This window comes from Candidatus Paracaedimonas acanthamoebae (assembly GCA_017307065.1).
In the GTDB taxonomy this organism is placed as follows: domain Bacteria; phylum Pseudomonadota; class Alphaproteobacteria; order Caedimonadales; family Caedimonadaceae; genus Paracaedimonas; species Paracaedimonas acanthamoebae_A.
In genome coordinates this window covers 1-57671 of sequence record JAFKGL010000015.1, presented here as the reverse complement: position 1 = coordinate 57671, position 57671 = coordinate 1, and the positions used below count along the sequence as shown (strand labels likewise).

Here is a 57671-nt window from a genome sequence, read left to right as displayed (position 1 = left end):
TATTAGCCGCTATTACAGGAGCAGGGGGAGGGGTGATAAGAGATTTATTAAGACCTGACCGATATATGAGCTTTATGGGGGAACTCTATGCTGAAGTTGCTATTATCTGGAGTTTTTTCTTATCTCTTTTCTTACATTTTCATCATACTTACCTCTCTTCTAATGAGGTGTTATGGGCAATTATAGTAACAATTGTTGGAGTTTTTATAACGCGAATTCTGGCGAGTATTTTTGACATTAAAGGGCCAAATTTCTTATCTAAAAGAAAGTATTTTAAGAGATTAAGGAGATAGCAAAATGACAAAAGAAAGAAAACTTCCATTATGTATTGACCTTGATGGAACTTTGATACGATCAGATGTAACGCAGGAAAGTGTTTTATTATTTCTTAGAAAGTACCCTTGGAAGATATTGAATATTTTTATTTGGCTTTGTAAAGGGAGAGCCTTTTTAAAAGCACGATTGGCTGCTTATGTAATGATTGAGCCATCTTTATTGCCGTATAATGAGTGTTTTCTGGAGTATATTAAAGATAAAGCAGAAAAAGGACATGATCTTTATCTAGTTACTGCGGCTGATCAAAAATGTGCGGAAATTATCCATAATTATCTTGGAATTTTTAAAGAATATCTTGCGAGTGATGAGACGAATAATTTACGTGCTTTTGCTAAAGCTCAGGCTTTATGTTTACGCTTTGGTTCAGAGAAATTCATTTATGCGGGTAATTCACGACACGATCTGCCGGTATGGGCGAAATCAGCTGAAATTATTAGTGTGAACACCCCGCAAAAAATTCTTAAAAACGCTGAAAATTTTCATAAAAAAATACATAAATTTCAAGATGAGCCGCTTAAAAGTAAAAGTATTTTAAAAGATTTAGGGACGTATCCTTGGTTTCGATATTATTTCTTTTTATATCTATTGAGCATGGTAGGTGGTTATGTATTTAATAAAATAAAAATAAATCATTTTGATTTTTATCAATATATCAGTTTTTTTATAGCAATTTCTTTTTCAAGCATCGCCGCATTTTTATTAGGGGGGCTTTTCAACCTTGAAGAAATAAGAAGAAATCCTCTTACAAAAGAAACATTCCTAAGTACGAGCCGCTTAACAATCGTCAAAGTAATGTATTTTATTGTGATTTTTACAATTATTGGATTTATTTTAGAAGGATTTTTATCTTTTTTTGTCTTTATTTTTCAGTTTATAATGATTGCAATCAAGATAAAAAGTAAAAATAGAAAAATAAATTGATGCAAAATATGTCCTATAGTGGCTTTAATTTGCTGTGATATTTGTTCAAAAATGCTTGCATCTTAAAAAAAGTCCAGATATATCAAACTTATCCCACACGCAGGTTCTGCGGTTCTTAAGTATGTTAGAATCGCTCCGGTGGTTGCAGATGCAGCTACATTCCTGCGGAGGTTTAACCGGAAAAAGGAAAAAACAATGAAAAATGTTCCATTTACTATGCGTGATTTAATGCATGCAGGTGTTCACTTTGGCCACCATCCACGTCGCTGGAATCCTAAAATGGCCCCCTACCTTTATGGGGTACGTAACAGTGTACACATTATTAACCTAGAAAAAACTGTACCTCTTATACATCAAGCTCTTGCGACATTGAAAGATGTTGTTGTGAGCGGTGGAAGAGTTTTATTTGTCGGAACAAAACGTCAAGCATCTGAAGTTGTTGCTGAAGCGGCTAAGCATTGTGGACAATATTATATTAATCATCGTTGGCTTGGCGGTATGTTAACCAACTGGAAAACTATTTCTCAATCTATACGTCGTCTAAAAGAACTTGAAGAATTCTTAGGACAAGAGCAATTAGGACTGACTAAGAAAGAATTGCTTAAGCTTACAAGAGAAAAAGATAAGCTTGAAATGACTTTAGGTGGAATCAAAGAAATGCCAGGATTGCCTGATGTTTTATTTGTTATGGATAGCCTTAATGATCGTATTGCAATTAATGAAGCAAACAGATTAGGAATACCTGTTATTGCTATTTTGGATAGTAATGCTGATCCTGCGGGTGTTGACTATCCTATTCCTGGAAATGATGACGCTATTCGGTCGATTGAATTTTATTGCAGAATTGCCTCTACAGCAATTCTTGATGGGTTACAACACCACTTGCGCGCAGCTGGGGTAGACTTAGGAAGTTCTTCTCATGTTCCAACTCAAGTAGAACAAGTATCTGAGATTCAAGAAGATATTTTTGAAGAAAATTCTGTTTCTGAACAAGTTGTAGCTCAAGAATAGTAATTTTAGTTTTTAATTTAAGGAAATAATGATGACAGAGATTTCTGCAAGCGCTGTAAAAGAACTTCGTGAACGGACAGGCGCTGGAATGATGGATTGTAAAAAAGCTCTGACCGAAAACAAAGGCGATATGGAAGCTGCTGTTGATTGGTTAAGAACCAAAGGATTGGCTGCTGCCGCTAAGAAAGCCGGACGTACCGCTGCTGAGGGGCTTGTTGGAGCCGTTACAACGGGGACTGTCGGTGCAATTATTGAAATAAATGCGGAGACAGATTTCGTTGCTCGAAATGAAAAATTCCAAGAATATGTTAAAACTGCTGCAAATTTAGCCCTTAAAGCTAACTCTGACTTGGATGCTTTTAAAAATACATCATATCCAGATACAGGGCGAAGCATTGCTGAAGAATTAACTAATCTTATTTCAGTTATTGGCGAAAATATGGAAGTAAGACGCTTTAAGAACTTACAAGTCGAGCAAGGCGTTGTAACAAGCTACATCCACAGTGCTATTGCGCCAGGATTAGGAAGAATAGGCGTTTTGGTTGCTCTTGAATCCTCGGGTGAAAAAGCAAAGCTTGAAACTTTAGGGAAACAAATTGCAATGCATGCTGCAGCGGCAAACCCACAAGCTTGTAATATTGCTGATTTAGATCCAAGCGTCATTGAGCGTGAGCGTAAAATATTTGCTGAGCAAGCTCGCGAATCTGGTAAAAAAGAAGAATTTATTGAAAAAATGATTGAAGGTCGTCTTCGTAAATTCTATGAAGAATCCGTACTTGTTGAACAAGTTTATTTAATCGATGATACAAAACGCAAAGTTTCACAAGTTATTGCTGATGCTGCAAAAGAAATTGGCGTACCTGTAGATTTAAAAGGATTTGCTCTTTTTAAGCTTGGTGAAGGTATTGAAAAAGAAGTTGCTGATTTTGCTGCAGAAGTCGCTCAACAACTTGGAAAATAAAAAAAGAATCATCTTAAGGATCACTAAAAATCCTTGAGATGGTTTTTATATATTCTTAGGGAAATATAGGATTAGTCCTCAATGAAAAGTACCGTCGATTCTTCTAAACCATTTAAGCGTATTTTGCTTAAGCTTTCGGGTGAAGCTCTTATGGGAGAGGCGAGTTATGGACTTGATCCTAAGACAGTCAATAGAATTGCTGCTGAAATCCAAAATGTGCATGCTGCTGGCTGCCAAATATGTATTGTTATTGGCGGAGGCAACATTTTTAGAGGTGTGAACGGCGAAGCCCAAGGAATTGACCGATCCACCTCAGATTATATGGGAATGCTTGCGACAGTCATGAATGCTTTGGCTCTTCAAAATGCGTTGGAAAAACATAATGTCCAAACGCGAGTACAGTCAGCCATTCCTATGGAAACTGTTTGTGAGAGCTATATTCGTCGTAAGGCCCTTTTTCACTTAGAGAAAGGGCGTGTTGTAATATTTGCAGCTGGTTCTGGAAGTCCATTTTTTACAACTGATACAGCCGCTGTTTTGCGAGCCAATGAAATGAATTGTGATGTTTTGATGAAGGGAACAAAGGTTGATGGCGTTTATTCATCAGATCCGACAAAAGACAAAACAGCTAAGCGTTTCGAACACTTAGACTACTTACAAATCCTTTCCGAAAATTTAAGAGTTATGGATATGGCCGCTGTTGCTTTGGCTAGAGAAAATCATCTCCCTTTGATTGTTTTTTCTATTCAAGAAAAAGATGGTTTTGTTAAAGCTTCTCAAGGCAATGGTAATTTTACCTCCATTTCTAATCATGAAAATCAACAGAAATTTCTACAAGGGAGATTATAAAGATGAACGTATTTAACCTTGATGACTTAAACAAGCGGATGCAAGGGGCTATGGATGCCCTTATAAAAGAATTTAACGGATTGCGAACAAATCGAGCTTCGACACATCTTTTAGAACCTTTGATGATAGATGCGTATGGATCTCGTATGCCAATGACTCAAGTTGGTACAATTAGTACGCCTGAAGCTCGATTACTCACTGTTCAAGTGTGGGATAAAGAACTTGTAAAAGCCGTTGAAAAGGCAATTAGAGAGGCTGGTTTAGGTCTAAATCCATCAGCAGATGGCCAAATGGTTCGTATTCCTATGCCTGATTTAAGCCTTGAGCGTCGTCAAGAACTCACTAAAATTGCTGCAAAATACGCAGAACAAGGAAAAATTGCAGTAAGAGCAGTGCGGCGCGATGGTATGGATGAATTAAAAAAACTTGAGAAAGAAAGTAAAATTTCAGAAGACGATCATCATAATTTTTCTGATGAAATTCAAAAACTTACGGATGATTTTATTAAAAAAATTGATCAAGCCTTACACCAAAAAGAAAAAGATATTTTACAAGTCTAATAGACGTAATAGAGGCAATTTTATTGAATTTTCCTAGTATGTTATCATCATTAGATGCAAGCCTTCCACGACATATTGCAATAATAATGGATGGGAATGGGCGTTGGGCAAAAACACGCGGTCTTGAGCGCTTAAAAGGACATTATGAAGGCGCTGAGGCACTCAAGCGTACGATTCAAGCTGCCTTAGAATTAGGAATTCAATATCTAACAGTTTACGCATTTTCTACAGAAAATTGGCATCGCCCAGAAGAAGAGGTTAGAGGACTTATGGTTCTTCTGCAGCATCAATTAGAAACGGGACTTGATGAACTTATTAAAAAGAATATCCAATTAAAATTTATTGGGTTTCATGATAGAATTGATCCAAGTTTAAGAAAATCTATTGATGAAGCTGTTAATAAAACAGCTCATAATACAGGTTTAGTGCTTTGCATCGCTTTTAATTATGGAGGAAGAGCAGAGATAGTCGAGGCAACTCGTCAGATTTCAGTAAAAATCAAGAATGGGCAATTAAATCCCGAAGACCTAACTGAAAAAGTTTTTGCTGAACATCTTTTAACTCAAAATCTTCCGGATCCGGATTTATTTATTCGAACAAGTGGAGTGTATCGTCTTAGTAATTATCTCTTGTGGCAAATGGCATATGCTGAGATGATATTTTCAGAAACACAATGGCCCGATTTTAAAAAAGAAGATCTAATTAATGCTATCTCAGAATACCAACAACGCGAACGTCGCTTCGGAAAAGTCTCTTCTTAAGAGTAATTTTGTACAAAGAACTCTGACCACTCTTATTTTAGGTTCATTATCAATTTTTACCCTCTTACAAGGGTATCCTTATGGACATTTTTATATAGGAATTTTTATTTTAGGGGCCTTTATTGAATGGGGACGGCTTATTTTTTCGGCTCGCTCTCGATGGCTTTCAAGATTAACTTGGTTTGTTCCTGGGTTTCTTTTTATCCTTTTTTCTAGTATTGGATTGAGTTCTCTTTTATATGAGAATGCTTATGTTTTTGTGGGAATGCTTTTACTTGTATGGTCCACAGACATAGGGGCCTATTTATGTGGCAGGTGGTTGAAAGGACCTAAATTAGCGCCATCTATTAGCCCTAATAAGACGTGGTCTGGGGCAATTGGTGGAGTTGTGATGTGCTTGAGTGTTGCCGTTATTTTTGCTCAGTTTAATTCTACTTATCTTCAAACCCTTTCTTGGTTTCTAAAGCATGCGCTTCTTATTTCAATTGTTTCTCAAATGGGAGATCTTTTTGAATCTTGGGTTAAGCGTAAACTTGGTGTTAAGGATTCGGGGAGTATTATTCCAGGGCATGGAGGAATTCTTGATAGATTAGATAGTGTTCTGACCATTGGATTTGGCTATTTTTGGATAAGGTTGCTTTGGTAAATGATTGTTGATCTAAAAAAATGGTTGCATGGTTCATGGAAAATTAATCGAGAGATTCGTGATCTTGAACAACAAATTTTAGGTCATTTCGAAGGTCTTCTTACATTTACAGACGATGAATTTAATAATCTTGCGGCTCATGAAGAAGGTGAGACAACTTTTGGTACCCACCATGGGCTCGCAACTTCAAATCTTATTTATCATTTTCCTTCACTCTCAGTTGCTAAAGTTTTATTTCATGATCGACGTTATTTCCATGATTTAGATTTGCGTTTAGGTTTTTGGAAAGTAGAGCATCTTTGTGCCTCAGACCGTTATGTTGGACGATTTACGGTGCAATCTGAGCGACGTTTAGATGTGGAATGGTCCATTAAAGGTCCTCATAAACAACTTGAAATTAAGACTATTCTGACAAGAACTAAAGAGTGAGAAACCAACAGGCCTAGTTTGGGAATTTTAAAAAATTATCTTAAGTAAATATCTTTGAATTAGAATAAAAAAATATTAGAGAATTTTCAATGGCGGAGGGGATGGGATTCGAACCCACGATACGGAATTACCCGTATAACGGTTTAGCAAACGCTTAAAATGTTTAATGGACAGCGATTGATAATAAATTATATCAATTAAACCAATGTATTGCGCGTTTTTCTTTATTACTGTTGATGCAGATTTGTTACCATTTTTTATCTTCCACTGTCCCATGAGTGTCCCTTGAAATCAGAGGTGAGCTTAAGCACTTCCTTAGGCTTTCTCTAGTGATTTCGAGAAAGCCACCCCAAAATAAAAATTAGACAAAAGTATTTTACCATATATGTAATTTTGCATATAAATGGAAAAAAATAGTTTACTTATAAGATTGACAACGCAAAAAAAGTAAATCATATTATGCTATATGAGAAAAGGTCGTATTCTTAGTAAAAGGAAACTTACCAATGGCAAACTTACTATGGGGAAAAGTTTATTATAAAGACGTCTTTGCTGGCATTCTACGCGAAGAACCCGGAGAGCGTACCTCATTTGAATATGATCCTACTTATCTAAATGCAGGGAATCCTGCTCTCTCATACACGATACCCATAGAATCTACGATATATATTAGCCAAGCAGGATTACATCCGTTTTTTGATAACCTTGTCGCTGAAGGCTGGTTAGAACATGCCCAATCCAGGTTATTGAACAAACGACAAGCATCACGATTTGAGTTGCTTTTAGCCTTTGGTTATGATTGTGCAGGCGCAGTATCGATTGTTGACCCTGAACCTGCTAAATTAACGGAACAACTGTTAGATATGAGTGATGCTAAGGAAATAGCTGTTTTAACGGGCCGTGCATCACTGTCAGGTGTTCAACCGAAGTTAGCGATAATAGAACGGGAGAGAAAATATTATCCTGCAACCGTCGGCAAACTCAGTACGCATATTGCCAAATTTCCCTCTTCGGAACACGCTAATCTTATCATTAATGAATATCTAACCAGCCTTGCTTTTAAAGCATTATTACCTGATGATGACGTTGTTGACTTGTCAATTGGAAGTATAGAAGGTGTTTCAGAACCTGCTCTTATCATCAAACGCTTTGATCGTACGCCAGAAGGTCGGGTACATTTCGAGGAGTTTAATCAACTTTTAAGCCGTAAATCTAGTTCTAAATACGATGGAAGCTATAAAGAGATGAGTGATTTCATTCGTACATCCAAAGACTGTTTACCTATTGAAAACTACCGTCTTTACGCCCGTATTCTAGCCGGGGTTCTATTAGACAATACGGACATGCATTTTAAAAACTTTGCTATGTTCCATACCCCTGCAGGGTTGAGGCTAACACCATCTTACGATCAAGTTGCAGCTGCGTTGTATAAATACAAAACAATTGCCCTGGCTATAGGAGAAACACCTAACCTACAAATTAGCAATCTCAAACCTAAGAATCTAATCGCCATGGCAGACGAGTTTGCTTTACCAAGAGCAGCCATATACATGTTATTTAAACAGCTAGAGCGCAACAAAAGTGATGCAAAGGATGCAATTCTTTCAGCCCCAGTAGGGGATGATAATATTAAAAATCAACTCATAAAACTAATGGATACTCGATGGAACGGAACATTCGCCTTAATTGGACAGACTTTGTCAATGAAGCCATAAAACGTCGCAAATCGCAAAAGCTAACCCAGGAACAACTAGCCATTTTAACAGGAATTAGTAAGCCAACTCTCAATAATTTTGAACAAGGGAAAACGACAATTACACTGGAAAATGCTATAAAAATCTTGAAGGTATTGGGTTTGGATTAAAATCCCTCCTATACCATTCGCAGCTTTTCGATAATAGCCCATGGGTCTGCCCCAATGCTCCTTCTTGCTCATTAAGCAGCTTTCAGGATAGTTTAATGATTAGAATAATAATGCACCCCATAAGGGATTAAAGATGCTCTTACCACGAGAGTTTTTAAGCTTTTCCATGGAAGACCTTAAACAAGTTAGGTATAATTAAATGAGTTAATCTAACTGTCCTCTCTTATCGGGGGCATTCCACATCAAATAACGGCAACAAGACCTAGAATCACAACGCCAACGATTAAAACAAGCTGGAGCCATTAAATTATTTGAAGACGTTATCAGCGGTAGAGATTTTAATCGTCCAAGTCTTGGTGAGCTTATAGCCTATGCCAGACCCAATGATTTGCTTTGTGTAGTGAGGCTCGATCGACTGGGTAGAAGCTTAAAGGAGTTACTAGAAACGGTTGAATATCTAAAAACTCACAATGTTGGACTGATGTCTTTAGAAGAAAAAATTGATACATCTTCTGCTGCAGGAGAATTAGTGTTTCATGTATTTGGTGCTATTGCTCATTTTGAGCGTAGGCTTATTTCAGAGAGAACAAAAAGATGGCATCTAAGCAGCGCGCTTGCGTGGCAAGAAGCCAGGCAGGCCTATTTTAGATCAAGAAACCTTAGATGCGGCAATGAAATTAGTTGAGTTTGGATAATCGCCTACTAACATCTCTAAGCTATTGAAGATAGGACGTTCTACATTTTATCGTGAGTTGAAAAGAAAAATTCCCGACTAATCAAATGTATAATTTTACTATTTTAATACATAAAAACTCTATTTTTCTACAAAACTTGACTAATTAAATAAAGCGACTAATATGAATCTTATCAATCACATGATTGGTAAGATGCTTAGCTAACAGCAAAGCATTATCTGATATTAATTCAAATGGGAGCCTAACCATGAATACTAAATCTTTTATACCAGAAGACAAAGCAGAATCTACGGAAAATCTAATGATTGCGGTTGAAGGGATACAAGAACTGTTAACCAGAGATGATCGTGATTTCTCAGATGGCGGCGGCGGACGTTCAGATAATAACGATTGTGGATGAAAAGGATGGAGGGCTTGCCCCTCCGTCGTAACCTATGGTCTAAAAATGAAAATACATCATTATATAAAAGAAGAATCTTTTAGTAAATTAATAGACGCTTATAAAAATAAAAGACCTCTTCATCTTAAAAATGCACTTATATCAGACGCTATTGATAGCTTAATGAGTTGGGATCAAGTGAATGGGCTACTTCGTCACGCTCGATTAACAGCCCCCAGATTTCGGGTTCATAAAAATGGCACGCAGATCCCAGAGATTGATTACACAGCCCCTAGGAGCTTAAGAAGGAGCGACGGTTACAACAAAATAGTCGTAGAAAAATTATACGAGGTGCTCCGCAATGGAGGCACCCTGGTTATAGATGCTATTGACGAGCTATGTAAATCTCTTGATCTTTTTTGCTTTTATTTTGAACAGGCGTATAGTGAACGAATACAAGTTAATGCTTATATGTCTTGGGGAACTGAAAAGGGTTTTGCTACTCATTGGGATGACCATGATGTTTTCATTTTTCAAATCAGTGGAAGAAAGAACTGGTTTCTTTTCGGGAATACAAGAAGGTCTCCTCTTTATACGGATCTACACACTGCTGAATCAAATTCAGCACCTACCGATATAAAATGGAACGAAGTTATTTCAAAAGGTGATATATTATACATTCCTAGAGGAGAATGGCATCACGCCATAGCCCTTGATGAGCCATCTCTGCATCTAACATTTGGAATTAACTGCACAACAGGCATAAGTTTTTATAGCTGGTTACAAGAAAAACTAACAGCCCTCGATATAATGAGAGATGATCTTCCTACGCTAAGCACAAATCAAGAGATAAAAGAGCATGATAAAAAAATAAAAGAAGCTATCATCAATACTTTACAAAGCACATTCTTAACAGAGTATCTTCAATCAAAAAAGATAACCCATAATTCTCGCTCTTACTTTAGTCTTCCTTATGCTGTAGAAAATCAAGCATTACCCAAGGAAGAAAATTTTTCTGTCCGGCTAAATGTAAGCTTTATAGAAGACTTACAAATAAACACTGCACAAAACGTGTTAACCTTTAAATCCGCTAAAAAAACATATTCCTTTTCGTTAAAAACAAAATCATTTTTTGATCTAATGCTTGATTATCAATCTCACCCCTATCAGGAAATTCTTAATAACCAAGACCTCAAGAAAGAGCAATTACGCAATCTTTTATCAAGCCTAGTCATAAGTGGACTTGCTACTATTGAGCATTAAAATGAATAAAGCTCAAATAGGAATTGGTACGTACAGTATACACTCAAGCTTGGAACCCATACTTCAAGAAGCCTTAAATAAAGGAATATCGCTAATTGATACAGCCCCTAATTATAGAGAAAATGTAGCTCAAAAAGAAATAGGAGGGTTTTTAAAAGAAAGAAATGAATTTAGCTTACTGCATGGAAATAGCCTGAAAATTACCACAAAGGTTGGTTTTTTTGCAGCAAAAGATAAAGAATATTTGCTGAGAAATTCTATAATAGATACTAAGAATACTCATCATTGTCATAACATTCAAGAAAAGTACATTAAATATCAAGTAACGCAAAATCTTGAAGAACTCGGCGTTTCCACTATAGAAGGAGTATTCATTCACAATCCTGAGGCACAACTTAATGTAAGTGAAAGAGGTTTACTATTACGCAATCTACAAAAGGTATTTGAGGTGCTAGAAGAATTCGTTGCTCAAGGAAAAATTAAAAAATACGGAGTAGCTACATGGAGTGGTTTTGGCACACCTTCAAAAGCTCCTGCATTTTCCGTTAAGGAACTTTACGAACTAGCTAGACAAATATGTTCCGATCATCACTTTTCACTCATCCAAACACCAATAAGCTTAGTTAATTGCCACCACATAAGTAGTTATTTTCAACAAAAAGGTCCACTTTTTGAAGCACAAGAATTTGGTGTAAAGGTTTATGCTAGCTCACCTTTGCACGGTGGCTCTTTGCCAAAGGTTGTTGACCAAAAATTAGCTAACTATCTGGGAACAAACTTAACCAAAGCTCAAGCTTGCTTATTATTCTCTATGTCCGCGCCTGTAATCGATACTGTGTTAACAAGTCCATCCAACTTATCTCAGCTTAACGATAGCGTGAAAGTAAAATACCTAGAATCAATAGAAAAAAATATCATTGAGAAAATTGTTAGCATGATAAACACTAGGAAACCGAAAATACTATAAAATGTTTGAAAACAATATTTACGACAAATTTGGGATCAGGCCTCTTATTAATGCAGGAGGATGGAAGACTGCTTGTGGAGGAACAAAAATGTCCGAGGTAGTTGTACAAGCAATGGCCGAAGCTTCCAAATATTTTGTAGATATAGAGCAACTTAATTACAACATAGGAAAATATATAGCAAAAATAACCCATGCAGAAGCTGGAATGGTAACAAGCGGGGCAGCTAGTGGGGTTGTTCTTTCCATAGCTGCTTGCATGACAGGATGTAACAAGGGAAAAATACGCAGACTACCAAGTACAAATGGTATGAAAAGTGAATTAATCATCCAAAAAATGCATCGTATAGCATACTCCCAAATGTATGCCTTTTCTGGAGCAAAGCTGGTAGAGATAGGGTCTATAACTAGCTGTCTTAAAGAAGAGCTAGAAGAAGCAATTAACGAGAGTACCGCCGCAGTTGCCTATATCTTTGGACCACGCATTCTTCAGAATGGCCTCAAATTAAGTGAAGTAGTTGAGATTGCACACAAACGTAACGTTCCTGTAATTGTAGACGCAGCAGCCATGCTTCCTCCTAAAATTAACTTACATAGATTTATTGAAGAAGGGGCAGATTTGGTAACGTTTAGCGGCGGTAAAATAATAAAAGGACCGCAAGCTACTGGTATTCTCTGCGGGAAAAAAGAATTAATAAATGCCGCATTACTAAATAGCAGTCCTCAGCATGCAATTGGCAGACCTCATAAAGTATCAAAAGAAGACATTGTTGGACTTTACGTCGCATTAAGAGCATACGTAGAAAGCGATGAACAACAGATGTTCGCTCGTTTTTATAAAATATTAAATTTAATTATAGAGGGTATAGGGGATATAAAGGGAATCCAACTAAAAATTATACATGACAATGTTCTTTATAATGTACCTGTAGCTGTAATAACAGCTGAAAATGAATGGAAAGGACCGCGAGGAGAGGAAGTTGTAAGACTAATGAGGCAAGGAACTCCATCTGTTTTTATGCTTTATTTGAAGGATTTTGATCATCTTGTAATTAATCCGGTAAGCATTGAAGAGGCAGAGGTGCAAAGTTTAATTGGCCGCTTACGTGAGGTATTGCTTTTATAAATAATAAAGGAAAACGTGAGCGCTATGAACCTAGAAAATATTAAGCGAGATTATCTTCTTCCTCAATCTTTGCAAGCAAAATCTTCTACTTTTTACCTATCTGAAGCGGACATATTGCCCACTATAAGAGCAAATAAAAGTCATCGGATTTTTCCATTTTGTGTTGTAAAAATAAACAATGCTATAGGGGTAGTTGGTCTGCTCGATTTAAGGTACTCTAATCAATTGTTACCACACGAAACTTGTATAACTAGCAAGATTACCAATTTGAAGAACAGTCTTTTAGAAACAAAGAAACAAAAAAATCCAATAATTTTAGCACATAATAATCATTACTTAATTAATACCTATCTTAAAAATATAAGTGAAAAATTCTCTGCAAACTACGTACTAGAAAAACAAGGAATATTTATAGAAATATGGAAAAATAATCCATATATGCCCCAACTTGCGAGTGTCTATAATTCTTTAACTTATCTGCACATAGTAGATGGTCACCATCGCGTCAAGGCTTTCGACCAAAACACTGGATATTTAATGTATTATTTACTTGCGTCAGATCAAGTAATAACTAAGCCCATTATACGCTCTTACTTCTTAAACTGCGATCAGGTTAAAGAAATATTTAATCAAGCAAGTAAAAAATTTTTTCTAAAAAGAATTCATGAAGACGAGTATAAATCATTCAAGTATAAACATTTCATTAACTTACGTTATTTTGATCAGTTTTATATAATAAAAGCGACCTCTAACGAATTAGACATTCGAAATACATTGCAATTTTTTTATGAAAAAGGAAAAACACCTGCTCTTCTGCATAGTTTTTCAAACATAAAATTAGAAGAATCTCAATCTAGAGAAGATTTTGGTAACTCCTTATTCCAGCTCATTATACCTGCCTTTCCATTTTCCTTAGTACCAAACGTCAGTCACCTTTCCCCACTTCCTCCACATTCAACTTGGTTTGAACCAAAAATACCAGACAATGTTTTCGTGTATACCTTCTAGCTATTAATAAAACATGAATTATCATAAATGCAAAATCTCTAAAAAGTATTGCATTAATAATAATTCAATTTCTTTGACTGAAATATTTATGATAGTAAAGTTAATTGTTTCGCGGTATGCTAGCAAACTCCTTTGCTGAACAGAATTTCTCCTCTTGTAAGGATTAATGCAATAAACTAAACAAAAAAAATAGGTCTCAATGATTAGTTTTAAAGAAGCCCCAAATTATAATCTAAAAAACCTTGCATTCTTAGCAAAATATCTAAAACCACATAAAAAAGACATCCTGGTTTTTCTTTTTTTTCTTGCAATATCCACAGCTTCTATTATGTATGGAGGTCGAATAGTAAGAAACTTGTTTGATTCTACACAAACACAAGCAGGTCTAGCTTTTATAAAAAGTGTATCCATTCCCATTCTTATAGCTGTAGTTATTTCCTCATTGTCTATTTTTGGAAGGTATTTTTTCGCAGGAAAATTAGGAGAAAAGCTTGTTAGAGACCTTAGGGATTCAGCTTATAAGCACACGATGACAATGGATACATCCTTTTTCGAAACCCATAAGACAGGGGATATTATCTCGCGTATTACTGCCGATACGCTAGTAATTGAAATTATTTTTGTTGGAACTTTTTCTAATTTTATCAATCATGTTGTTTTATTCTTTAGTAGTTTTATTATGATGCTGTACATAAGCCCTTCCTTATGTTTCTTAATAGTGCTGCTATCCCCACTAGTAGCAATTTCATCTATTTTCTTTGGAAGAAAAATCCGCCTTGTCTCCAGGGAAATTCAAACAAAAGCAGCACTCATTTCAGCCCATGTAGAAGAGACCGTTAATGCAATTCAAACAATAAAGGCATACTCACATGAAGAAGTATCTTTTAGAGAGTTCGCTAGAAAGTCTCGTGAAGAAAGTGATTTAATCATTAATCGGATACGCTTTTTTGGTTTATCAAAAGCATTAACTACAATAGGAGTATTTTTTGTCATAACTTGTTTACTTTCTTTAGCAAATTACAATCTTACCTATTTAAATATTACTGGGTCTCAATTTGTGTCGTTTGCATATTTCTGCACTCTCGCTGGGTATTCTTTATCTGAGCTTGCTGAATTATCTTCAAGTATTTACAGAGCAGCTGGAGCTACTGAGCGCCTACAACAGCTTTTCAACACTCACCCATTAATCATAACTCAAACACCTGTTACTTTTCTAACGAAAATCAAACAAGGAATTAAATATGATAACGTGAATTTTTCTTATCCTTCAAATCCTAATAAATACATATTAAAAGACATATCATTTGAAATAAAAAAGGGTCAAAAAATCGCTTTGGTAGGCCCTTCTGGTACAGGTAAATCAACCTTATTTAAGCTATTACTACGCTTCTATGACCCTTCTGTAGGTAACCTATATATTGATGATAAAAATATTAAAAATCTTGATTTACATAACTATAGAAATCTCATTTCTTTAGTTTCTCAAGATCCTTTTGTTTTTTCAGATACTATTTGGGAAAATGTTAGATTTAGCAAGCTTGATGCAACTTTTGCTGAAGTTAGTAAAGCATGTGAGCTAGCCCAAGCAACTGAGTTTATTGAATTATTACCAAATAAATACCAAACTTTTGTTGGAGAAAAAGGTGTTCGTCTTTCTGGAGGACAAAAACAACGAATCGCACTAGCTAGAGCAATTTTAAAAAATTCTCAAATTATTTTATTAGACGAAGCAACAAGTTCTTTAGATGCAGAAAGTGAGAATCTTATTCAAAGAGCTATGGAAAAATTTTTAAAAGATAAAACCGCAATCATAATTGCACACAGACTAGCAACTGTTACAAGTGCTGATGAGATTTTTGTCCTTGATAAAGGCTCAATAGTTGATAGAGGTTCACATAAAGAGCTACTAAATAGAAGTGGAATCTACCAAAAATATGCTAAATTACAATTCAAGTTGTAAAAAAAGAATAGCGAAGTAAAATCACCATCCTTGCCTGTTGTGTATAAGCTTTTTTTTTGTAAAATCTTTGTTTTATTAGGCTGTGTGCACTTATCTGAGCTAGAGGACAAAAGAACCATAATAGATCATCAACTATAATTTCTGCTATATGGGGTCTATTTACATAAAGGAACGTAAAGTACCACAGGTATTTTCTATAATCATTAAGAGGCCTGAGTTTGTCGTGATTTTATGCTGCCTGTTTTTCCGTCAGCGCTGCGTCGTGTTTCGATTGTAGCCATCGTCTATCCCTTATTGATGAGAAGAGTCTATAACGAAACATAAGCAATGGCAACAGGACTTAAACCGTTAGATGATTTTATATTTTTGTAGAAAGTCTGCCAAAATATATGATCTTTATCGCGGTGTGGGACAATATTGGGACAGTTTGCAAAAATTTATGGGATAAAGCCAAGCGATTGAGGAATGAGTAGAGGACCATCAATGGCTCTCTCATATGTCTTTTGTTATTTGCTAGTGTCCCATGTGGCCACTTTAAGGAGAAAATATCTTGTCAAAAATTCCTGAGAAATGGCGGAGGGGATGGGATTCGAACCCACGATACGGAATTACCCGTATAACGGTTTAGCAAACCGCCGCCTTCAGCCTCTCGGCCACCCCTCCATAATGAGTTATATGTTTAGTACCGAGACTTCAGCATAATGTCAACGCTAAGTTATATTATTATTAGAATTAAAATATTTATAGAAACGTTGAACTTCTTAAATTTTTATTTGTGTACGTTTTTCTGTTGATATTTGTAACTAAGTGTGATAAGGTATAAAAGTAAGTCGAGAGAGAAACTCTAGGCTTTAGATTTAAAGCTTTAATATCTGTCCAATACTATTAGAAAAAGCCCTCTGAAAAGAGGGGAGCTTAAAAATCAGTTGAGAATACAAGAATATTCTTAAAGGATGAGCTTATAACCTCAAATTTGGGGATTGCCTCCTTATGTCTAAAAAAATTGGGCATAATGTTGTGAAGAAACTTTGGGTTCTTGTCGACGTTTCCAAAGATTTATCATGGCAAAGTATGAGTGAAAAAGAAAAAGTTTCGCTTGTTTAAGGCGTTCTAGAAGCTGGATAACCTTTTTCTGACAAAAGAGGACTGATAAAGAGATAAGGAGGATGTTTGTCTTCCATCCAGGAGTTATTTTTTCACTTATCATAAGCGAGAGGTAACTTTAAGAAGGCAGCATCTTCCTTTCTTTTTAAAGATAAGAAGAACAATAAATTTAAAAATTGAAACGGTTTTATTTTCAATTGGAAATATTTTAGAGCGTTTAAGATGGAAGCAAGAAGACGGAAGTATTATGCGGATAGCATAGCAACCTCTCGTTTGTCATCCTCAACGTTGTTCTGGATAGGAATGAGAACGAAGAAGCCTGAATCCTGGAAAGAAGAAAGATGGTTCTTGGATTTTATCAAGATGAAAGTAAATAAATGAAGAAGAATAAAAGAGCAAAAAGTGACGAGCGTAAAACATCTCTTCCATTGTCATTCTCGGGCGTGTCCCGAGGATCCCAGGCCACCAGATGATGTAGGAGACTCCAGAATGTCTTCAATATGCGTAAAAGGAAGAGGGAAGAAAGAGAGGGAGGACGAAATTTTCTGAATCGTCTCTTGAAAATATGGAACCTAGTAAGTTTTGGAATTCATTGGTTAGCCTCAGAAATGGAATTAATTGTAGAGAGATAAGGATGAAACAATTCGAGCAGCAACAAGAAAGATTTGGAAAAGACCGAATGGTGAGAGGTAAGATCTATAAGCCGCTTGAGATTCTCGGGACATATCCGAGAATGACGAAAGTTAAAGAACAAGAGAGCTCGTCTGAAGCAAAATAAAAATAACTAAAAAGGCCAAAGACTTGAAAAAACTCTCTTCTTTTTTTGGGGATAACCACTCATGTATATGAGGCTCAAAAGATTTTGAAAGGATAAGAACTAGCCAAATGAGAGGGATCTCATGAGAGCTATCCCTTGCCGGTTTTTTCAAAATCAGTCTTTAATTATTGAACCGCAACTCCTTAAATTATGAAAGAGGGGCATAAATTTAAAAGATCAATTTTTAAAAAAATATCTCTAGTTTAATAAGAAAAGACCAAAAGAAAAGCGTTGAAGTATTATTGGATAATTTAAATAATTTCAATGGCGGATGGGGTGGGATTCGAACCCACGAAGAGCTCACACCCTTGCCGGTTTTCAAGACCGGTGCCTTCAACCGCTCGGCCACCCATCCATTGATACACCTTTGATAACGATTATTGAGGAACACGTCAAGCTTAACAACTAGAAAAAATTATATAATCTTATTCTGCTGTGCTATTCCCAAGAACTTTTTGGGCAAGAGCTGCTTCGAGAAAAGTATCAATATCTCCATCTAAAACACCTTGAGCATTTCCCTTTTCAACTCCAGTACGTAAATCTTTAACCATTTGGTAGGGCTGTAAGACGTAAGAACGAATTTGATGACCCCATCCAATCTCAGCTTTGGAAGCATTTTGAGATTGAGCTGCTTCTTCCCTTTTTTTGAGCTCTAACTCATAAAGTCGGGCCCGAAGCATATCATAAGCCTGAGCCTTGTTACGATGCTGTGAACGATCATTCTGGCATTGGACAGCAATTCCCGTTGGAAGGTGCGTGATCCGAATTGCACTTTCTGTTTTATTCACGTGCTGTCCCCCAGCGCCTGAAGCTCTGTAAGTATCAATTCTTAGATCTTTTTCTTCAATAGTGATATCAATTGAATTATCAATAACGGGGTATACCCAAACTGACGCAAAGCTTGTATGGCGTCTAGCATTGGAATCAAAAGGTGAAATCCGCACAAGGCGATGAACACCACTCTCTGATTTAAGCCAACCATAAGCTTGATGCCCTATGACCTTAAACGTGCAAGATTTTATGCCAGCTTCTTCGCCAGAAATTTCCTCCATCCATTCAAATTTAAATTTATGGCTCTCAGCCCATCTTAAATACATACGTTGAAGGATTTGTGCCCAATCTTGAGCTTCAGTACCACCAGCCCCAGCATGAATTTCAATAAAGCAATCATTAGCATCCGCTTCACCAGAAAGCAGACTTTCAAGCCTAAGTCTTTCAGTAGTATTTTCTAATTTATCAAGAGTTTCTTCTGTTTCGAGTAAAAGAGCTTCTTCACCTTCAAGTTCCGCAAGTTCCAATAAATCAACAATGTTTTTTAAGTCTAGCTCAAGAGATTCAATGCGTTTAAGTGAAGAGGCTAATGTTTCACGTTCACGCAGAATTTTTTGAGCATTTTCGGAATTGTCCCATAAATGAGGATCTTCAGCTTGTTGATTTAGAGAATCAAGCTTTTTTAAGGTCGTATCCCAGTCAAAGATGCCTCCTTAAAACTTCAATAACTTGTTTTATATTATCTATCTTAGTTTGAATTTCGGCACGCATATCTTTTCCTTTATTCTAATATAAGCCATCTGTCTGAGATTCTTTCATATTTTGAGATGAAGAAAGAGGTTCTTGAGAATTATTTTTTGTTGTCTCTAATTTAGATAAATCTGTATCAGTTTTAAAAGCTTCAAGAAGAGTATTTTGACCATTTCCTTGAGTAGGGTGGCCTGTAGAAGAATCAACTCGCACAAGTTTAATACCTGGTGGCACACGAAAGGGCTGAGCGGGCTTACCTTTAAGGATTTTTTTCATAAATTCTAGAAATATGGGAGCTGCTGCACGAGCGCCACTTTCATGTCGTCCAAGAGATACATGCGAATCAAATCCTATATACACACCGACAACAAGGTCAGGGGTAAAACCAACAAACCAAGCATTGCGAAATTCATTGGTTGTCCCTGTTTTTCCGGCAATTGGTCGTTTAAGTTCTAAAAGATTTTTGGCCGTTCCTCTCTCTACAACACCGTGTAAAAGTGAAATCATTTGATAAGCACTTGCTGGATCTGTGACAAGAGGACGTTGATCTTTAAGAATTGGAATTTCAGATCCTAGAACTAACTTACTGTCACAATTTGTACATTGTACAAGCTGATTTGTTAAAATAGTTTTCCCATAGCGATCCTGAACACGGTCAAGAAGCGTCGGCGCAATTTTTTTACCACCATTGGCAATCATACCATAAGCCGCAGTTAATCTGAGTAAAGTTGTTTCACTTGCGCCCAATACCATGGCCAATTGAGCAGGCATTTTATTGGTAATATTAAAACGTTGGGCAACATCGATAACATTTTTTATTCCAATCGTATTATGAGTAAGATGAATAGTAACAGCATTGCGAGAAAGCTCAAAAGCACGTCTTAAACTTAAGGAACCCATAAATTTTTCATCATAATTTCGAGGGCGCCAAATACCTAAATTTTTACCAAGATTTATAGAAAAAGGGATGTCTTGCACAATCATAGAGCCGTGCAATCCTTTTTCAATTCCCGCTAGATAAACAAAAGGTTTAATTGTTGATCCAACTTGTCGCCAAGCTTGAGTTGCTCTATTAAATTGGCTACTTTTAAAGCTATAGCCACCTTGCAAGGCAAGGACGCGCCCTGAATGAGGGTCCATGACAACAATTCCTCCGGATACTGCTGGGATCTGACAGAGCTTAAAAGAATCAATTGATTTTGTATCTTTAAAATGTGTGATTTTATCCACTAAAATTACATCACCTAATTTAAAAACATCTTTAGGATGAGTGATGAGAGGACCAAGCGAATTTTCATTTATATAGCGGCGCGCCCATGTCAATTCGGAAAGAGGAATGCATCCTACAGAACCATCTGATAAACCAATCAATGCTGATTCAGATCTTAATTCAAGAATAACAGCAAGATTCCAATTCCCCTGACCAGAAGGGGCTTTAATATTTTGTAATTTAGGGATCCAAGCCGCTGACTTATTGATAGAAAAAGAAATCGGAATAGATCTTTCTGAGGGAGAAAGAGAAAGATTTGTGATTGGTCCGCGCCATCCATGTCGGCGGTCATAAGTAATAAGTCCTTCTTTTAGGGCTTCACGAGCTACTTTTTGATATTCTACGTTTAGGGAAGTTCTAACAACCAAACCGTCTTTATAAAGAGATTTTTCACCAAATTTTTCAAGAAGTTCACGCCTTACTTCTTCTGCGAAATAGTTTGCATAGACAGTTTCAAAATCTTTACGATTTATGATAATTAGAGGTTCTAATTTAGCTTTTTGAGTTTCTTCTTTTGTAATATATCCATCCTCAAACATTCTTTGAAGAACATAATTCCGTCTGATTTTTGCGGCTTCAGGATTTTTTCGTGGATTATAATTATTAGGGGCTTTAGGAAGTGCCGCTAAAAAGGCAATTTCAGCAAGAGATAGCTCAGAAAGGCTTTTATTAAAATAGTTTACAGCCGCCGCTGCAATACCATAAGAACCATTTCCCAAATAAATTTGATTCAAATACAATTCGAGAATGTGATTTTTAGAGTAAGCGCTTTCAATACGAAAAGCTAGAATAGCTTCTTTTATTTTTCTTTCATAAGATACTTGATTGGCTATATCTGCGAGTAGAAAATTTTTAGCAACTTGCTGAGTTATTGTGGAAGCCCCATAAGGGCGTTTTGAAAATGCAGCATGAGTGATATTGTGAGCAATAGCAGAAAAAATACTTGGGATATCAATTCCAGAATGATGGTAAAAGTTTTTATCTTCCGCTGACAAAAATGCTTTAATAATAAGTTTTGGGGTGGCCTCAAGCGGAACAAAAATCCGTTTTTCATAAGCATATTCAGCAAACATGCGCCCATCTTGCGCATAAAGTCGTGTAACTACATCCGGTTTGTAATGAGCAAGTTGTTGATAGTTAGGAAGCCCTATTCCAAAATAGTAAAAGATAGCAAGTGCTCCACCTGCTATAAGAGATAGAGAAAGAAAACAATAGCTAAAAATAGTTCCTAAATAACGAAACAATTTAACCTCTTTATAATTTTTATGAATTCTTTCTTGGAAACGATGTGAAAAAAGAAAAGCCTCTCTAGATGAGAGGCTTTCTTATAGATCGATTAGTTATCAGCAGGTTCTGTGTCTACTTCTTTTTTCTTTGACGCTTTTACTGGTTTTTCTTCTTTTGTTTTTTCTTTCACTTTATCAAAAGCAGCTCCAAGAATATCTCCTAAGCTTGCACCGCTATCTGCGGAACCATATGTTGCCATAGCTTCTTTTTCTTCAGCTATTTCTCGGCCCTTAATGGATAAGCTGATACGACGTGTAGAGCGATCAATACTGATGATTTTTGCATCAACTTTTTCGCCTACAGCAAAGCGATCAGAGCGTTGTTCTGAGCGTTCTTTTGATAAATCAGTTTTACGGATAAAACCTTCGAGGCCTTCACCAATTCTTACTTCAATACCCGCTTCTTGAATAGCCGTGATTTCACAAGTAACAATATCATTCTGCTTGAGAGCTGATAAGCCTTCAGCAAAAGGATCTGCTGTGAGTTGCTTTACACCAAGAGAGATGCGTTCTTTTTCAGGATCAACTTCAAGTACTTTTACCGTGAGTTTTTCACCTTTTTTGTATGTTTTGATGGCTTCATCAGAAGGTTCTGTCCATGAAAGGTCAGACATATGGACCATACCATCAAGGTCTCCTGAAACGGCGACAAAGAGGCCAAACTCTGTAATATTCCGAATTTCACTTTCAAATTCAGAACCAACAGGATATTTTTCAGCAACTGTGACCCATGGATTCTCTTGACATTGTTTAATTCCAAGAGCGATTCTTCGTTTATTAGAATCAACTTCCAGAACCATAACTTCTACATTTTGTCCGACAGAAAGAATCTTTGAAGGATGGACATTTTTCTTTATCCAGCTCATCTCAGAAACATGGACAAGTCCTTCAATTCCTGGTTCGAGTTCAACAAACGCGCCATAATCAGCAATATTTGTGACTGTTCCAGAAAGTTTTCCATGAAGCGGGAATTTAGCTTCGATGTTTTGCCAAGGATCATTTTCAAGTTGTTTCATTCCTAATGAGATACGATGAGTCTCTTTATTATAACGAATGATTTGAACTTTTACATTTTGTCCTACGTGAAGCATTTCTGAAGGATGAGAGATGCGACGCCATGAAATATCTGTGACGTGAAGTAGTCCATCAATACCACCAAGATCAATAAAGGCACCATAATCGGTTATATTCTTTACGATACCTTCTACAATTTTACCTTCTTCCATATTGGAGAGGAGTTCAGATCTTGCTTCAGTTCTTGTCTCTTCTAAGATAGCGCGACGAGAAACAACAATATTGCCCCGTGTACGGTCCATTTTCAGAATAATGAAAGGTTGTTCTATCCCCATTAAAGGACTGATATCCTTAATTGGGCGAATATCTAATTGGCTTCCTGGTAAGAAAGCGATAGCACCACCTAAATCTACTGTAAAACCACCTTTAACACGTCCAAACAGAACACCATTAACCTGTTGACCTGCTTTATGAGAACGCTCTAATTCAAGCCAAGCAGCTTCGCGGCGAGCTTTTTCATGGCTGAGGACGATCAGTCCATCTTTGTCTTCCATTCGTTCGACATAAACTTCAACACGATCGCCCGCTTTAACGCGTGGCTCTTTTGCTGCTGTTGCAAATTCACGTAGAGGAACACGTCCTTCTGATTTGAGGCCAACATCAATAATTGCATAATCATTAGAAATCGTGATGACGGAACCTTTAATCACTTTTCCAACAATATCAACAGATCCTTCGGGTGTTTCATCTAAAAGAGCTGCAAAACTCTCTATATCTTGGTTTGGGGTTGTTAAATTTATAGTCATAAAAACTAAATCCTTTCTTAAATAAGCTCCCTAAAGGTAAATATTTTCCCGTTTTTAACGTACTTACTTCTTTAGGTGCTGCTCAATAACAGTAATCATCTGCTTGAGCACATCATCAGATGATAGATCTGATGTATCAATGACATGAGCATCCTTAGCAACCGTAAGAGGTGCTTGTTGACGGCTTTCATCTCTTATATCTCTATCCATCATATTCTGAATGACTGCGGTATATATACTCTCGATCCCTCTTTGTTGCAACTCTTTAAGCCGTCTTTGAGCTCGAATTTCAAGTTTTGCTGTAATATAAAATTTTATATCGGCTTGAGGACAGACCAAAGTACCAATATCTCTGCCATCTAAGACAGTGCCCTTAAATCCCGGTGGGGAAGTATTCGCAAATTTACGTTGAAAATCTAGCAGTGCTTGCCGAACTTCTGGGAAAGAAGCTATCTTAGAAGCCAAATTACCAATTTCTTCTGAACGTAAGTCTTTATTTTGTAAATCATCAAGAGTAATAAGAGAAGAAAAGGCTGAAATTTTATTTTTATCATCCAAATTTAAATTATTTTCCAAAACCTTAAAAGCTAAAGCTCTATATAAAAGCCCGGTTTCTAAATGGGCTAAATTATAATGCCGAGCAATGCCTTTAGCAGCTGTACCTTTTCCTGCTCCAGCCGGTCCATCAATTGCAATAATCATTAAAGGTTCCTTAAATTTTTTGAACAGAGCATATCTAAGAAATTTAAGAAGGTAAACTCAGATATCACGAGACAAAAAAACCTTTGACACGTGCTTACATTCATGGCAAGCGGATGGATTAGTATTTTAATTATTATTAAAGGGAGGCGTGCCTTGAAACCAGAATGGGGAGTAAAAAGAATCTGTCGGAAGTGTGCTGCGCACTTTTATGATCTCCAAAAAGTAAATTTTGAATGTCCTAAGTGTAATGCAAGTTATTCTCAAGATGATTTTCAGATAAAAACCTTAAAATCAGAAGGAAGTAAGGTTAAAAAGAAGATTGATAAAGTTAATCTTGAAGATAACTTAGATATGATAGATGTGGGGCTCGAACAAGATATCGATGACGGTGATTTGCTTGAAGATGCCGAAGAATTAAGTGATGAAAATGTTTCTGATGTAATTGATCGAGAAGACGAAGAATAAGCCTTCTGACTTGCACGTTACAAGTAAACATGACTTAAAATCAAGTGACTAGATCAACTTAAATTTTACTGATATAATTTTAAGTAATATTATTGTTGGGAGATAGTTTAACGGTAGAACTCTCGGCTCTGGACCGAGCAGTCCTGGTTCGAATCCAGGTCTCCCAGCCAATAAGAATTTCGCATATGTGATAAACCTTCTAAAAATATAGAGAAGTCTAGTGATTGCATGGCCTAAAGATATATTAGTATTAGTTCTGGCTTTCCTGCTTTCCTGGATCGTCACGCGCGCTATGATATTTGTTAATATTCAAGATATTCCTGTTGAGCGTTCCTCTCATAAAAAAATTACACCTAGAGCAGGAGGCGTAGGAATTTTAACTGGTTTTCTTGTAAGTGTGATGATCCAAGATTTTTCCCACCTACCTTTTTATGAAGACTGGATTCTTTTAATACTTTTATTGTGTAGTGCTGCTATAATGGGGCTCATAGGTTTTTTAGATGATATCAAGGGCTTAAGTCCGATATTTAGGCTCTTAATTCAAATAGGAACAGCTTGGTTTTTTGTGAGTTTTTTAGGTGTATTTCAAACAATCCCATTTCCATATTTGGGAGAAATTAATTTAGGCCCTTTTAGTCTTTTAATCTCTATTTTATGGATTGTTGGATTTACGAATGCTTTTAATTTTATGGATGGTCTAAATGGGATGGCAGGAGTAACAACAATAATCGCATGCCTATTTTTATCAATTTTGACTTATATTAATCATTCGGACTTTCAAATTCATTTAATTCTTGCAAGCGCCACTTTTGGTTTTTTGAGATTTAATTTTCCAAACGCAAAAATTTTTCTAGGAGATGTTGGGAGTTTTTTCCTTGGTTTTTTCTTTGCAGCTTGGAGTTTAGTTGCTGTGCGACCCGTTTATGGAAAATTCTCAATTTGGGTCGTACCTTTATTATTCTTCATTTATATTTATGATGTAATTTTTACGTGTACCCGGAGATTAATAAAAGGAAAAAGTTTTTTTGAGGCTCATTGTGAACATCTTTATCAGCTTTTAAGTCAAACTGGTTGGAGTCATATTAAAGTCACAAGCTTATATGGACTGATCTTTATTACACAAGGCGTAGTAGCTTTTTTAATGATAGGTAAACCAGCAGAAGATCATCTTCTTTTCTTTATTCCTTTTTTAATGGGAGCTATCCCATTTACCTGGTGGATCCTTTCAAGAGCACGCAAAGCAGGAGTTCCTTTTTAAAGTGAGAAATGCAATAATTTCACTCGATAAAATTTGTTATCAAAAGAATAGTATGACTATTTTACATGATGTATCTTTTTCAATATTCGCAAAAGAACTCGTGACAATCATCGGACCTAATGGAGCTGGAAAAACCTCGCTTTTAAAAGTTATCTTAGGATTGGTTACGCCGACAAGCGGTCAGATTGCAAAACGACCTTTTCTAAAAATTGGCTATATGCCACAGAAATTGCATATGGATCCAAGTCTTCCAATAACTGTAAAGAGATTTTTGGAATTTTCTCGCTATCAAGATACATTATCTGAAGTTGTTGCGGCCGTAAGTATTGATAAACTTCTAGAAAAATCTATTCACGTTTTATCTGGCGGAGAGTTGCAGCGAGTTTTATTGGCGCGAGCTTTATTAGGAAAACCAGGTCTTTTGGTGCTTGATGAGCCTTTACAAGGGGTTGATATCAATGGACAAGTTTCACTTTATAAACTAATTTATGAAGTTCGCCAGATATTAGGTTGTGCGGTGCTACTTGTTTCTCATGATTTACATTTTGTGCATGCAGCCAGTGATAAAGTGATTTGCTTAAATCATCATATATGTTGCGCAGGTAAACCCGAAGAAGTTAAAAATCATCCAAATTATCAAAACCTTTTTTCCAGCTATAATCCTGAAATCTTAGCACCCTATGCCCATAGCCATAATCATGAACATAAATAATAAAAGAGATAATTATGATAAGTAAATTTCTTATAAATGCGATTGCATTGGGGGGGCTTTTTTCACTAATTTCGGGTCCTTTAGGATCCGTTATTATTTGGAGGCGTTTAGCATTTTTTGGAGATACTCTTTCACATGGTGCTTTATTAGGACTTAGTTTAAGCTTGATTTTTAATTTTCATCCAATCGTGGGAATTTTCCTCATTGCGGTCATTCTAGCTGTTTTTTTAGGATATTCCTCAAGTTCTCCAGGTTTGGCTACTGAAACTAGGTTGGCAATACTTTCACCCGGATTATTATCGCTTGGAATGGTATGTTTTTCTTTTTTTAAAGGAATACGATTTAATTTAGAAGGATATTTATTTGGTGATATCCTTGCCGTTAGTTATCAAGATTTAATACTATTGCTATTGGGAGAAATTATTGTTTTGGGCTTTTTGTTAAAGCAATGGCGAGCATTGATTAATATTTGCATTAGCGAAGATCTTGCAACTGTAGAAGGATATAATGTTCCCAGGGTTCGTATTTTATTTCTTTTTATTTTGGCTCTTTTTATCGCACTTACAGTTAAAATTATGGGTGTATTATTAATGACTGCTTTATTAATTTTACCTGCAGTACTTGCAAGAAATTTCTCAAAAACACCTGAGGAGATGGCAATTTTAGCTATTGGTGCGAGTATTTTAATGATCATGATTGGTTTATTGATTTCAAACACTTATGATATTGCCGCAGCCCCTGCTATTGTTGTGACAGGTGTCACTATAATAATGGGGATAGAATTGTTCAAATGTGTTCGAGATAATTATAAATGGAAGTAGACTGGCTTACTAAAGCAATTTTCCTTAATAAAATTTCTGATGAAGTGGGATTTGCATGGGAAGATGTTGATCAAATTTTTGATAAAATTCATTATGAGTTTTTGGAAGTAAAAGAGGCCTTTTTACAACAAGAAGGACAGGATCGAATTACTGAAGAAATTGGTGATTTAATGTTTTCTGTGATCTCTCTAGCTTGCTTCTTAAAGATTGATCCTGAACGAGCTTTCACGTATGGCATTACTAAGTATGAAAAAAGATTTGACGTTGTTTTAAAAATCTTTAAAGAAAAAGAAATTACTCTGGGCAATAAATTTCCTTTGGAATTTTTACTTGAAGTTTGGAAAGAAGCTAAGGCAAGAGTGGATGAATATGGTGCCGCCGGAGAGGATTGAACTCTCGGCCTCACCCTTACCAAGGGTGTGCTCTACCACTGAGCTACGACGGCATTAAACTGAATTAGGTTTAACTTAACCTTAAGAGAGTTGCAAGTAGGGCAATGCATAACATGGAAAAAAAAATAAATAAAGAGAATCAAAATAGATTAGCTCAAGCTTTACGTGTTAATTTGTTAAAGCGTAAAACACAACAAAGGTCCCGTATTAATGTTGGTGTTGATAAACAACATGAAGGATTTTTCTTCCATGAAACTGATCGTGGCTTTCTTATAAATATACGATTAACTCCTAATGCAAAGAATAATGAAATAGGGGGAATATATACTTCTCCAGAAGGTAATACTTATTTGAAAATAAGTGTCAGAGATGTACCTGAAGACGGCAAAGCAAACACAGCCCTTATTTGCTTTATAGCTTCTAAATTGCAGTTTCCTAAGACACATGTAATTTTGGTTAAAGGGGCAACAAGTCGATTTAAGACGTTACTTTTTCAAGAAGAAAATACTCAAGATTTGAAACAAAAACTTGAAAAATTAATTAATTGTTAAAGAGAGGAGTTTTTTCTTTTGCACGAAATTAGTTTTTTAAAGCCCCTTAAAAATAATAAAAATAGATTATTAGGATTAGATGTTGGAACAAAAACAATAGGACTTGCTCTTTCTGATGCGACTTGGATAATAGCGTCACCTTTACAAACGATTGAAAGAAAAAAATTTAAACAGGATGCTTTAGAATTAAGAACTATTATTAATAAATATGACGTTGTTGGTTTAGTGATAGGTCTTCCTAAAAATATGGATGGCTCAGAAGGTCCACGTTGCCAATCTATAAAACAATTCTCTCAGAATTTATTAGCAGAAATAGATATACCAATTAGTTTTTGGGATGAACGCCTTTCTACAGTCGCTGTAACACGAACACTTTTAGAAGCAGATGTATCTCGTAAACGTCGGCAAGAACTTGTGGATAAGATGGCGGCTAGTTATATTTTGCAAGGTGCTTTGGATGCGTTGTCAGCAAAAGAGTGGAAGACCAGCGACCTAACCCATAAAGAATAATGCTGCGGCTGCTTCTTTCCAGACCTGACCGGGTTTGCAAACTTAATGTCTAGGGCTGATCTTCCAAAAAGACTATAAAAGATTACCTATAAATTATGCAAGAAGATTGTCTTTCCAGCTATTCCGAAAAGTTTTAACAAGTTTTTGTGATTCAAGTAAATCTTCTGGGGTATTGACCTCAAATGGAACTGCATCAACAATACGGACATCAATACGTAATCCTGCTTCAAGAGCTCTTAATTGTTCTAATTTTTCTGCAAACTCAAGTGGAGAAGGAGGGTGGTGAACGAACGATTTGAGAGCCTGTCGACGATAACTATAAAGTCCAATATGATGATAATGAATCATTGCTCCATGAGGAATCACAGAACGGCTAAAATAGAGAGCCTGTTGTATGTGAGGGTTTTTTCCTTCGATCATCGCTATTTTTGCGATACTTGGGTTACTTTTTCGTTCCTCATCATCCAACTTGACAGCTAATGTTGCAATATCTACGTTTTTATCTTGAAGAGGTTCAAATGAATATTTTATGACCTGAGGATCAATAAAAGGCATATCTCCTTGAAGATTAATAATAACATCATAATTTTCTTCAGGATCAATGATATTTGCGGCTGCATAAACACGGTCTGAGCCAGAAGGAAGAGAAGGATCTGTCAAACAAGCTTCTCCTCCTGCATCTTTTACAACAGAGGCAATTTTTTCGTCATCACATGCGACAATAACACGACCGATATTAGCTTCTAAACCACGCTCTAAAACATGCAATACAAGCGGTTTATCACCAATTAATGCAAGAGGCTTTTGCGGTAATCTTGTCGCTGACAGACGGGCAGGGATAATTATAAGTGGATTCATTTTTTTCTCTCTTTTTTTAAACCCATTTGGCAACATAGCCTTGATCTGGTTGGATACCATTACAAAGACTATAGATCACTTCATCGGGAGTTTTTGCAATTATGAATAAATTTTGATCAATTTCTCGGACGAAACCGTCCTCAATCATGCGTTTGAAATGAGATTCGAACACTGCTGACCAATATCCATCAATATCTAGGAAAATAATTTTCTTATGATGAAGACCAATTTGTTTCCATGTCATAATTTCAAAGGTTTCGTCTAAAGTTCCAATACCACCTGGCAAAATAACAAAAGCTTCAGATTTTTCGAACATAAGTTGCTTACGTTCATGCATAGTTTCAACAATCATAAGTTCATGAAGGTTTTCATTAATACCTTCTCTTGTACTAATAAGAGTTGTTGAAATTCCAATAGCACTTCCGCCTGCTTCCAATGTAGCATTGGAAACCAGTCCCATCAGTCCCATGCGTCCACCACCATAGACTAATTTAATATTATTTTTTGCAAGAAGTGTTCCCACTTCTTTTGCAGCAAGCTGGTATTTTTCAGAAAGTCCATTAAAAGAACTACAGTATACCCCTGCAGACTTAACAAATTCCACTATAAATTTCCTCCCTGTAGTTAGGGGATAAATTTGCCATTACTCAAAGCTGTATGCAAGCTCAATTACCATCAAAGTAGAGCCAATTTTTTTACAAGATTCAGGAGATTATTTTTATTGATAGGAAGAGGGGCACATAAAATTAAATTTTAAGGGCATGCTATATAAAGATAGCACACCCTATAAATTATTTCTTATGTTAAGAACAACCACTGGTGCTACCGCACGTCATGCATTTCATGCAGGTTCCGTTGCGCACTAAAGTAAAATTTCCACATTCCTGACATGAATCTCCTTCATAACCTTTTAATCGAGCCGTTGCTATTTTGGAGTTTTTGTCGGTAGATGAGGAATTTTCTTCATGATGAGCGTGACTAACGTCAGATTTTTCCAAAATTAAAGTGCCAACAGATTCTGCCTCAAGTGCACTTGTACCTTCAAGACTTAAATATGAAGTTTCATTTGTCCTGTTATTTTCTTTCTTACCTTTTAAAACATATAGGTTATTACGGATGTATCCTTTACTAGTTAAAGAACTAAGAGCTTCAATTGCTTGATGTTCTTGACGTCCTGTAGACATACGTTCATGGGCTTCTCCAAGACTTTCAGGTAAAAGTTCGCGAGGATCTGAGTGTGCTAAATCTGTTCTATCAAGATAAGAAATAGCAAGTTCTCGGAAGATATAGTCTAAAATAGAAGTGGCCATCTTGATGGCATCATTACCTGTGACTAATCCAGAAGGTTCAAATCGGGTAAATGCAAAAGCATCAACAAATTCATCTAAAGGTACGCCATATTGAAGGCCAATCGAGATTGCCATTGCAAAATTATTCATTAAACTTCTAAAAGCAGAACCTTCTTTATGAAGATCAATAAAGATTTCTCCTAAACGGCCATCTTCGTACTCTCCAGTTCGCAAATAGACTTTATGTCCGCCAACTGTTGCTTTTTGAGTGTATCCTTTGCGTCGAGCAGGGAGCTTATAACGTTCATTACGATGAGTCACTCGTTCGATAACTCTTTCAACAATTCGTTCAGCCATAATTTTTGTTCGATTAGCTCCGGTAAGAGAATTAACTTCGTCTAAAATTTCCTCAGCATTTTCTTCATCTGTAATCAATGACGTATTAAGTGGTTGAGAAAGTTTTGAGCCATCGCGATAGAGAGCATTACATTTAAGGGCTAGGCGCCAAGATAAAAGATAAGCATTGTTACATTCTTCAATTGAGGCACTATTGGGCATATTAATTGTTTTTGAAATTGAACCTGAGATGAATGGTTGTACTGCTGCCATCATATGAATATGGCTTTCTGTTGATAAAGCACGCTTTCCAAGACGCCCGCATGGATTTGCACAATCAAAAATGGGCAAATGCTCTGACTTTAAATGAGGAGCTCCTTCTAAAGTCATAGTTCCACAACAATAATTATTTGCATTTTCTATGTCTTCTTTGCTGAAGCCTAAAGCAGAAAGAATTTCGAAATTATTATTGTTTAATTGTTCATCTGAAAAACCAAGAATATTTTTACAGAAATCTTCACCAAGGGTCCAACGATTAAAAGCAAATTTTATGTCGAAAGCAGAAATTAAACTAGTTTTAAGCTTTTCTAGAACTTCTTCGTTGAATCCTTTTGTTTTAAGAGACTTAAAACTAATAGAGGGTGAATCTTCAAGTGTGCCTCGACCAACAGCATAATTCACAATATCTTGGATTTCATTTTTAGTGTAACCAAGTTTTTTTAATGCTGTGGGTACCATCTGATTAATAATTTTAAAGTAACCACCACCAACTAACTTCTTAAATTTTACAAGAGCAAAGTCTGGTTCAACACCGGTTGTGTCACAGTCCATCACAAGTCCAATAGTTCCTGTTGGGGCAATACAGGTTGTTTGGGCATTACGATAACCGTGCTTCTCTCCAAGTTCTAAAGCTTGATCCCAGGCAGTTTTAGCCGATGTACTAAGGTCTTGAAGAGGGCAAGAAGCATGATCAAGGGCAACTGGAAGAATTTTAAGATTTTCATAACCTTGATTTTCCCCGTAAGCCGCGCGGCGATGATTTCTCATCACGCGTAACATATCTTCTTTATTAAGTGGATATTGAGAAAAAGTTCCTAGTTCACTCGCAATTTCTGCTGAAGTTGCATAAGATTTTCCTGTCATGATAGCAGCTAGAGCGCCTCCAATGCTGCGTCCTTGAGGGCTGTCATAAGAAATACCCATGGCCATTAAAAGGCCACCAAGATTGGCATACCCAAGACCTAATGTACGAAAGTCATATGAGCGTTGTGCAATTTGTTGAGAAGGATATTGGGCCATCATAACTGAGATTTCAAGCACAAGTGTCCAAATTCTAACAGCATGCTCATAAGCTTCAACGTCAAAAGTTGGTTGATGATTTTCGGTATCGTAGAACAATGCAAGGTTAATTGAAGCAAGGTTACAAGCGGTATCATCAAGAAACATATATTCTGAGCATGGATTTGAAGCGTGAATTAAGCCACTCTTAGGACACGTATGCCATTCATTAATGGTTGTATGATATTGAATACCAGGATCTGCGGAAGCCCAAGCTGCATAACCTATTTGTTCCCAGAGTTCTTTGGCTTTGATCGTCTTGTAAATACCTCCATCTGTACGCCGAATGAGATTCCAATCTTCGTCTTTAAGAACTTTTTCTAAAAATTCATTGGTTACACGGACAGAATTATTCGAATTTTGGCCAGAAACAGTTGCATATGCTTCAGAATTAAAATCTGTATCATAAGTTTCAAATTCAAAAGCTGTGTAGCCTTGGCGTGCGTATTGAATAACTCTTTGAATATAATTTTCTGGAACCAAATGAGTACGGGCAATTTTTATAGTTTCTTTTAATGTTGAATTAATTTGAGGATCAAATCGAGTCTCACCTGTTCCAATTTGGCACGCTTGCATAACAGCATTAAGATGTTTTTTGGCAATTTTTGAACCCGTTACGAGGGCAAGAACTTTTTGCTCTTCAACAACTTTCCAATTGATAAATTCTTCCACATCTGGGTGGTCAATGTCGACAACAACCATTTTTGCAGCTCGTCTTGTTGTTCCTCCAGATTTTATAGCTCCCGCTGCACGATCTCCAATTTTGAGAAAACTCATTAATCCCGAGGATTTTCCTCCACCAGATAAAGATTCACCTTTGCCACGAAGATTTGAAAAGTTTGAACCTGTTCCAGAGCCATATTTAAACAGACGCGCTTCTCTAAGCCAGAGGTCCATAATACCCCCATCATTAACTAAATCATCGTTAATGCTGGAAATAAAACACGCATGAGGTTGTGGGCGTTCATAAGCAGATGTTGAATTCATTAATTTTTCAGTAAGATGGTCAACATAAAAATGCCCTTGAGATGGGCCATCAATACCGTATGCCCAATGTAAACCTGTATTAAACCATTGGGGAGAATTAGGAGCGACCATTTGATTGGCGAGCATGTAGCATAATTCATCATAAAAGCTATGCGCATCTTCTTCTGAGCTGAAATAACCACCTTTCCATCCCCAATAAGTCCAAGCCCCGGCAAGACGGTGAAAAACTTGTTTTGCAGAGGTTTCTGGTCCTGTTATAGGTTTGCTATTTTTCTTTGCAATATCATCATGTGTGGAGGCTCTGAGCCATGCAGGAATATCTTTTTCTTCGACAGAATGTAATTTTTCAGGAATACCAGCTTTACGAAAGTATTTTTGAGCTAATATATCAGAGGCGACTTGAGACCATTTTGCCGGGACTTCAATATCTTTCATTTGAAAAACAATCGAACCATCTGGATTACGTATTTCACTCGTCGCTTTTCGAAATTCAATCGTTGAATAAGGAGATTGACCTTTATTGGTAAAGCGCCGAGTAATTTTCATGATGCATGTCCTCTAATTAACTAATATACTGTTAAAATTACAAAATAATCAATATGTGGTGGCTTTTTGGCCTGATATCTACTACATATAGTAGCTTGTACGCTGATAATGTTATTTTGTTCTGCACTCGTCAAGGATAAAACTAAAATGAAACTAAACAATACCGATATTAACTCAAAGGCAAATTTTAAGCCATTAAAAACATTGATATACTACCTATGGAATCGGCGAGAAAAAGCCATGCGTTTTCGGATGCTTATTGCTTTAGCATTACTTTTTATAAGCAAAATATTCAATGTTTATGCGCCTATTTATTATAAAAAGGCAGTCGATGCATTATCTATTAACGTTTCCGAAGTATCTCTTATTATCATGCCTTTAGGGGTAATTTTAGCATACGGTGCTGCTCGTATAGGGGCTCAGTTTTTTAATGAAGTTAAGGATATGTTATTTGTACGTGTTGAGCACCGTGCCCTTAGACAAATTGCGCTTGAAACCTTTGAATATTTACATGCTTTAAGTCTTAGATTTCATTTGGATCGTAAAACAGGGGGGCTTAGCCGTTCAATTGAGAGGGGGACAAATGCTATAGAAACCTTACTAAGATTTATGATTTTCAATATATTGCCAACAATTTTTGAGATTATTATGGTTTCTATAGTTCTTTCAAGCATTTATAAGTTATCTTTTGCACTTGTAACGCTGACAACTCTTACAATCTATATTATCTTCACAATCTGCTTAACAGAATATCGCACAAATTTTGTACGAAGAATGAATCAAACTGATACAGAGGCAAATACAAAAGCGATTGATAGTTTATTAAATTATGAAACTGTTAAATATTTCAATAATGAAAAACATGAGGCTGCACGTTATGATATTTCTCTTGAGCAGTATGAGATTGCAGCGATTAAAAGTAAGCAATTGATGTCAGTTCTTAATATTGGTCAAGGAGTAATTATTTCTGTCGGTCTTATTGTTATTATGATTATGGCTGCTTCTCAAGTTATCTCTTCAAAAATGTCTATAGGAGATTTTGTTCTCGTTAATACTTATCTTATTCAACTTTATTTGCCACTTAACATCTTAGGCTTTGCTTATCGAGAAATTAAACTATCTCTTATAAATATGGAGCAGATGTTTTCACTTTTTAGGGAACCTCAAGAAATAAAAGATTTAAATCAATCAAAAGAGCTTACCATTCAGAAAGGAAAAATTATCTTTGAAAATGTTAGCTTTGGTTATACTCCTGAACGACAAATTCTCAATGATGTTTCTTTTGAAATTCCTGAAGGAAAAACGCTTGCAATTGTAGGTCCCTCAGGAGCAGGTAAATCAACGATCTCGCGTTTATTATTTCGTTTTTATGATGTTCTCGAAGGGCGAATCCTTATTGATAATCAAGATATACGTGACGTAACGCAATCTAGTTTGCGTAAAGGAATAGGAATTGTTCCTCAAGATACGATTCTTTTTAATGAAACGATTTATTACAATATATCTTACGGCCAGCCTCAATCAGAGAAAAGTGATGTTATAAAAGCGGCAAAACTTGCAAAGATACATGATTTTATTATGCAAACACCTGATCAATATCTTACGTCAGTAGGAGAACGTGGTTTAAAGCTATCTGGTGGAGAAAAACAACGCGTTGCCATTGCACGAACACTTCTTAAAAAGCCAAAGATTTTCTTGTTTGATGAGGCAACTTCTGCTCTAGACACACATACAGAAAAAACGATACAAGAAAATTTGAGAGAAGTTTCAAAAGGACATACAACAATTATTATTGCACATCGTTTATCTACAGTTGTGGATGCAGACGAAATTTTAGTTCTTGATCAAGGAAAAATTATTGAGCGCGGTGTTCATTCACAATTGTTACAAAAAAAGGGGGTTTATGCACAAATGTGGAAACGTCAGCTTGAAAGTAAAGAGATTCTTGCTAGTTTTCCTAATGAAGCATAAAATATAAATTAGATGGTTATAGCTAAAAAGAGCACAATTTTAATTGTTTTTGCTTTTATCGTTACGATAATTGCGACAGATATTTATCTCCCAAGTTTTCCTGCGATGGCTGTTTTTTTTAAGTGTAATCCTGATATTTTACAACTTTCCATTCCTTTTTATATGTTTGGTGGGTTGCTATCAACACCTATCTTTGGCTGGTTCTCAGATCATGCAGGACGCAAATGGACAATAATTGGCGGATTAGGTACTTTCATTTTGGGAACCTTTTTTTGCTTTATAGCTTCATCACTTTCCATTTTTTTGATTGGAAGATTTATCCAAGGTGTGGGAGGAATTGCTGTTCCTGTTGTAGGATGGGCGGTTATTCAAGATCGTTATCCAGGAGAACAAGGGGCAACAGTCATGTCATGGATGGGATGCATCGTCTCTTTAGGACCCCTATTAGCTCCTAGCTTAGGAGGATATATAGATATGGCTTTTGGCTGGCGAGGAAATTTTTTCTTTATCTTAGTATTTTCTTTAAGCCTTATTTTATTGATGATTTTTTATTTTTCAGAAGAAAAAAAGCCTCATCAGAAAAAAAATATTAGTGTAATACAAATCATAAATACTTATATAATTGTCTTTAAGAATAAGCAATTTTTAGCATATATTATGCTTTATTCTTTCTTAATTTGTGGTGAATTATGCTATTTAACGATTATCCCTTTCTTTCTTCAATCAAATTTGAAACTAACTTCAGATTTTATAGGAATTTATATTAGTTCAGTGAGCCTGGCTTATATTATCGGAACTTTTTTAGCTTCTCGAACAATTCAATATATTGGTGTTAATAAAACAATTTTAAGTGGCATCATTGTTGCTCTGATAGGGGCACTTATTTTATTATTATTAAGCTTTTTACAATTTCTTTTCCTCTCATCAATATTATTAGCTATTGGCCTCTATATGGTTGGATCTGCTTTGGTATGGGGGCCCTCAACGTCAGGGGCTTTACAACTTTTTGATGAACAAAAAGGGGCAGCGTCTGCTGTTAGAAGTCTTGTCTTAACATCGGCTTTGGGAATCGGTGGACTTGTCGGAAGTGTACTTGATGATTTTAGCATTAAGCCCTTAGCTATATTTTTAGTTATAATGTGTTTATTAAGTCTTTTTCTTTATTTTTACCTTAATCAAAAAAATAATAATTCTTAAAGAGACGAAATAGAATTTTATCTCTATTTTTAGATAAAATTATATAATCTCAGAAGACATTTCTTGCATTCCACATCTGACCAAGATAGTGATGGAATAATTATTATATTTTATTAGGTAAATTATAAATGGCTATTGCTGATCGTCCTTCTACCAAATTTGAACCTTGGAAAGATCCTCAAGCAAGACCAATCATAGATATTGTTCACGTTTCAAAAACGTTTGCGGGTTTTCCTGCTGTGAATAATATTAGTTTACAGATTTTTCCTGGTGAGTTTTTTTCTCTCTTAGGAGCTTCAGGATGCGGTAAGACAACGTTGTTAAGATTATTAGCCGGTTTTGAAATACCTACTTCAGGGAAGATATTTATAGATGGTGTAAACATGACAAATGTGGAACCCTATAATCGGCCAGTTAATATGATGTTTCAATCTTATGCTCTTTTTCCTCATATGACAGTTGAACAAAATATAGCTTTTGGCTTGAAGCAACAAAAGATGCCTGAAAGCGATATTAAAGAACGCGTTATTTCTATGTTGGACCTTGTTCATTTGCGAAAATATGCACGGCGAAAACCCCAACAATTATCAGGTGGTCAAAGACAAAGAGTTGCTCTTGCAAGAAGTCTTGCTAAGCAACCTCGTGTTCTTCTTTTGGACGAACCATTAGGGGCTCTTGATCGAAAATTGCGGGAACAAACCCAGTTCGAACTTGTTAACATTCAAGAAACATTAGGTGTTACTTTCGTTATGGTTACTCATGATCAAGAAGAAGCCATGACAATGTCGACACGCATTGGGGTGATGGAAGAGGGACGTATACGCCAAATTGGCTCTCCTACAGAAATTTATGAGTATCCAAGTTCGCGTTTTGTTGCTGATTTTATTGGAGAGATGAATATTTTTGAGGGATTTGTTACTGAAGATGAACCTGATCATGTCTCTATCAAATCTGAAGAAGCTGGTTGTGATTTGTATGTTACCCATTCATCTTCGGCACCTGTTGGAGCGCAAGTTGCTGTGGCCATAAGACCTGAAAAAGTTATGATCACCAAAGAGCTTGTTCAAAAAGAAAGAAATTGCTGTAAAGGGGTGGTAACAGAAATTGCTTATCTTGGAGATGTATCTATTTACCATGTCGAGCTTAAGTCAGGCAAAAAAATCTTATCCACGGTAACAAATCAGGTTCGTTTAACAGAGAGGCCTATCAATTGGGATGATGAAGTCTGTCTCCATTGGCGTCCTGAAAGTGGTGTGGTTTTAACTAGTTAGATTGATCCTTATGACGGACTATGAGTAGAGATAAGATATAAATTAGAGATGAATTTAGAAAATTTAAAAGTTTATTTTGAGCGCATCCTTGGAAAAGCAGCTTTAATTGCTATTCCTTATGGATGGCATATTATCTTCTTTTTTATTCCTTTTTTGATTGTGTTAGGGCTTAGTTTTTCTGAGAGTATTATTGGAGCACCTCCCTTTACTTCAATCATTTCATGGGTTGATGAAAGCTTTCTTCAAGTAAGACTCAACTTATGGAATTATCAATTATTAAAAGAAGACAGCCTATATATTGCGGGATATATAGAATCTCTACATATTGCTGGTTTGGCCACTTTTTTCTGTTTGCTTATTGGGTATCCTATTGCTTACGGAATTGTAAGGGCTCATTCTAAACTAAAGATAATTTTATTATTGCTGGTGATTTTACCTTTTTGGACTTCTTTTTTGATACGTGTCTACGCGTGGATTGGTCTTCTTAACTATCACGGTATAATAAATGATTTTTTATTAAAGATCGGTGTAATATCCCAACCTCTTGCCTTGAATAATAACAAATTTTCAGTTTGTCTCGGAATTGTGTATTCTTATTTACCCTTTATGATTTTACCCCTTTATTCAGCCTTAGAGAAAATAGATCATCAAATTTTAGAAGCAGCTTATGATTTAGGATGTAAACCAGTTAGGGCATTTTGGACTATTACGGTCCCCCTTTCCATAAAAGGAATTATTGCGGGATCTATGCTTGTATTTATTCCTGGAGTAGGGGAATTTGTTATACCTGAACTTTTAGGAGGACCGGATACACTTATGATAGGGAAAATTTTGTGGACTGAATTTTTTACCAATCGAGATTGGCCTGTTGCGGCGGCACTTGCAATAGCAATGCTTATTTTTCTTGTTTTACCGATTATTGGGTTTCAAAAATTTACAATGCGATCTGCGGAGGAAGATTAAAGTGACTCTGGCAAAAAGACCTTTCCTTTTAACGTTTATGGTATTTGGGTATGCGTTTTTGTATTTACCCATATTAAGCCTTGTCATTTTTTCATTTAATAAAGCTCAAAGCGTCACAAAATGGACAGGTTTTTCTTTGAAATGGTATAGTGAACTTTTCTCTAATAAAATGATCCTTGCCGCAGCATTATTAAGTTTTAAAATTGCTCTTCTAACTGCAACGATCTCAGTAATTATAGGAACTGTTGCAGCCCTTGTTATCGTGAGATTTCAATCGTTCAAAGGAAGGACATTTTTCAGTGGTCTTGTAACCGCTCCTTTAGTAATGCCAGAAGTTATTACTGGTCTTGCTCTATTACTTTTTTTTGTTGTACTGCAGCAAACTATTGGGTGGCCAAAAGAGCGAGGCATCACAACGATCACTTTAGGACATGTTACTTTAACTATCGCCTATGTATTGGTGATTGTTCGTACTCGTCTTCTTGAATTTGATAGACAGTTAGAAGAAGCAGCTTTAGATCTAGGGGCTCGTCCAATTACCGTGTTTTTTAAAATAACGCTACCTTTAATATTTCCCTCAATTGCAGCAGGTTGGTTGCTTGCTTTTACTTTATCTTTAGATGATGTTGTGCTTGCAAGTTTTCTTTCAGGACCAGGCTCTACAACTTTACCTATGCTTGTTTTTTCAAGTGTACGAACAGGTATTAGCCCCGTTATAAATGCTTTAGCAACAATTATAGTTAGTTTAGTGACCATAGGTATTATTATAGCCGGATGGTTTATGCATAAAAGCTCGCTCATGAAAAGTGAAGAATCTTAAGGAGAAATTATATGAATGCACAGAAAAAGCCCTATATTATTGTTTTGGGAAACGAGAAGGGGGGGACTGGGAAGTCTACGCTTTCAATGCATCTTATTGTTCATCTTTTAAGACTTGGTTTTAAAATAGGTTCAATCGATATCGATGCTCGCCAAGGAACACTTTCACGCTATATAGAAAATCGTCAAAAATATATAGAAATGAGTGGTAAGAAACTTCCAACTTCGACTCATCATGCAATTTTACGTTCAGGTTTGCCAACAGTTCATGACGCTCAAGAAGAGGAAAAAGGGAAACTTTTATCATGCCTTGAAAGCTTAAAAGACAAAGATTTTATTCTTATTGATACGCCTGGAAGTGATACTTTCCTTTCTCAATTATCTCACTCTTACGCGGATACATTAATTACGCCCCTTAATGATAGTTTTATTGATCTTGATATGTTGGCAAGAATTAATAGCGAAACCAGAGAAATAACGGGGCCAAGTACATATGCTGAAATGGTATGGGAGCAAAAAAAACATAAGTTATTACGTGAACGCACCCAGTTTGATTGGATTGTTTTACGTAATAGGTTAAGTAGTATTTTTGCAAAGAATAAAGAAGAAATGCAAAATCTCTTAAACAAACTTTCTCAACGAATAGGCTTCCGCCTGGCTTCAGGTTTTGGAGAGAGAGTTATTTTTAGAGAGCTTTTTTTACAAGGATTAACTTTGCTAGATTTACAAGATGTTGGCATTGAAATGACATTATCACATGTGGCAGCACGTCAAGAGTTGAGGGCTCTCCTTGAAATGATCAATTTAACACCTTTAAGTGAGCGTCTTCAAAACGCAAATTAAAATTTATTTAGAATTTGACTATTTTTATGGCACAATTCATTTAAAACAGGGGATTAAGGACCATTAATGGATTGGGATAAATTAAGAATTTTTCATACTGTTGCGCTTGCAGGAAGCTTTACACGGGCAGCAGAACAATTAAATCTAAGCCAGTCAGCCATTAGTAGACAAGTAAATGGTTTGGAAGAATCGTTAGGTGTTCCCTTGTTCTATCGTCATGCCCGCGGGCTTGTTATGACAGAACAAGGCGAATTATTATTCGAATCAGTACGTGAAGTTTTCTCAAAATTAGCCATGACAGAAGCTTTACTGAATGAGAGTCAAGGTCATCCACGTGGCCCCTTAAAAATAACGACTTCAATTGCTTTTGGATCTATGTGGCTTGCACCTTTATTAGGTGAATTCTTAGAACTTTATCCTCATATCCGCGTCAATCTTATTTTAAGAGATGATGAACCTGATCTCAATATGAGAGAAGCGGACATTAGTATTCCATCAATTCCTCCTACGCAACCAGATATGATTTCTGTTCCTTTACCTCTTTATCGTTTGCGAATTTATGGAAGCCGTTCATACTTTAAAAAATTTGGCGTTCCTGTGAAACCTCAAGATCTTGATAATCATCGTTTGATTGCTTTTGGAGATGAAATTTCTCATCGCTTAAATAAAGTTAATTGGATTTTACATGCAGGAACACGCCGTGGCCAAACTCGAGAACCTTATCTAATTATAAATAATGCTTATGCAATCTTACAATGTGTTAAGGCTGGGTTGGGTATTGCTGGCATGCATAAATACATACTTGATAAAGATTATGATCTTATCGAAATTTTACCTGAACTCGAAGGCGCAATGGTGCAGCGTTTTATCGTGTATCCCGAGCAACTTCGGAACTCTAAACGTATTATTGCTTTTCGTCAGTTTATTGAACGCAAGGCTTTAGAGCATCAAGATTTTTAACTATTCATTTAAATAGTTAACTTTTGTGGGAAAGAATTTTCCTTTTTTGCAATGTAAGAAGTAGCTGCACAATTAGGATATATAATCGCTAGTGTTCTCAATGGATCTGCTATTACATCAACGGTAATCAATAAGACAAAAACAGCGCCTAAAGGAAGACCTAAAGGTTCTAGAACAATTGAAATAAGAGCTATACTTGCAACACCAGTTGCGCCTGAAGTTGCTATCCCTGCAATAATCGATCCAAAAAATATGACATAATATGTCGAAAAAGTAAGTGGAACATTATAAATTTGAGCAATAAAAACAGCTGTGAATGAAAAATAAAGTACATTCCCATACCGACAAATTGTAATACCTAAAGGAAGGAGTAAGTTTGTTGTTAGAGAATCAAATTTCAACTTAGCCGTAAAGGCATCAGTTGCTTCAGACATTGCAAGAAAGCTATTTCTTGTCGTTAAAGCAACAACGATTGTTGTATACATAACGCGTATTGATTCCAAGTAGCTTCCCTTAAAATTAGCCCAAATAATAAGACTTGATAGAAATATGAGACTAAAAAAAGCAAAAGTTAAGCTACAAATAAAATTAGTCATAATGAGTAAAAGCGATAAATCAACTTTAGAAATTTGATCAGCCATTAAACCTAAAACACCAAATGGAAGTACAATTGAAAGCCAACTTAATATCTTTTGTAGAGCTTTTTGAGTGCTCTCGAATAAATTCAGTAAGCTCTTTTGTGATGGAGCATTAAGAGAGCCAATTGCTGTACCTAATATAATTGTGAAAATAACTATTTGAAGGATTTTTCCTTCTGCTAGGGCAGAAAAGAAATTTTTAGGGAGAAGTTCAGAAATAAATTGATTTAAGTTTTGAAACGCATTTGCTTCAATAGGAGTATTTAAATCAACTTCACGGATCATGGAAGATGCCGCATCTTTCATAATATTAGCAAGCATTGTTTCATCAATATGGGAACCAGGGCCAAATATAGTGGCGCATAAACCTCCTAAAAAAGTTGAAATGATTAACCCAATAGAAAATATGAATAAAATATAACTTACAGAAGTCTTTAAACCTTTTGAGTGCATAAAGCGTGCAATACTGCAAGTTATCATCACAATAATAAGAGGAACCACAGACATTTGAAGAGCTGAGAGATAAATTTTTCCTATAGGAGCTATCATATCCGCAAGTTGCTTGTCATAAAGCCCTATAATCGTCCCAAAAATAATTGCACCTAAAACAGTTAATGGATTTGTGAGAATCTTAGTTGCAAAAGAAGAATATCTCATAAGTTATTTATCCTTTAGATGATAAATACCATCCCAATTTTTAGCAGGAGGTTCTTTTAAATATTGTTGGCATCTTTCTATATAAAGTTGTGTTGGATAATCATTGCCGAAAATTTTAATCATTTCTTCAAAATGCTTCAAAGCTTCTTCCCAACGCCTTTCAAGATAAAGGCGATATCCAATTGTAAACTGTGAACATAAATCAATTTGTTCTTTTGTGGGTAAAAGACTAGGATCTCCATTCTTAAGAGCAACAAGTTCGTATATTGTAACGCTTGTTTCTTTTCCCTTAACAGAAACTCTATCTAAAGGACGAAAAACACCATTATCTCTAATTTCTCGTTGAGTTTGTTCTCCAATAATAATTCGGGTATTATAGTATTTATTGGTGCCTTCTAATCTAGAGGCAAGATTTACAGTATCTCCTAGAGCTGTATAATTTAATCTATCAAAAGATCCTATCGTCCCTACAAGAGCTTCACCCGTTTCAATACCTATTCGAGTTATAAGAATTGGCTTTTTTTCGGCTTCCCATTTTCTATTCAGTTCATCTAAACGTTTTTGACAGTAGAGAGCTGATATGCAAGCATTTAACGCATGATGTTTATCACTTAAAGGAGCTCCCCAAAAAGCCATAATTGCATCACCTATATATTTATCAATGGTCCCATTTTGATGAATGATAATTTCCGATAAGGTCGCAAAATATTCAGAGATGTGAGACATTAATTTTTCAGGGGGGTAGTTTTCACTCACAGTCGTGAATCCCTGAATATCACTAAAAAATAGAGTAACTCTTTTTATATTGCCACTTATGCGGACATCTTGAGATCGTTGAACTAATTTTTTTACCAATGCTTTAGGTACAAATTTAGCGAAAGTTTTTAAACTTTGTCTCATTGCAGCCATTGAATTTTCGAGAACTTGAATTTCATAAATATAAGAGGAGAGGGGCTCGGTTTCAAAAATTTCGAAATTTTGAATCTGTTTAGCTTGCTCAGAAAGCTGCATGATAGGTTGAGAAATTCTTCTAGCAAGAAAAGCTATAAAGAAAACAGATAATATAAGAATAATGAAAGAGATTATAAGAATATGTTTTTGTGTTTGGATTGCAGGACCAATAATATCACTTGTTGGAACTACAATTCCGATGAGCCATTTATGTTCAAATGATTTCGGAAAGTTTTTGAAATAAGCAATGTATTCAACATTATTATGCATAAAAATAAATTTATTATTTTTAGTCTGTTGATACTTTTGGAAAGCAATATTTAAGTGTTTATCTTTGATATCTTGGATTGACATCATTGAAATTTCATCTCCATCAGCTTCAACCGTTTGAAGAGGATCAGGATGTGCAATAATTTGCCCATCTGTATTAATAATAAAAGTAATCCCTTCTTTTCCAATACGTAGTTCTTGTAAAAATTTAGAGAAGGTAGAGATATTAATATCAACTGCTGTTACGGCAAATAATCTACCGTCATCACCAAGAACAGGCATTGCAGCTGTAATCCCAGGTTTTTTATTTGTGTTAAAGACGTAAATTGAACTCCATCTGAATTCTCGATCCTGGGCCACGTCTGAATACCAGCTGCGTTGACGATGATCATATAATACTTTGCTTATATTTTCGGATTCAATAATTTTTCCGTCGTTATCCAAATAATACCAACTTTCAAGCGGGTGAGTAAGCGAAAGATCAATTGAGCGGAGGGCGAATTTAGCCGGAGCAGGAAGTAAACGAGATGGATCAGCGCGATAAGTTGGTTTATCTGAAAGTCGTCTGATTTGTAGAAAACGCCCTTTATTACTTCCAATATAATAATTTGAAATAGTCGGGTAGATTCGTAAAGTATGTTCAATATAATTTAATAAAGATTGATTATTAATACTGATGTCTTCTTCATCTTTGATCAATGTTGATCCCAGTTCGGATAATGACTTTGCTGTTGCAAGAGGAGAAATTGTTTTTTCGATAACAGATTCACTGACTTCAGAAATTAAGTCCTGTGAAAGATTTAAAAGTGACTGTGTACTATTACGGTAAGTGTACCAAATAATAAATAAAGAAGTCACAAGGATAAGAGTAAAAAAACTAGAAATAATGTCTATTTCTAATTTTCGACTTTTAAAGCTGAAGTTAATTTTCAGCATAATTTTTACCCTTCTCAATTATTTATTTCTAGTTATTGTGACCTTTAAATCCTTTAATTTTTGTAAATTTTTTCATTTTTTTCAAGAATCAGGTTTGCATCGTATTTGATCTGATTTGTTTCTAAAAATCCATTGATCCATAAAAGAAAATGTAATCGATTACGTGGGATAATCATACGAATAGAATCTTCTTGAGATTTAATGATAAGTGACAATAATTTTAAATTTGCGTCAGGACGAGATAATAAAAATTTACGTGTTTCAATTTCATCTCGAAAGATGGCAAGAAGCTTTCCTTCTTGCAGTAATTTAAGGCTTTGATCCCATGTTTCAGTCTCTTGAATAGAAGCTTGTGGAAACAAGTTCTTTGCAAAATCTATATAAGAACTTTTTTTCACAACCCCTATTTTTGCATCTAGATTTGAAAAAAGGTCCTTTAAAGATTCTGCTTTGCGTTGCCTTTTTATTCCCGCATATATGAGCCGATTAACAAGCATTGCTTTACGAAAAACAGCATATGGTTTAGTATAAAGGACTTTTTTAGCTCTTTCATCTGTATAGCTAAGTTTGGAAACACCAAGATCTGCTTCTCCTGCCGCAACGAGATTGACAACTTCATCATATGTGTGAGCTGTTCGATTTATTTCTAGAGTAACTCCTAATTCTTTGGCTATTTTTTCACTTAACTCAATATCTATTCCTTCTAGCTTACCTTCTGAGGTCGTCATGAAAAAGGGAGGATTATCAGTTTTTAAGATAGCAACAACAAGTTTTCCTCTCGTAACGATATCTTGGATATCTTGAGAATAATTTTTTTCCAGAGAAGAAGCATCAGAACTCGCTGATGTAATACAAATCGCTAACAAGTAAAAAAATATGATTAAAACTTTACGATAAGATAAGAATATTCGCATTATATCATCCTGTATTTTCAAGAAAATCCTTTAACATTAGTTCCAAAAAATGGAAATGAAGCTTCTTTGAGAAGCTCCTGGGCAATAACTCTGAGAGGATCAATATGCTGTAAAGGATTAAATCCATGTTGATTGATGACAAGAGAAATCTCTGTACATCCCAATAAAACTTTTTGCGCCCCTTGTGATAAAAGGAGGGAAATAGCATCTAGAATAATTGTGTGAGCTTTATGTGAATCAAATGGATTACTTTTGACGTCATAAATGGCCTGATGGAGTTTTTGCTGTCTTTCGATATCAAGGTGTAAAATTTCTAAGCCTTTTTCTTCTAATAATTTTTGATATATTTTAAGTTTTCTCTCTCCTGTGGTTGATATAAGTCCTATCTTATCGCCAGATTGAAATTGTGAGAGAGTGAAGTTTGTAGTGTGCTCAACTAAGTTTAGATATTGAATATGATGCAAAGTTTTTTTTTCCCATAGCTCTTTAAAATGATCGAATATGGGAGGCGCAAAAAATGTATTACAAGAAATACAACCAACTATTGGTCGTTTAAAAGCAAGGGATATGTTTTCAAGTTGTTGAAAAATTTTAAAAACAGGAATTGCTGGATTGAGGGTTGTTTTTCCTTCTAAAAAAGAAGTCCTATCTGGAATTTCACTTCCAAAAGAACAATGAATAATATCAATATATTCTTGATCATTTTGAATGCAAAGATTATTGCGCATTTCCGTAAAAAGTAAAGATTGGAGACATTCCCCACTTGCTGGCCCCATCCCCCCGATAATAGCGATTATTTTATTTTTCGATGTCATTGATTCTCACTTTTTTCTTATATTGGCGAGTATACTCTAAAAGAAATTAATAAACGGTTTCCTCAGATATACTTTGAAGATCTTGACAGTGCTTAAAGAGGAAGGTATAGACTTGTAACCTAAAGCTTTAAGGCGGAGTAGCTCAGTTGGTTAGAGCGGCGGAATCATAATCCGTGTGTCGGGGGTTCAAATCCCTCCTCCGCTACCATTTCCTCATAAATAAATATGCGATTTTATGATTTCACTTTAAGAAGAGTAGACTGATAATAATTGAATGAAATATACTTTCAAAAATATGAATTTTCTATATTTTTGTTAAAAACAGGAGGCTCGTATGGATTTTTCACTTACTTTTGAATTTTTATTTTTAGCACTTACTTTTCTATTTGTTCTTTTGGCTGTGAAATCTGTTCCTCAAGGCTATGAATGGACAGTAGAAAGGTTTGGTCGTTATATTCGTACTCTTGAGCCAGGACTTAATTTTATCATTCCATTTATAGACAGAATTGGCGCAAAAGTTAGCATGCAGGAAAATGTCTTTGATGTTCCTTCTCAAGACATCATTACTCAAGACAATGCGATGTTAAAAGTCGATGGTGTTGTTTTTTATCAGGTATTGGATGCCGCTAAATCTGCTTATGAGGTTGCAAATATTGATCGTGCAATGATTAATCTTGCGATGACGAATATTCGGACAGTCATGGGAGGTATGGATATGGATGAATTACTTTCCAATCGCGAGAAAATTAACACATCTTTATTACATGTTATTGATGATGCAACCACACCTTGGGGAGTAAAGGTCACCCGAGTTGAAATAAAAGACATCACACCTCCAAGAGACCTTGTGGATGCCATGGCACGCCAGATGAAAGCAGAACGCGAAAAACGAGCTACAGTTCTAGAGGCAGAAGGAGAAAAACAATCTGCTATTCTAATTGCAGATGGGGCAAAACAATCTGCTATTTTAGAAGCTGAAGGACGTAAAGAAGCAGCTTATAGAGAGGCAGAAGCTCGTGAGCGTCTTGCAGAAGCTGAAGCAAGAGCAATTGAGGTTGTTTCACTTACGATTGCCAAAGGAAATCCTCAGGCAGTTAATTATTTTATTGCCCAAAAGTACGTTGATGCGCTTCAAACAATAGGGGCGGCGGATAATCAAAAAGTACTATTTTTACCTTTAGAGGCGACAAGTATTATTGGATCTATAGGGGGAATTAGTGAAATTGCAAAAGAAGCCTTTCTTCCAAAGAAGAGTTCATCAAAAAAGGACAATTAAAGATGTTTTTTTTCGAAGAAATTACGATGTGGCATTGGTGGACACTAGGTATCATATTTCTGATATTTGAACTAATGCTCCCAGGGGCTTGTTTTTTATGGCTTGGGATCTCTGCAGCAATCATAGGAATTATAACAGCACTCATACCAACCTTGAGCTTAGTATATCAATTATTATTGTTTTCAGGTATTTCAGTGGCTTCCATTATCGTTTATTTACGCTATAAAACTCAAGATTCTTCAAGTGACTCGATATTAAATAAACGAGCTAAGCATTACATCGGACAGATTTTTACACTAGAGAATGCGCTTAAAAATGGGCAAGGAAAAATTCAGCTTGGCGATACTATTTGGACTATTAGGGGGCCAAGCTGTGACAAAGGCGCAAAAGTTAAAGTAGTCTCTACAGAAGGTAGTATTTTAAACGTCGAAATTTTATGAATTGATGCGTTTTATCGGATCTTTTTTAAAGAACGAACTAATGCTGGCTCTTCTTCTGTTTTTTCTACAGAGGTTGTCAGTTGGTGATCATAGAAATCACTGGGTTTTTTAAGCCTTCGCGCATCTCTGATTTCTTTTTCAAGTTTTTGGGCAATATTTTCACCACGATCAAGGATAAATATAAGCTCATCTTTTAAAACAGATGCTTTATGTCGCTGCTCAATAAGCGTTTTTAAAACAGTATCTTTCAACTCTTTAAGCTCTTTTATCGTCAATTCTGCACGATTTAGAGAAGATGAAAAATTTTCAATAAATGTTTCTAATTGATGTCGGTTTTTCTTTAATTGTTGATTTAAAATAAATACATAAATGAGCGTTGCGATCAAAAGAACAACAGCTATGAGAACTATAACAATAGAAAATGTCATTTTTCTTCCTTTATTGAGCTAAGTTTATTACGTGTAATTTGAATTGCAACTGAATTATTATATTGTCCTACTTCTCCCTTCATCAGTTCTATATCTTCGCATTCTACTGAAATTAATGAGGAAGAAGTAAGAGGAAGAGTTATTTGAGTCCCTATTTTCCAGGTGAGAATTTCTTCCAATGAAGATATTATAAGGGGTAATTTCGCTTCTACTGTAAGATGTGTTTGTTCTAAGTGATTAGATAAATATTCCTGCCACACGGTGAAATGTTGTTGCTCTTTTATCTTATTTTTTCTTTCAAGCCTAAGTTTAAAATCTTCTAAAAAAGTCAGAGGAAAAAGTATATTGATCGTATTCGAAGAAGAATCAACCATAAATATAAATTTAACAAGAAGAGCATTATCTGAAAGGTGGCTTAAATGCATTAAGTCAGATGGATCATTTTCTTCTTCTAAAAAAAAATCATAGTTAACAAATTTCCCAAATGCATTCTCAAGTGCACTTAATAAGAAACGCAAAAAATAAAGATTAATATTAGTTGAAAGCTTCGTTAGGGGCCTTTTGTTTTTTTGCGCTGAATGAAGAGTTGAACAACCTCCCAAGATGGATTCAATAAGAAAATCAGTGCATTCCGAATTAAAATTTATAAGAAGAGGAGAAGAAAATTGCTTCATCTTAACAATTTTTGTACCCCCGTTAATGAAGAATTCTTCAATAGAATTTTTAAGAGAAACAAACTTTTTATTCTCTAAAAAATAGTCTAACTTATCGTTCATTAACAATATTGAGCGCCAACTATCCAGGCATTTTTGAGAAAAGTCTCTTAAAATACTATCTAAAAAAGGAAAATCATCGATGGATGAATTTTTAGTTTTTAGTAAATTTTCAACCCCAAAATAAGCTTGTTTTTCTGGTGATTTATAGTGATTGAGAAGACTGTTAATCTCTTCCTGATTGAGAAGTGCTTGGCTATTTTGTGGTTCTAAAGTTTCATGAGTAATAGAGTCTTCAGATGAAAATTGCTCCCATTCATCAGAAAAATACCATTCTTTTGAGAATAAAGCCACATCGTTTGAGCTCAAGCTATACCTCCCCGGTATTTTTATAGCATTCGTGCTTTGCATACAAAAGCCAAAGTTTGTTCCTTAAAACTTAGCTTAAAATTTTTCCTAAATTCATTACATCGTATTTTTGTAACAACTAAAAGGATTATCTTATAGGTTAGATTTATAATTTTTGCTAGTCCCAAAACATATCTAATAAAATTTAAAGGATAGATTTTCATCCTTGTATCTTTAATTAATGATTTTTTATCGCAGGAAGTTGAAAGATCTGCTAAAAGAACTTATCGACAGCAATAGATATAATTGCGAGAGGAACCTTTATGAACTGGATTACTGATTTTGTTCGCCCTAAATTAAGAGCACTTGTGGGCAAAGATGTCCCCGATAATTTATGGGATAAATGCACAAAATGTGAACAAATGATTTTTCATCGTGATTTAGCTGAAAACAATTTTGTGTGTCGGCATTGTGGAAATCATATGCGACTTGAAGCTAAAAAGCGGCTTGAGCTTTTATTTGACGATCAAGAATATACACGTATTCCAACGCCTAAAGTTACTCATGATCCTTTGAAATTCAAAGATTTGAAAAAATATTCTGACCGTTTAAAAGATGCCCGACATAAAACTGAAGAAGAAGATGCAATTCTTATTGCAATAGGACGTATTGGGGGACAAAAGACAATCATCGTTGCTTTTGATTTTAATTTTATGGGAGGATCAATGGGAACTGCGGTAGGCGCAGGACTCGTAACTGCAGCCAAATCTGCAGTGAAACATAGAGCTCCTTTAATTGTTATTCCTGCCTCTGGAGGAGCTAGAATGCAAGAAGGAATCCTTTCTCTTATGCAAATGCCACGCACAACTATAGCAGTTCGTCAAGTAAAAGAGGCTGGCTTACCTTATATTACCCTTCTTACTGATCCAACAACAGGAGGCGTATCAGCATCCTTTGCAATGTTAGGAGATGTTGCTATTGCTGAACCCGGAGCCATGATAGGTTTTGCTGGGGCACGTGTTATCCAACAAACCATACGGCATGCTCTACCTGAAGGATTCCAAACGGCAGAATATCTTCTTGAACATGGAATGATCGATATGGTTGTTCCCCGTCATCAACTAAAAGACCGTTTAGCTACCTTAATAAGTATTTTAATGAAGCCCCGCATCTAGGATGTTCCAATTTGATCTAGGTAAGTTCTCTAAAAAATTTCCTTCTAAAACACGCTTTAATTTAGAGCGTGTGGAGAAATTATTGAATAAAGTAGGAGCTCCGCATCTTAAACTTCCGCCGACAATTCATGTGGCAGGCACAAATGGGAAGGGATCAACGATTGCTTTTTTGCGGGCTATTTTTGAAAATTCAGGATATAAAGCGCACGTCTATACTTCACCTCATTTACAAAAATTTAATGAGCGTATTATTGTTTCGGGCAATAAAATAGAAGATACTTATTTTTCCCAATTACTTGATGAGTGTGAGAAATATGCTCAAGATCAAGAAGACTTGACCTGGTTTGAATTCATTACTGTTGTTGCATTTTTAGCTTATGCTCAAAATCCTGCAGATATCTTGTTATTAGAAACAGGGATTGGAGGACGGCTTGATGCTACAAATGTTATAAGTTCTCCTCTTGCCACTGCAATTACATCTATCTCATATGACCATCAAGAACATCTGGGAAAAACATTGGCTCAAATTGCTTATGCGAAAGCAGGCATTTTTAAAAGAGGGACTCCAGCTTTTTCAGTCGCCCAACCTCAAGAAGTTGAAAACGTCCTTTTAGGGCACGCTCAAGATTTATCTGTTTCACTTTTCTTAGAAAATCGAGACTGGAATGTTCAAGAAAAAGAAAATGGCGTCGTTTATTGTTCAAATTTATACTGCCCCAAGGTAAGCTTGGCAGGAAAACACCAGATACATAATGCGGGATTAGCATTGAGTATTGCGTCTTCTTTGCGCCACTCATTTAATTTGGAAGAAGAAAATCTAAAAGCGGGAATAGCAACGGCCATTTGGAGAGGAAGGTTACAAGAACTTTCTTCTAGCTTTTTAATTAATTATCTTCCAACAGATTCAGAAATTTGGCTTGATAGCGCCCATAATGAAGGAGGAGCTCAAGCTCTTGCAGACACAGTGCAGACTTGGAATTCTTTGCCAACCTATTTTATTATTGGAATGCTGAATCACAAAGATTCTCATGCTTTTTTATCTTCACTCTCCAAAGTAGCTAAAGGATTCTGTTTTATTCCTATTCCGTCATCCGAAAAATGTCTCTCATCTGATAAGCTCCTTGACGTCACGCCTTATAAAAATGGCTTTTCTGCAGATAATCTTATCGAAGGTTTAAAGAAAATCGCTCAATTGTCTTCCTGTCCTGTTAGAATTATAATTTGCGGCTCTGTTTATTTAGCAGGTGATGTTTTAAATATGATAGAAGATAATCATGAAAGAGTATCATAAAGCTCTTTTGAACTGGTACGATAATGAAGGAAGAATTCTTCCTTGGCGCGCCAGAGGAGAGCAAATACCAAATCCTTATCATGTCTGGCTAAGCGAAATTATGTTACAACAGACAACTGTTGTTACCGTAATTCCCTATTTTTTGTCATTTATTCAACGATGGCCCACTTTTCACCAATTAGCTAAGGCTTCCCTTGATAATATTCTTCATGCATGGCAAGGCTTAGGATACTACGCTCGTGCAAGAAATCTTCATCTGTGTGCAAAAAAAATTTCAGAGGAGTATGAAGGCAGACTTCCAACAAATTCTGAACAATTAATAAAACTTCCTGGCATAGGACCTTATACCTCGAAAGCAATTGCAGCTATTGCATTTAACGAATGCGTGTTACCGGTAGACGGAAATATTGCTCGGATACTTTCACGTCTGTATGCTATTTCAGCACCACTTTCTCAAGGAATGCCAGAAATCCAGAATGCAGCAAATGTATTTACGCCTCAGATAAGACCTGGAGATTTTGCACAAGCAATGATGGATTTGGGAGCAACTATCTGTATCCCTAGATCACCTTCTTGTGAAAAATGTCCCTTCCAATCAACCTGTAAAGCTCATGCCTTAGGGATTTCAGCTGAGCTTCCTGTGAAAAATAAAAAACCTATAAGACCTCAAAAGTACACGATTGCTTATATTCTCAAAAGAGAAGATGGGGCAATTTTGTTGAGGAAAAGATCCGAAAAAGGGTTGCTTGGAGGAATGATGGCTGTTCCGACCTCAGAGTGGCAATTGGAAAAAATCGATAACAAAAATATTGAAAAAAATGCTCCTTTTATAACTCATTGGAAATCACTTGAGAGTAAAATAAGTCATAGCTTTACCCACTTTGATCTCGAAGTTGCCCCCTATTATGGGAATATTTGCACTCAAAAAGCAGAAGCTTTAGAGGGCGATTGGGTTTTTCCCCATCAATTAAAACAATATGCTTTACCCAAATTATTTAAAAAAGTTATTGAAACAAGTTTAAATGAATTAAGCCCCATTGACGTTGCCTAAATCGCCAGGCATTGTGTGTTCATTATATCCCTATAATTGAGGAGAATTCCTATTATTACTAAGAACTATTCTTCATTAGCTGCAGTCGATCATCAAGAATTGGCAAATGCTATACGTTTTTTGAGTATTGATGCCATCGAAAAAGCTAATTCAGGCCATCCAGGATTGCCCTTAGGAATGGCAGATGTTGCAACAGTTTTATATCAGCATTTTCTTAAATTTATTCCTCAACATCCCACATGGCCAGATCGAGATCGCTTAGTTCTTTCAGCAGGACATGGTTCCATGTTGTTATATGCTCTTAATTATCTCACGGGATATGAAGGAATGACGATAGAATCTCTGAAAGATTTTCGTCAGCTAGGATCTCATACTGCAGGTCACCCTGAAATAGATCAGCATTTAGGAATAGAAACAACAACAGGCCCTTTGGGGCAGGGACTCGGCAATGCCGTAGGAATGGCAATTGCTGAGCGCCTTTTGCGAACCGAATTTGGAGAATCCCTTTTTGATCATTTTACATATGTTATTGCGGGGGATGGCTGCCTTATGGAAGGGATCTCTCACGAAGCTATCTCACTAGCCGGTCACCTTAAACTTTCTAAGCTCATCGTTTTGTTTGACGATAACCAGATATCGATCGATGGTCCGACAAGCTTATCCGTCTCAGATGACCAGTTAAAACGTTTTGAAGCTTGTGGATGGCACGTGCAGGCAATTGATGGACATAATCCTGAAGAAATTTATTTAGCTCTTCAAAAAGCACGAGAAGCAAAAGAGCCTTCAATGATTGCATGCCGCACAACAATTGGTTATGGGGCGCCGACTAAAGCAGGAACCTCAGCTGTTCACGGCTCTTCTTTAGGTGAAGAAGAAGTATTAAAGATGCGTGACGTTTTAAATTGGTCTTCTCCTGCCTTTGAAATCCCGGCTCATATTCTGAATACTTGGCGAGATTTTGGCACAAAGAATGAGCAAACCTATACAGTCTGGCAAGAACAACTTCAAGATTCTTCGCTCCATGTTAAACAAGAAATAGGACGCCGTTTTAGGGGAGAATTACCCGATGGATGGCAAACGCATTTTCAAGAATTAATTAATAAGTTTTTTCACCAAAAGACAACAGCATCGACTCGGGTTCTTTCTGGTGAAGTTCTTGATACCTTAATCTCAAAAATACCAGAATTATTAGGAGGCTCAGCAGATCTCACGGGCTCCAATAATACGAAAGCAAAAGAAAGCCAGGTTATTTCTTCAGAAAATTTTTCTGGTAATTATCTTCATTATGGCGTGAGAGAACATGCAATGGCCGCCGCCATGAACGGAATAAGTCTTCATGGGGGATTTATTCCTTATGGAGGAACATTTTTGGCCTTTAGTGATTATTGCAGGCCCTCAATCCGCCTATCTGCGCTTATGCAAACGCGTACAATTTATGTTATGACCCATGATTCTATTGGATTAGGTGAAGACGGGCCCACCCATCAACCTGTCGAACATTTAGCAGCATTAAGGGCGATTCCAAATTTGAATGTTTTTAGGCCTGCAGATTCGATTGAGGTGGCGGAATGTTGGGCATTAGCTTTGGAAAATAAGACAACCCCGTCAGTTCTTGTCTTAACGCGTCAGAATCTTCCCTTTCTACGTCTTGATAAGAGAGAAGAAAATTTGAGCGGAAGAGGGGGCTATGTTTTAAGAGAAAACCACGAAGCTCAAATCACACTCTTGGCAACAGGTTCTGAAGTCTCAATCGCCGTAAAGGCAGAAGAAGAACTTAATAAAAAGGGAATTGCAACGCGGGTCGTCTCACTTCCGTGCTGGCGCCTTTTTGATCTTCAAGAAAAAGAGTATCGAGAAAAAGTTTTGAGACTTGATACAATAAGGATTGCAGTTGAAGCTGCTATTCCTTTTGGCTGGGAGAAATATACAGGTTCAGGAGAAAATTTTATAGGAATGCATGGTTTTGGAGCTTCGGGACCTTATCAAGATCTTTACAGACACTTTGGAATTACAGTAGAAGCTATAGTAGAATTGGCACTTAAAAAATTAAAGGAGAGATAAATGGCACTGCGCGTAGCAATTAATGGGTTTGGGCGTATTGGACGCCTTGTTTTTAGAGCAATTGCTGAGAATCATCATCAGGACCTGGAAGTCGTTGCGATTAATGATTTAGCCGATATTGAAAGTAATGCTTATCTCTTGCGTTATGATTCAGTTCATGGCCGTTTTCCTTATGAAGTAAAAACCTCTTCAACAGGAATTGATATAGGATTTGGCGAAGTTAAAGTTCTTGCCCAAGCTGATCCTGAAAATCTTCCCTGGAAAGATTTGAATATTGATATTGTTTTAGAATGTTCTGGCCGTTTCACTGAAAAATCAAAAGCAGAAAAACACCTTAAAGCAGGTGCAAAAAGAGTGTTAATTTCAGCTCCTGCAGAGGGGGCAGACTTAACTGTCGTCTATGGTGTTAACCATGACAAACTTTCACAGGACCACATTGTTGTGTCAAATGCATCTTGTACAACAAACTGCTTAGCACCTGTCGCATCTGTTTTACAAAAAGCAATTGGGATAGAGCGCGGTTACATGACGACAATTCATGCCTACACAGGGGATCAACGTCTTGTTGATACTTACCATAGTGATCCACGACGCTCTCGTGCCTCTGCATTGTCCATGATCCCAACTTCAACGGGCGCGGCTAAAGCTGTTGGTCTTGTTCTTCCTGAACTTAAAGGTAAATTAGATGGAACAGCCATTCGTGTGCCAACGCCGAATGTTTCATTGATTGACTTTAAGTTTGATTCCAAAAGAGAGACAACTGCCGCTGAAATTAACGGAGCGATTGAAAAAGCTGCTCAAGCTGAATTAAAGGGAATTTTAGGCGTTGTTAATGAGCCTCTCGTTTCCATTGATTTCAACCATAATCCATTAAGTTCTTCTTTTGATTTGACACAAACACAAGTCATTGAAGGTCGTTTCTGTCGAGTCTTGTCCTGGTATGATAATGAATGGGGTTTCTCAAACAGGATGGCAGATACAGCAAAAGCGATGGGTAAGTTTTTATAATATCCTAAAAAGTGTATCTGTTTTTTATAAATTAACAGATACACCTTTTCTTTATCTTTCAAATTTTCTACTTCACATTTCTCAAAACTCCACATATAGTCGCTACAGATAATAATAATTTATCTATGTGTATGTTTTAATTTTGAAAGGAGAGTGAGCAACGTGCTTGTAACAGTTCGCGATAATAATGTGGACCAAGCTTTACGTTCACTTAAGAAGAAAATGCAACGTGAAGGCGTGTTTCGTGAAATGAAACTTCGTCGTCATTTTGAAAAGCCTTCTGAGCGCAAGAAGCGCGAAAAAGCTGAAGCTATTCGGCGTATTCGTAAGCTTCAACGTAAACGCATCGAGCGCGATGG

The 57671-nt window shown here is 36.1% G+C and carries 52 protein-coding genes, 5 tRNA genes, 1 other RNA gene and 2 pseudogenes (1 of these 60 running past the window's edge); 43 read left to right on the top strand and 17 right to left on the bottom strand.

Features of this window, described 5'->3' with window-relative positions; genetic code table 11:
• The 18 genes and pseudogenes from J0H12_03750 to J0H12_03665 all read left to right on the top strand — a co-directional run.
• Window positions 1-293, top strand: partial view of a TRIC cation channel family protein gene (locus tag J0H12_03750; protein MBN9413019.1) — the final stretch only. It extends 1243 nt beyond the left edge of the window; the window shows 293 of its 1536 coding nt (coding positions 1244-1536); its start codon lies off the left edge, out of view; the stop codon is at window positions 291-293.
• A gap of 4 nt (window positions 294-297) precedes the next feature.
• A complete protein-coding gene (locus J0H12_03745; GenBank protein ID MBN9413018.1) occupies window positions 298-1257 on the top strand; it encodes a hypothetical protein in 960 nt (319 codons plus the stop codon).
• 195 nt (window positions 1258-1452) lie between these two features.
• Window positions 1453-2268, top strand: coding sequence for a 30S ribosomal protein S2 (rpsB, locus tag J0H12_03740; protein MBN9413017.1), 816 nt, complete (start codon window positions 1453-1455; stop codon window positions 2266-2268).
• 31 nt (window positions 2269-2299) lie between these two features.
• Entirely contained in the window at window positions 2300-3229 is a 930-nt protein-coding gene (locus tag J0H12_03735; GenBank protein MBN9413016.1) for an elongation factor Ts, read from the top strand.
• Between the two features lie 81 nt (window positions 3230-3310).
• Window positions 3311-4078, top strand: coding sequence for a UMP kinase (locus J0H12_03730; protein MBN9413015.1), 768 nt, complete (start codon window positions 3311-3313; stop codon window positions 4076-4078).
• 2 nt (window positions 4079-4080) lie between these two features.
• Window positions 4081-4638, top strand: coding sequence for a ribosome recycling factor (gene frr / locus J0H12_03725; GenBank protein ID MBN9413014.1), 558 nt, complete (start codon window positions 4081-4083; stop codon window positions 4636-4638).
• Window positions 4639-4661: 23 nt separating this feature from the next.
• Complete coding sequence (locus tag J0H12_03720; protein MBN9413013.1) at window positions 4662-5399, top strand: isoprenyl transferase; 738 nt, start codon at window positions 4662-4664, stop codon at window positions 5397-5399.
• The gene (locus J0H12_03715; GenBank protein ID MBN9413012.1) at window positions 5344-6045 is read left to right on the top strand and encodes a CDP-archaeol synthase; all 702 of its coding nucleotides are present in this window, start codon (window positions 5344-5346) and stop codon (window positions 6043-6045) included. The genes J0H12_03720 and J0H12_03715 overlap by 56 nt, the downstream gene beginning before the upstream one ends.
• Window positions 6046-6474: a hypothetical protein gene (locus tag J0H12_03710; protein ID MBN9413011.1), complete on the top strand. Its 429-nt coding sequence runs from the start codon at window positions 6046-6048 to the stop codon at window positions 6472-6474.
• Window positions 6475-6980: 506 nt separating this feature from the next.
• Window positions 6981-8189 (top strand): HipA domain-containing protein, encoded by a 1209-nt coding sequence (locus tag J0H12_03705; GenBank protein ID MBN9413010.1) that lies wholly within the window; start codon window positions 6981-6983, stop codon window positions 8187-8189.
• Window positions 8138-8338, top strand: a complete 201-nt coding sequence (locus J0H12_03700) for a helix-turn-helix transcriptional regulator (GenBank protein MBN9413009.1) — start codon at window positions 8138-8140, stop codon at window positions 8336-8338. The genes J0H12_03705 and J0H12_03700 overlap by 52 nt, the downstream gene beginning before the upstream one ends.
• Before the next feature lie 301 nt (window positions 8339-8639).
• Window positions 8640-9114, top strand: a pseudogene (locus J0H12_03695) (recombinase family protein).
• Window positions 9115-9280: 166 nt separating this feature from the next.
• Window positions 9281-9433 carry a hypothetical protein gene (locus J0H12_03690; GenBank protein MBN9413008.1) on the top strand — a complete coding sequence of 51 codons (153 nt, stop codon included), beginning with the start codon at window positions 9281-9283 and terminating at the stop codon, window positions 9431-9433.
• Between the two features lie 45 nt (window positions 9434-9478).
• A complete protein-coding gene (locus J0H12_03685; GenBank protein ID MBN9413007.1) occupies window positions 9479-10675 on the top strand; it encodes a hypothetical protein in 1197 nt (398 codons plus the stop codon).
• A 1-nt stretch (window position 10676) separates the two neighbouring features.
• Window positions 10677-11642 (top strand): aldo/keto reductase, encoded by a 966-nt coding sequence (locus J0H12_03680; GenBank protein MBN9413006.1) that lies wholly within the window; start codon window positions 10677-10679, stop codon window positions 11640-11642.
• Between the two features lies 1 nt (window position 11643).
• Window positions 11644-12765 carry an aminotransferase class V-fold PLP-dependent enzyme gene (locus J0H12_03675; protein ID MBN9413005.1) on the top strand — a complete coding sequence of 374 codons (1122 nt, stop codon included), beginning with the start codon at window positions 11644-11646 and terminating at the stop codon, window positions 12763-12765.
• Between the two features lie 15 nt (window positions 12766-12780).
• Window positions 12781-13773, top strand: a complete 993-nt coding sequence (locus tag J0H12_03670; protein MBN9413004.1) for a hypothetical protein — start codon at window positions 12781-12783, stop codon at window positions 13771-13773.
• Window positions 13774-13972: 199 nt separating this feature from the next.
• Window positions 13973-15733 carry an ATP-binding cassette domain-containing protein gene (locus J0H12_03665; GenBank protein MBN9413003.1) on the top strand — a complete coding sequence of 587 codons (1761 nt, stop codon included), beginning with the start codon at window positions 13973-13975 and terminating at the stop codon, window positions 15731-15733.
• A gap of 571 nt (window positions 15734-16304) precedes the next feature.
• Here J0H12_03665 and J0H12_03660 read toward each other — a convergent pair.
• Window positions 16305-16396: transfer RNA gene (locus tag J0H12_03660), tRNA-Ser, on the bottom strand.
• Window positions 16397-17471: 1075 nt separating this feature from the next.
• Here J0H12_03660 and J0H12_03655 point away from each other — a divergent pair.
• Window positions 17472-17615 carry a hypothetical protein gene (locus J0H12_03655; protein ID MBN9413002.1) on the top strand — a complete coding sequence of 48 codons (144 nt, stop codon included), beginning with the start codon at window positions 17472-17474 and terminating at the stop codon, window positions 17613-17615.
• Window positions 17616-17919: 304 nt separating this feature from the next.
• On the opposite strand, the gene J0H12_03650 is transcribed toward J0H12_03655, so the two are convergent.
• The 5 genes from J0H12_03650 to J0H12_03630 all read right to left on the bottom strand — a co-directional run bounded on the left by J0H12_03650 (window position 17920) and on the right by J0H12_03630 (window position 24253).
• Window positions 17920-18009, bottom strand: a tRNA-Ser gene (locus tag J0H12_03650).
• Window positions 18010-18079: 70 nt separating this feature from the next.
• Window positions 18080-19196, bottom strand: a protein-coding gene (gene prfB / locus J0H12_03645) for a peptide chain release factor 2 (protein MBN9413001.1) whose coding sequence is annotated in 2 segments (ribosomal slippage) — window positions 18080-19126 and window positions 19128-19196 — 1116 coding nt in all. Because the reading frame shifts where the segments join, the coding sequence is not laid out codon by codon here.
• 15 nt (window positions 19197-19211) lie between these two features.
• Window positions 19212-21689: a penicillin-binding protein 1A gene (locus tag J0H12_03640; protein ID MBN9413000.1), complete on the bottom strand. Its 2478-nt coding sequence runs from the start codon at window positions 21687-21689 to the stop codon at window positions 19212-19214.
• A gap of 92 nt (window positions 21690-21781) precedes the next feature.
• Window positions 21782-23551 (bottom strand): 30S ribosomal protein S1, encoded by a 1770-nt coding sequence (gene rpsA, locus J0H12_03635; protein MBN9412999.1) that lies wholly within the window; start codon window positions 23549-23551, stop codon window positions 21782-21784.
• A gap of 63 nt (window positions 23552-23614) precedes the next feature.
• Window positions 23615-24253, bottom strand: coding sequence for a (d)CMP kinase (locus J0H12_03630; GenBank protein MBN9412998.1), 639 nt, complete (start codon window positions 24251-24253; stop codon window positions 23615-23617).
• A 153-nt stretch (window positions 24254-24406) separates the two neighbouring features.
• On the opposite strand from J0H12_03630, the gene J0H12_03625 reads away from it, so the two are divergent.
• The 6 genes from J0H12_03625 to J0H12_03600 all read left to right on the top strand — a co-directional run bounded on the left by J0H12_03625 (window position 24407) and on the right by J0H12_03600 (window position 27901).
• On the top strand, window positions 24407-24718 hold the full coding sequence (locus tag J0H12_03625; protein ID MBN9412997.1) for an FYDLN acid domain-containing protein: 312 nt from the start codon (window positions 24407-24409) through the stop codon (window positions 24716-24718).
• Window positions 24719-24814: 96 nt separating this feature from the next.
• A tRNA-Gln gene (locus J0H12_03620) sits at window positions 24815-24888 on the top strand.
• A 50-nt stretch (window positions 24889-24938) separates the two neighbouring features.
• The gene (locus J0H12_03615) at window positions 24939-25976 is read left to right on the top strand and encodes a glycosyltransferase family 4 protein (protein ID MBN9412996.1); all 1038 of its coding nucleotides are present in this window, start codon (window positions 24939-24941) and stop codon (window positions 25974-25976) included.
• Window positions 25977-26028: 52 nt separating this feature from the next.
• The gene (locus J0H12_03610; GenBank protein MBN9412995.1) at window positions 26029-26688 is read left to right on the top strand and encodes an ATP-binding cassette domain-containing protein; all 660 of its coding nucleotides are present in this window, start codon (window positions 26029-26031) and stop codon (window positions 26686-26688) included.
• A 14-nt stretch (window positions 26689-26702) separates the two neighbouring features.
• Window positions 26703-27509, top strand: a complete 807-nt coding sequence (locus J0H12_03605) for a metal ABC transporter permease (protein MBN9412994.1) — start codon at window positions 26703-26705, stop codon at window positions 27507-27509.
• Window positions 27500-27901 carry a hypothetical protein gene (locus J0H12_03600; protein ID MBN9412993.1) on the top strand — a complete coding sequence of 134 codons (402 nt, stop codon included), beginning with the start codon at window positions 27500-27502 and terminating at the stop codon, window positions 27899-27901. Before J0H12_03605 ends, J0H12_03600 begins: the two co-directional genes overlap by 10 nt.
• On the opposite strand, the gene J0H12_03595 is transcribed toward J0H12_03600, so the two are convergent.
• Window positions 27880-27954, bottom strand: a tRNA-Thr gene (locus tag J0H12_03595). The genes J0H12_03600 and J0H12_03595 overlap by 22 nt on opposite strands.
• Before the next feature lie 60 nt (window positions 27955-28014).
• Between J0H12_03595 and J0H12_03590 the strand changes: the two genes are divergently transcribed.
• Window positions 28015-28452 carry a DUF167 domain-containing protein gene (locus tag J0H12_03590; GenBank protein ID MBN9412992.1) on the top strand — a complete coding sequence of 146 codons (438 nt, stop codon included), beginning with the start codon at window positions 28015-28017 and terminating at the stop codon, window positions 28450-28452.
• A gap of 18 nt (window positions 28453-28470) precedes the next feature.
• Window positions 28471-28917: pseudogene (gene ruvX, locus J0H12_03585) on the top strand (Holliday junction resolvase RuvX).
• 13 nt (window positions 28918-28930) lie between these two features.
• Here the strand turns inward: ruvX and ffs are convergent.
• The 4 genes from ffs to J0H12_03565 form a co-directional block, all read right to left on the bottom strand.
• Window positions 28931-29024, bottom strand: an RNA gene (ffs, locus tag J0H12_03580) — signal recognition particle sRNA small type.
• A 31-nt stretch (window positions 29025-29055) separates the two neighbouring features.
• Entirely contained in the window at window positions 29056-29820 is a 765-nt protein-coding gene (locus tag J0H12_03575) for a 3-deoxy-manno-octulosonate cytidylyltransferase (protein MBN9412991.1), read from the bottom strand.
• A gap of 16 nt (window positions 29821-29836) precedes the next feature.
• A complete protein-coding gene (locus tag J0H12_03570) occupies window positions 29837-30424 on the bottom strand; it encodes a TIGR00730 family Rossman fold protein (GenBank protein ID MBN9412990.1) in 588 nt (195 codons plus the stop codon).
• A gap of 199 nt (window positions 30425-30623) precedes the next feature.
• Window positions 30624-34316 carry a vitamin B12-dependent ribonucleotide reductase gene (locus tag J0H12_03565; protein ID MBN9412989.1) on the bottom strand — a complete coding sequence of 1231 codons (3693 nt, stop codon included), beginning with the start codon at window positions 34314-34316 and terminating at the stop codon, window positions 30624-30626.
• Between the two features lie 147 nt (window positions 34317-34463).
• Here J0H12_03565 and J0H12_03560 point away from each other — a divergent pair, with 147 nt between their 5' ends.
• The 7 genes from J0H12_03560 (at window position 34464) to J0H12_03530 (ending at window position 42340) form a co-directional block, all read left to right on the top strand.
• A complete protein-coding gene (locus J0H12_03560) occupies window positions 34464-36287 on the top strand; it encodes an ABC transporter ATP-binding protein/permease (GenBank protein ID MBN9412988.1) in 1824 nt (607 codons plus the stop codon).
• A 12-nt stretch (window positions 36288-36299) separates the two neighbouring features.
• Entirely contained in the window at window positions 36300-37484 is a 1185-nt protein-coding gene (locus J0H12_03555; protein MBN9412987.1) for an MFS transporter, read from the top strand.
• A gap of 128 nt (window positions 37485-37612) precedes the next feature.
• Entirely contained in the window at window positions 37613-38755 is a 1143-nt protein-coding gene (potA, locus tag J0H12_03550; protein MBN9412986.1) for a polyamine ABC transporter ATP-binding protein, read from the top strand.
• Window positions 38756-38803: 48 nt separating this feature from the next.
• Window positions 38804-39718: an ABC transporter permease subunit gene (locus J0H12_03545; protein ID MBN9412985.1), complete on the top strand. Its 915-nt coding sequence runs from the start codon at window positions 38804-38806 to the stop codon at window positions 39716-39718.
• Window positions 39719-39755: 37 nt separating this feature from the next.
• Window positions 39756-40538: an ABC transporter permease subunit gene (locus tag J0H12_03540; GenBank protein MBN9412984.1), complete on the top strand. Its 783-nt coding sequence runs from the start codon at window positions 39756-39758 to the stop codon at window positions 40536-40538.
• An 11-nt stretch (window positions 40539-40549) separates the two neighbouring features.
• Window positions 40550-41380 carry an AAA family ATPase gene (locus J0H12_03535; protein ID MBN9412983.1) on the top strand — a complete coding sequence of 277 codons (831 nt, stop codon included), beginning with the start codon at window positions 40550-40552 and terminating at the stop codon, window positions 41378-41380.
• Window positions 41381-41446: 66 nt separating this feature from the next.
• The gene (locus tag J0H12_03530) at window positions 41447-42340 is read left to right on the top strand and encodes a LysR family transcriptional regulator (GenBank protein ID MBN9412982.1); all 894 of its coding nucleotides are present in this window, start codon (window positions 41447-41449) and stop codon (window positions 42338-42340) included.
• An 8-nt stretch (window positions 42341-42348) separates the two neighbouring features.
• Here J0H12_03530 and J0H12_03525 read toward each other — a convergent pair whose 3' ends face one another.
• From J0H12_03525 to J0H12_03510, 4 genes are read right to left on the bottom strand one after another with little or no spacing between them, the layout of a single operon-like run.
• Window positions 42349-43635, bottom strand: coding sequence for a cation:dicarboxylase symporter family transporter (locus J0H12_03525; protein ID MBN9412981.1), 1287 nt, complete (start codon window positions 43633-43635; stop codon window positions 42349-42351).
• A 3-nt stretch (window positions 43636-43638) separates the two neighbouring features.
• Window positions 43639-45792: a Cache 3/Cache 2 fusion domain-containing protein gene (locus J0H12_03520; protein ID MBN9412980.1), complete on the bottom strand. Its 2154-nt coding sequence runs from the start codon at window positions 45790-45792 to the stop codon at window positions 43639-43641.
• Window positions 45793-45845: 53 nt separating this feature from the next.
• A complete protein-coding gene (locus J0H12_03515; protein ID MBN9412979.1) occupies window positions 45846-46706 on the bottom strand; it encodes an amino acid ABC transporter substrate-binding protein in 861 nt (286 codons plus the stop codon).
• A 17-nt stretch (window positions 46707-46723) separates the two neighbouring features.
• The gene (locus J0H12_03510; GenBank protein ID MBN9412978.1) at window positions 46724-47521 is read right to left on the bottom strand and encodes an aspartate/glutamate racemase family protein; all 798 of its coding nucleotides are present in this window, start codon (window positions 47519-47521) and stop codon (window positions 46724-46726) included.
• A 131-nt stretch (window positions 47522-47652) separates the two neighbouring features.
• On the opposite strand from J0H12_03510, the gene J0H12_03505 reads away from it, so the two are divergent.
• The 3 genes from J0H12_03505 (at window position 47653) to J0H12_03495 (ending at window position 49237) form a co-directional block, all read left to right on the top strand.
• Window positions 47653-47729: transfer RNA gene (locus J0H12_03505), tRNA-Met, on the top strand.
• Between the two features lie 126 nt (window positions 47730-47855).
• Window positions 47856-48797, top strand: coding sequence for an SPFH/Band 7/PHB domain protein (locus J0H12_03500; protein MBN9412977.1), 942 nt, complete (start codon window positions 47856-47858; stop codon window positions 48795-48797).
• A gap of 2 nt (window positions 48798-48799) precedes the next feature.
• The gene (locus J0H12_03495; GenBank protein MBN9412976.1) at window positions 48800-49237 is read left to right on the top strand and encodes an NfeD family protein; all 438 of its coding nucleotides are present in this window, start codon (window positions 48800-48802) and stop codon (window positions 49235-49237) included.
• Between the two features lie 11 nt (window positions 49238-49248).
• Here the strand turns inward: J0H12_03495 and J0H12_03490 are convergent, their stop codons facing one another.
• Together J0H12_03490 and J0H12_03485 are read right to left on the bottom strand one after the other, a co-directional pair.
• Window positions 49249-49665: a hypothetical protein gene (locus J0H12_03490; protein ID MBN9412975.1), complete on the bottom strand. Its 417-nt coding sequence runs from the start codon at window positions 49663-49665 to the stop codon at window positions 49249-49251.
• A complete protein-coding gene (locus J0H12_03485) occupies window positions 49662-50747 on the bottom strand; it encodes a FliM/FliN family flagellar motor switch protein (protein ID MBN9412974.1) in 1086 nt (361 codons plus the stop codon). The genes J0H12_03490 and J0H12_03485 overlap by 4 nt, the downstream gene beginning before the upstream one ends.
• A 302-nt stretch (window positions 50748-51049) precedes the next feature.
• Between J0H12_03485 and J0H12_03480 the strand changes: the two genes are divergently transcribed.
• The 6 genes from J0H12_03480 to J0H12_03455 form a co-directional block, all read left to right on the top strand.
• The gene (locus J0H12_03480) at window positions 51050-51901 is read left to right on the top strand and encodes an acetyl-CoA carboxylase carboxyltransferase subunit beta (protein ID MBN9412973.1); all 852 of its coding nucleotides are present in this window, start codon (window positions 51050-51052) and stop codon (window positions 51899-51901) included.
• A gap of 82 nt (window positions 51902-51983) precedes the next feature.
• Window positions 51984-53192 carry a bifunctional folylpolyglutamate synthase/dihydrofolate synthase gene (locus tag J0H12_03475; protein ID MBN9412972.1) on the top strand — a complete coding sequence of 403 codons (1209 nt, stop codon included), beginning with the start codon at window positions 51984-51986 and terminating at the stop codon, window positions 53190-53192.
• Window positions 53176-54243 carry an A/G-specific adenine glycosylase gene (gene mutY, locus J0H12_03470; protein MBN9412971.1) on the top strand — a complete coding sequence of 356 codons (1068 nt, stop codon included), beginning with the start codon at window positions 53176-53178 and terminating at the stop codon, window positions 54241-54243. Before J0H12_03475 ends, mutY begins: the two co-directional genes overlap by 17 nt.
• Before the next feature lie 54 nt (window positions 54244-54297).
• Window positions 54298-56304, top strand: coding sequence for a transketolase (tkt, locus tag J0H12_03465; GenBank protein MBN9412970.1), 2007 nt, complete (start codon window positions 54298-54300; stop codon window positions 56302-56304).
• Complete coding sequence (gene gap, locus J0H12_03460; protein ID MBN9412969.1) at window positions 56305-57312, top strand: type I glyceraldehyde-3-phosphate dehydrogenase; 1008 nt, start codon at window positions 56305-56307, stop codon at window positions 57310-57312.
• A gap of 162 nt (window positions 57313-57474) precedes the next feature.
• Window positions 57475-57671, top strand: a 197-nt coding sequence (locus tag J0H12_03455) for a 30S ribosomal protein S21 (protein MBN9412968.1), incomplete at its 3' end; no start/stop codon positions are given.

Coding starts and splice junctions, on each gene's coding strand:
- J0H12_03705 (MBN9413010.1), top strand. CDS start 6,981: ATGGCAAACTTACTATGGGGAAAAGTTTATTATAAAGACGTCTTTGCT.
- mutY (MBN9412971.1), top strand. CDS start 53,176: ATGAAAGAGTATCATAAAGCTCTTTTGAACTGGTACGATAATGAAGGA.
- J0H12_03535 (MBN9412983.1), top strand. CDS start 40,550: ATGAATGCACAGAAAAAGCCCTATATTATTGTTTTGGGAAACGAGAAG.
- J0H12_03575 (MBN9412991.1), bottom strand. CDS start 29,820: ATGAATCCACTTATAATTATCCCTGCCCGTCTGTCAGCGACAAGATTA.
- J0H12_03510 (MBN9412978.1), bottom strand. CDS start 47,521: ATGACATCGAAAAATAAAATAATCGCTATTATCGGGGGGATGGGGCCA.
- J0H12_03520 (MBN9412980.1), bottom strand. CDS start 45,792: ATGCTGAAAATTAACTTCAGCTTTAAAAGTCGAAAATTAGAAATAGAC.
- J0H12_03745 (MBN9413018.1), top strand. CDS start 298: ATGACAAAAGAAAGAAAACTTCCATTATGTATTGACCTTGATGGAACT.
- J0H12_03600 (MBN9412993.1), top strand. CDS start 27,500: ATGGAAGTAGACTGGCTTACTAAAGCAATTTTCCTTAATAAAATTTCT.
- J0H12_03605 (MBN9412994.1), top strand. CDS start 26,703: ATGATAAGTAAATTTCTTATAAATGCGATTGCATTGGGGGGGCTTTTT.
- J0H12_03530 (MBN9412982.1), top strand. CDS start 41,447: ATGGATTGGGATAAATTAAGAATTTTTCATACTGTTGCGCTTGCAGGA.
- J0H12_03680 (MBN9413006.1), top strand. CDS start 10,677: ATGAATAAAGCTCAAATAGGAATTGGTACGTACAGTATACACTCAAGC.
- J0H12_03655 (MBN9413002.1), top strand. CDS start 17,472: ATGAAACAATTCGAGCAGCAACAAGAAAGATTTGGAAAAGACCGAATG.
- J0H12_03710 (MBN9413011.1), top strand. CDS start 6,046: ATGATTGTTGATCTAAAAAAATGGTTGCATGGTTCATGGAAAATTAAT.
- J0H12_03515 (MBN9412979.1), bottom strand. CDS start 46,706: ATGCGAATATTCTTATCTTATCGTAAAGTTTTAATCATATTTTTTTAC.
- J0H12_03555 (MBN9412987.1), top strand. CDS start 36,300: ATGGTTATAGCTAAAAAGAGCACAATTTTAATTGTTTTTGCTTTTATC.
- J0H12_03610 (MBN9412995.1), top strand. CDS start 26,029: ATGACTATTTTACATGATGTATCTTTTTCAATATTCGCAAAAGAACTC.
- rpsA (MBN9412999.1), bottom strand. CDS start 23,551: ATGACTATAAATTTAACAACCCCAAACCAAGATATAGAGAGTTTTGCA.
- J0H12_03500 (MBN9412977.1), top strand. CDS start 47,856: ATGGATTTTTCACTTACTTTTGAATTTTTATTTTTAGCACTTACTTTT.
- J0H12_03480 (MBN9412973.1), top strand. CDS start 51,050: ATGAACTGGATTACTGATTTTGTTCGCCCTAAATTAAGAGCACTTGTG.
- J0H12_03735 (MBN9413016.1), top strand. CDS start 2,300: ATGACAGAGATTTCTGCAAGCGCTGTAAAAGAACTTCGTGAACGGACA.
- potA (MBN9412986.1), top strand. CDS start 37,613: ATGGCTATTGCTGATCGTCCTTCTACCAAATTTGAACCTTGGAAAGAT.
- J0H12_03590 (MBN9412992.1), top strand. CDS start 28,015: ATGGAAAAAAAAATAAATAAAGAGAATCAAAATAGATTAGCTCAAGCT.
- J0H12_03490 (MBN9412975.1), bottom strand. CDS start 49,665: ATGACATTTTCTATTGTTATAGTTCTCATAGCTGTTGTTCTTTTGATC.
- J0H12_03715 (MBN9413012.1), top strand. CDS start 5,344: ATGCTATCTCAGAATACCAACAACGCGAACGTCGCTTCGGAAAAGTCT.
- J0H12_03730 (MBN9413015.1), top strand. CDS start 3,311: ATGAAAAGTACCGTCGATTCTTCTAAACCATTTAAGCGTATTTTGCTT.
- rpsB (MBN9413017.1), top strand. CDS start 1,453: ATGAAAAATGTTCCATTTACTATGCGTGATTTAATGCATGCAGGTGTT.
- J0H12_03495 (MBN9412976.1), top strand. CDS start 48,800: ATGTTTTTTTTCGAAGAAATTACGATGTGGCATTGGTGGACACTAGGT.
- J0H12_03700 (MBN9413009.1), top strand. CDS start 8,138: ATGGAACGGAACATTCGCCTTAATTGGACAGACTTTGTCAATGAAGCC.
- J0H12_03545 (MBN9412985.1), top strand. CDS start 38,804: ATGAATTTAGAAAATTTAAAAGTTTATTTTGAGCGCATCCTTGGAAAA.
- gap (MBN9412969.1), top strand. CDS start 56,305: ATGGCACTGCGCGTAGCAATTAATGGGTTTGGGCGTATTGGACGCCTT.
- frr (MBN9413014.1), top strand. CDS start 4,081: ATGAACGTATTTAACCTTGATGACTTAAACAAGCGGATGCAAGGGGCT.
- J0H12_03675 (MBN9413005.1), top strand. CDS start 11,644: ATGTTTGAAAACAATATTTACGACAAATTTGGGATCAGGCCTCTTATT.
- J0H12_03565 (MBN9412989.1), bottom strand. CDS start 34,316: ATGAAAATTACTCGGCGCTTTACCAATAAAGGTCAATCTCCTTATTCA.
- J0H12_03685 (MBN9413007.1), top strand. CDS start 9,479: ATGAAAATACATCATTATATAAAAGAAGAATCTTTTAGTAAATTAATA.
- J0H12_03690 (MBN9413008.1), top strand. CDS start 9,281: ATGAATACTAAATCTTTTATACCAGAAGACAAAGCAGAATCTACGGAA.
- J0H12_03665 (MBN9413003.1), top strand. CDS start 13,973: ATGATTAGTTTTAAAGAAGCCCCAAATTATAATCTAAAAAACCTTGCA.
- J0H12_03540 (MBN9412984.1), top strand. CDS start 39,756: ATGGTATTTGGGTATGCGTTTTTGTATTTACCCATATTAAGCCTTGTC.
- J0H12_03560 (MBN9412988.1), top strand. CDS start 34,464: ATGAAACTAAACAATACCGATATTAACTCAAAGGCAAATTTTAAGCCA.
- J0H12_03525 (MBN9412981.1), bottom strand. CDS start 43,635: ATGAGATATTCTTCTTTTGCAACTAAGATTCTCACAAATCCATTAACT.
- J0H12_03630 (MBN9412998.1), bottom strand. CDS start 24,253: ATGATTATTGCAATTGATGGACCGGCTGGAGCAGGAAAAGGTACAGCT.